Annotated in this window: 44 protein-coding genes and 1 pseudogene (2 of these 45 only partly in view); 28 read left to right on the forward strand and 17 right to left on the reverse strand. The window is 55.0% G+C overall.

Annotation, left to right across the window (positions count from 1 at the left end):
• Nucleotides 1-359, forward strand: partial view of a hypothetical protein gene (locus tag VXJ35_RS14585; protein WP_064022127.1) — the 3' portion only. It extends 7 nt beyond the left edge of the window; only the last 359 of its 366 coding nucleotides appear in the window; its start codon lies beyond the left edge, outside the window; it ends in the stop codon at nt 357-359.
• A gap of 321 nt (nt 360-680) precedes the next feature.
• Nucleotides 681-1,583 (forward strand): hypothetical protein, encoded by a 903-nt coding sequence (locus VXJ35_RS14590; RefSeq protein WP_157198192.1) that lies wholly within the window; start codon nt 681-683, stop codon nt 1,581-1,583.
• Nucleotides 1,584-2,169: 586 nt separating this feature from the next.
• On the opposite strand, the gene cueR is transcribed toward VXJ35_RS14590, so the two are convergent.
• From cueR to VXJ35_RS14605, 3 genes are all read right to left on the reverse strand, one after another.
• Nucleotides 2,170-2,571 (reverse strand): Cu(I)-responsive transcriptional regulator, encoded by a 402-nt coding sequence (gene cueR, locus VXJ35_RS14595; protein ID WP_064022129.1) that lies wholly within the window; start codon nt 2,569-2,571, stop codon nt 2,170-2,172.
• A 6-nt stretch (nt 2,572-2,577) separates the two neighbouring features.
• Nucleotides 2,578-3,429, reverse strand: a complete 852-nt coding sequence (locus VXJ35_RS14600; protein ID WP_064022130.1) for a class I SAM-dependent methyltransferase — start codon at nt 3,427-3,429, stop codon at nt 2,578-2,580.
• 301 nt (nt 3,430-3,730) lie between these two features.
• Nucleotides 3,731-3,907: a hypothetical protein gene (locus tag VXJ35_RS14605; RefSeq protein ID WP_157198193.1), complete on the reverse strand. Its 177-nt coding sequence runs from the start codon at nt 3,905-3,907 to the stop codon at nt 3,731-3,733.
• A 608-nt stretch (nt 3,908-4,515) separates the two neighbouring features.
• Between VXJ35_RS14605 and VXJ35_RS14610 the strand changes: the two genes are divergently transcribed.
• The 7 genes from VXJ35_RS14610 (at nt 4,516) to VXJ35_RS14640 (ending at nt 17,848) form a co-directional block, all read left to right on the forward strand.
• Nucleotides 4,516-5,601 (forward strand): efflux RND transporter periplasmic adaptor subunit, encoded by a 1,086-nt coding sequence (locus VXJ35_RS14610; RefSeq protein WP_064022131.1) that lies wholly within the window; start codon nt 4,516-4,518, stop codon nt 5,599-5,601.
• A gap of 21 nt (nt 5,602-5,622) precedes the next feature.
• Nucleotides 5,623-8,799 (forward strand): efflux RND transporter permease subunit, encoded by a 3,177-nt coding sequence (locus VXJ35_RS14615; RefSeq protein WP_064022132.1) that lies wholly within the window; start codon nt 5,623-5,625, stop codon nt 8,797-8,799.
• Nucleotides 8,786-10,222: a TolC family protein gene (locus VXJ35_RS14620; RefSeq protein WP_064022133.1), complete on the forward strand. Its 1,437-nt coding sequence runs from the start codon at nt 8,786-8,788 to the stop codon at nt 10,220-10,222. The genes VXJ35_RS14615 and VXJ35_RS14620 overlap by 14 nt, the downstream gene beginning before the upstream one ends.
• Before the next feature lie 463 nt (nt 10,223-10,685).
• Nucleotides 10,686-11,351, forward strand: a complete 666-nt coding sequence (locus VXJ35_RS14625) for a Crp/Fnr family transcriptional regulator (RefSeq protein ID WP_064022134.1) — start codon at nt 10,686-10,688, stop codon at nt 11,349-11,351.
• Between the two features lie 170 nt (nt 11,352-11,521).
• Complete coding sequence (locus tag VXJ35_RS14630) at nt 11,522-14,968, forward strand: FecR domain-containing protein (RefSeq protein WP_197495844.1); 3,447 nt, start codon at nt 11,522-11,524, stop codon at nt 14,966-14,968.
• A 43-nt stretch (nt 14,969-15,011) separates the two neighbouring features.
• Nucleotides 15,012-15,497 carry a hypothetical protein gene (locus VXJ35_RS14635; RefSeq protein WP_157198194.1) on the forward strand — a complete coding sequence of 162 codons (486 nt, stop codon included), beginning with the start codon at nt 15,012-15,014 and terminating at the stop codon, nt 15,495-15,497.
• 176 nt (nt 15,498-15,673) lie between these two features.
• Nucleotides 15,674-17,848 (forward strand): CHASE2 domain-containing protein, encoded by a 2,175-nt coding sequence (locus tag VXJ35_RS14640; RefSeq protein WP_064022136.1) that lies wholly within the window; start codon nt 15,674-15,676, stop codon nt 17,846-17,848.
• A gap of 69 nt (nt 17,849-17,917) precedes the next feature.
• Here the strand turns inward: VXJ35_RS14640 and VXJ35_RS14645 are convergent, their stop codons facing one another.
• The 6 genes from VXJ35_RS14645 to VXJ35_RS14670 form a co-directional block, all read right to left on the reverse strand.
• On the reverse strand, nt 17,918-21,595 hold the full coding sequence (locus VXJ35_RS14645; RefSeq protein ID WP_197495846.1) for an EAL domain-containing protein: 3,678 nt from the start codon (nt 21,593-21,595) through the stop codon (nt 17,918-17,920).
• 365 nt (nt 21,596-21,960) lie between these two features.
• Entirely contained in the window at nt 21,961-23,157 is a 1,197-nt protein-coding gene (locus tag VXJ35_RS14650) for an iron-containing alcohol dehydrogenase (protein WP_064022138.1), read from the reverse strand.
• Between the two features lie 2 nt (nt 23,158-23,159).
• Nucleotides 23,160-23,456, reverse strand: coding sequence for an antibiotic biosynthesis monooxygenase (locus VXJ35_RS14655; protein ID WP_064022139.1), 297 nt, complete (start codon nt 23,454-23,456; stop codon nt 23,160-23,162).
• A gap of 269 nt (nt 23,457-23,725) precedes the next feature.
• The gene (locus VXJ35_RS14660) at nt 23,726-24,460 is read right to left on the reverse strand and encodes a hypothetical protein (RefSeq protein ID WP_054761158.1); all 735 of its coding nucleotides are present in this window, start codon (nt 24,458-24,460) and stop codon (nt 23,726-23,728) included.
• A 191-nt stretch (nt 24,461-24,651) separates the two neighbouring features.
• On the reverse strand, nt 24,652-25,368 hold the full coding sequence (locus tag VXJ35_RS14665) for a DUF2490 domain-containing protein (RefSeq protein WP_082880939.1): 717 nt from the start codon (nt 25,366-25,368) through the stop codon (nt 24,652-24,654).
• Nucleotides 25,369-25,537: 169 nt separating this feature from the next.
• Nucleotides 25,538-27,184: a SulP family inorganic anion transporter gene (locus VXJ35_RS14670; RefSeq protein WP_064022140.1), complete on the reverse strand. Its 1,647-nt coding sequence runs from the start codon at nt 27,182-27,184 to the stop codon at nt 25,538-25,540.
• A gap of 639 nt (nt 27,185-27,823) precedes the next feature.
• On the opposite strand from VXJ35_RS14670, the gene VXJ35_RS14675 reads away from it, so the two are divergent.
• From VXJ35_RS14675 to infA, 7 genes are all read left to right on the forward strand, one after another.
• Entirely contained in the window at nt 27,824-30,433 is a 2,610-nt protein-coding gene (locus tag VXJ35_RS14675) for a YbcC family protein (protein ID WP_064022141.1), read from the forward strand.
• On the forward strand, nt 30,430-32,316 hold the full coding sequence (locus VXJ35_RS14680; protein WP_064022142.1) for a proton-conducting transporter membrane subunit: 1,887 nt from the start codon (nt 30,430-30,432) through the stop codon (nt 32,314-32,316). Before VXJ35_RS14675 ends, VXJ35_RS14680 begins: the two co-directional genes overlap by 4 nt.
• A gap of 115 nt (nt 32,317-32,431) precedes the next feature.
• On the forward strand, nt 32,432-32,893 hold the full coding sequence (locus tag VXJ35_RS14685; protein WP_157198195.1) for a hypothetical protein: 462 nt from the start codon (nt 32,432-32,434) through the stop codon (nt 32,891-32,893).
• Between the two features lie 131 nt (nt 32,894-33,024).
• Complete coding sequence (locus VXJ35_RS14690; protein WP_064022144.1) at nt 33,025-33,816, forward strand: hypothetical protein; 792 nt, start codon at nt 33,025-33,027, stop codon at nt 33,814-33,816.
• Nucleotides 33,817-33,857: 41 nt separating this feature from the next.
• The gene (mgtA, locus tag VXJ35_RS14695) at nt 33,858-36,401 is read left to right on the forward strand and encodes a magnesium-translocating P-type ATPase (protein WP_064022145.1); all 2,544 of its coding nucleotides are present in this window, start codon (nt 33,858-33,860) and stop codon (nt 36,399-36,401) included.
• An 81-nt stretch (nt 36,402-36,482) separates the two neighbouring features.
• Nucleotides 36,483-38,597, forward strand: coding sequence for a bifunctional (p)ppGpp synthetase/guanosine-3',5'-bis(diphosphate) 3'-pyrophosphohydrolase (locus VXJ35_RS14700; protein ID WP_064022146.1), 2,115 nt, complete (start codon nt 36,483-36,485; stop codon nt 38,595-38,597).
• Between the two features lie 91 nt (nt 38,598-38,688).
• On the forward strand, nt 38,689-38,907 hold the full coding sequence (infA, locus tag VXJ35_RS14705) for a translation initiation factor IF-1 (protein WP_013819653.1): 219 nt from the start codon (nt 38,689-38,691) through the stop codon (nt 38,905-38,907).
• A 32-nt stretch (nt 38,908-38,939) separates the two neighbouring features.
• Here infA and clpA read toward each other — a convergent pair whose 3' ends face one another.
• A complete protein-coding gene (clpA, locus tag VXJ35_RS14710; RefSeq protein WP_064022147.1) occupies nt 38,940-41,216 on the reverse strand; it encodes an ATP-dependent Clp protease ATP-binding subunit ClpA in 2,277 nt (758 codons plus the stop codon).
• A gap of 10 nt (nt 41,217-41,226) precedes the next feature.
• Nucleotides 41,227-41,550, reverse strand: coding sequence for an ATP-dependent Clp protease adapter ClpS (gene clpS, locus VXJ35_RS14715; protein WP_054761148.1), 324 nt, complete (start codon nt 41,548-41,550; stop codon nt 41,227-41,229).
• A gap of 126 nt (nt 41,551-41,676) precedes the next feature.
• Here clpS and VXJ35_RS14720 point away from each other — a divergent pair, with 126 nt between their 5' ends.
• From VXJ35_RS14720 to mtaB, 10 genes and pseudogenes are all read left to right on the forward strand, one after another.
• Nucleotides 41,677-42,132: an NUDIX hydrolase gene (locus tag VXJ35_RS14720; protein ID WP_064022148.1), complete on the forward strand. Its 456-nt coding sequence runs from the start codon at nt 41,677-41,679 to the stop codon at nt 42,130-42,132.
• On the forward strand, nt 42,129-43,229 hold the full coding sequence (gene mnmA, locus VXJ35_RS14725; protein WP_064022149.1) for a tRNA 2-thiouridine(34) synthase MnmA: 1,101 nt from the start codon (nt 42,129-42,131) through the stop codon (nt 43,227-43,229). The genes VXJ35_RS14720 and mnmA overlap by 4 nt, the downstream gene beginning before the upstream one ends.
• Before the next feature lie 19 nt (nt 43,230-43,248).
• Nucleotides 43,249-43,473 (forward strand): annotated as a pseudogene (locus VXJ35_RS14730) (type II toxin-antitoxin system RelE family toxin); the annotation flags it as partial.
• A complete protein-coding gene (locus VXJ35_RS14735; RefSeq protein ID WP_064022150.1) occupies nt 43,457-43,786 on the forward strand; it encodes a helix-turn-helix transcriptional regulator in 330 nt (109 codons plus the stop codon). The pseudogene VXJ35_RS14730 and the gene VXJ35_RS14735, both read left to right, overlap by 17 nt.
• Before the next feature lie 59 nt (nt 43,787-43,845).
• Complete coding sequence (locus VXJ35_RS14740) at nt 43,846-44,997, forward strand: ATP/GTP-binding protein (RefSeq protein ID WP_064022151.1); 1,152 nt, start codon at nt 43,846-43,848, stop codon at nt 44,995-44,997.
• Complete coding sequence (locus VXJ35_RS14745) at nt 44,997-45,659, forward strand: DUF3226 domain-containing protein (protein ID WP_064022152.1); 663 nt, start codon at nt 44,997-44,999, stop codon at nt 45,657-45,659. The genes VXJ35_RS14740 and VXJ35_RS14745 overlap by 1 nt, the downstream gene beginning before the upstream one ends.
• 24 nt (nt 45,660-45,683) lie before the next feature.
• The gene (gene purB, locus VXJ35_RS14750) at nt 45,684-47,039 is read left to right on the forward strand and encodes an adenylosuccinate lyase (protein WP_064022153.1); all 1,356 of its coding nucleotides are present in this window, start codon (nt 45,684-45,686) and stop codon (nt 47,037-47,039) included.
• 401 nt (nt 47,040-47,440) lie between these two features.
• Nucleotides 47,441-49,168 (forward strand): NAD-dependent malic enzyme, encoded by a 1,728-nt coding sequence (locus VXJ35_RS14755; protein ID WP_064022154.1) that lies wholly within the window; start codon nt 47,441-47,443, stop codon nt 49,166-49,168.
• Nucleotides 49,169-49,278: 110 nt separating this feature from the next.
• Complete coding sequence (locus VXJ35_RS14760) at nt 49,279-50,508, forward strand: nucleoside recognition domain-containing protein (protein WP_064022155.1); 1,230 nt, start codon at nt 49,279-49,281, stop codon at nt 50,506-50,508.
• A 50-nt stretch (nt 50,509-50,558) separates the two neighbouring features.
• Entirely contained in the window at nt 50,559-51,848 is a 1,290-nt protein-coding gene (mtaB, locus tag VXJ35_RS14765) for a tRNA (N(6)-L-threonylcarbamoyladenosine(37)-C(2))-methylthiotransferase MtaB (protein WP_064023530.1), read from the forward strand.
• A 53-nt stretch (nt 51,849-51,901) separates the two neighbouring features.
• On the opposite strand, the gene VXJ35_RS14770 is transcribed toward mtaB, so the two are convergent.
• Nucleotides 51,902-52,684, reverse strand: a complete 783-nt coding sequence (locus tag VXJ35_RS14770; RefSeq protein ID WP_064022156.1) for a VacJ family lipoprotein — start codon at nt 52,682-52,684, stop codon at nt 51,902-51,904.
• A gap of 92 nt (nt 52,685-52,776) precedes the next feature.
• Between VXJ35_RS14770 and rnt the strand changes: the two genes are divergently transcribed.
• A complete protein-coding gene (gene rnt, locus VXJ35_RS14775) occupies nt 52,777-53,466 on the forward strand; it encodes a ribonuclease T (protein ID WP_082880940.1) in 690 nt (229 codons plus the stop codon).
• A gap of 26 nt (nt 53,467-53,492) precedes the next feature.
• Here the strand turns inward: rnt and VXJ35_RS14780 are convergent, their stop codons facing one another.
• The 4 genes from VXJ35_RS14780 to VXJ35_RS14795 are packed head-to-tail and all read right to left on the reverse strand — an operon-like array spanning nt 53,493 to nt 55,803.
• On the reverse strand, nt 53,493-53,936 hold the full coding sequence (locus VXJ35_RS14780) for a hypothetical protein (RefSeq protein WP_054761134.1): 444 nt from the start codon (nt 53,934-53,936) through the stop codon (nt 53,493-53,495).
• A 21-nt stretch (nt 53,937-53,957) separates the two neighbouring features.
• Complete coding sequence (locus VXJ35_RS14785; RefSeq protein WP_054761132.1) at nt 53,958-54,371, reverse strand: roadblock/LC7 domain-containing protein; 414 nt, start codon at nt 54,369-54,371, stop codon at nt 53,958-53,960.
• A gap of 34 nt (nt 54,372-54,405) precedes the next feature.
• A complete protein-coding gene (locus VXJ35_RS14790; protein WP_082880941.1) occupies nt 54,406-54,954 on the reverse strand; it encodes a V4R domain-containing protein in 549 nt (182 codons plus the stop codon).
• 18 nt (nt 54,955-54,972) lie between these two features.
• A complete protein-coding gene (locus VXJ35_RS14795) occupies nt 54,973-55,803 on the reverse strand; it encodes an OmpA family protein (RefSeq protein ID WP_064022157.1) in 831 nt (276 codons plus the stop codon).
• Nucleotides 55,804-56,141: 338 nt separating this feature from the next.
• Between VXJ35_RS14795 and VXJ35_RS14800 the strand changes: the two genes are divergently transcribed.
• Nucleotides 56,142-56,936 carry an EAL domain-containing protein gene (locus VXJ35_RS14800; protein WP_082880942.1) on the forward strand — a complete coding sequence of 265 codons (795 nt, stop codon included), beginning with the start codon at nt 56,142-56,144 and terminating at the stop codon, nt 56,934-56,936.
• Between the two features lie 17 nt (nt 56,937-56,953).
• Here the strand turns inward: VXJ35_RS14800 and amrS are convergent, their stop codons facing one another.
• Nucleotides 56,954-57,671: the 3' portion of an AmmeMemoRadiSam system radical SAM enzyme gene (amrS, locus tag VXJ35_RS14805; protein WP_064022158.1), read on the reverse strand. The gene runs 365 nt beyond the window's last position; 718 of the gene's 1,083 nt are visible here — the last part of the coding sequence; its start codon lies off the right edge, out of view; it ends in the stop codon at nt 56,954-56,956.

The raw sequence follows: 57,671 nt of genomic DNA on the forward strand, positions 1-57,671 counted from the left end.
AACCGCACAAGCGCCATCTGCTCACCAAAATCATACTGCTCGGCGGTTTGTTTGCCGGTCTGATGTATTTTTTCCATCCCGAAGTCGGCCGCGTCAGCTTGCTGATCGACGGCCAACCGGTCGCCGAGCCCTTATTCCGTTTAGCCGCGATTCCGCTCCTGCTCGCGGTCGTCGCCGTGGTCGGCGTCTTGGCGGTCGTCGCCCTATTCGGCGCCGGCATGCTGATGTTTTTCGCGGTTTTGGCATGCTCGGTAATCGGCCTGTTCCTGCTGGCGCCTTATTCCTGGCCGATTTTGCTGCTGTTCGGTTTGATGCTGTTGGCGATGTCGTGGCGCGGCGAAAATGAGGGAGGAAGTTAGTTTGGAATCGGCCGAATCCAGTGGTTAGGGTACGCTCCTGCCAATGGCTACAAACCGGAAACAAGCGGTGAAGGCTTTGCTTTGTCGGATAACCGAAATGTAGGCTCTGAAAATTACCCGTTGCGTATGATCGGCTATCCAACAAACCCGATTCGTAGGCCGGAATCCCAAAAAGGTGCGACTACCTATAGGTTGTGCCGAGCCATGCGAGGCGCAACAATCGCGAACGGTGCGCCTGACGGCAGCACCCTATAATCTGCGCATCTTATGGCCTTTATTTTTAAGATAACTGTACCACCCTAACGTCGATCCCGTTAAATTGTGAGAACGAAACCTGAAAAAATTATCCAGAACTTTTGCATTTGGACAGACCTTTTAGGGTTTGGAAATGCCTTTGAGGAAGGAGAATGGTCTTTGCAAAACTCCGTCTGCCGTAAAAACCTTGAGAGACTTCATCGCTTAGAGATATCTCTGCATCAATCCAATGACCCATCTAAAGAAGTCGCATTTGTCTTAAATGACGGTTTAGCACGTGTCTACGACCTTCCAGAATATGGTAATGATGCAATGCGATTTTTATGGTGGCTGCATAGTGCGTTATCCAATCACTGGTTACTAAATCGCCATGATATTCAATATGGAAATCCAGGCGCAAGGTCCGTAATGACATTTGGAGATAGAGTTAGTTCATGGAGAGAACATACCACATTTGGCGACTGTTTTTTCGGAAGCCCAGAACGCAAAAAACTTGCCGACAAAAAAATATGTATCTATTCACCAGAAGAATTTCAGCTAAATTTAGCGTTCTCAAAAGCTTACATTATTGAGACGAGTGGTACTAAGGGAGGGCTACCGGGCCCCAATATGTATATTGATAAGAAAGCGCTTGACGCAATCGAATCATATTTATGCCACAACTCATTTTTACATCTAATGCCAAATGGTTCTGAAGATTATGGAGATCATGGAGTATTGAACTTTAAAAAAGTTTTAGCATACTATGAGATAACAAAAACTATTGATTCAGATGCACTCTATTTTAATATATACAGAATTATAGAAAACATAAAACATAAAGTAATGTCATTGCAGTTTTTTTCCTCCCCCATCAAGTTTAATAAAAGAGGAATAACAACAGAAATATACCACCTAAAAAAATACTTCCCATTAGATGAATTAGATGAGAAAACTCATTTTTTCTTTGATTATGATAACTATTGTTGAGAGCTAGTGAATCAACAAATATCCAAAAGCTTTAGAATACACCCTGCAATAGCGACGCACACCTATTTCGACAGTGCGACCAATCCGCTAGAATTAAGTATATCGTAATATAAGGAACATAGGCATTCGAAATGCGCGATTATATAAGCCATCCGCCCCTGAAACTCGGAATGGTCGCTTATTGATATTTTAGTCTTTTTACTGATTCTTTAGAACTTAATATCATAATGCATTAAATTTTAAAGCATTGATATTAATTTTTTTAATTTTATAAAAAGCGACATTACTTATTTTAACAGGTCGTTAAAAAATCGAATATTACATTTTTTCAATCGCAATATAAAGTATTGTCAATAATTGGTTAACACCGTATATAGTAGTAAAATTTTTCAAAAATCAACAACCTGTTAAGCTCAGTAACTTCATCTTGATTGGCTGCGTTCGGTCCGTTTCCCTTCAACTCAGTAAAAACTCAAAGTCAATCTAAAATAAGAAGAGTGAAAAATTAATTTTTACGGCCATAAATTCGTCGTTATATTCGCCTTTCGTACCAGAAAACTGCTCGATCATCCCCAATCGACTGGCTTTAAATCGGCGGCTGGCCCAGCACCAATGTGTCGATAATCGGGCATTCCGGGCTATCGTCGCCGCTGCAGCTTTGTGCCAACCTGACCAGAACGTCGCGCATTTCGGTTAGTTCGGCAATGCGCCGGTTCAAATCGTCGAGATGGGATTGAGCCAGCGCTTTGACGTCGGCGCTGGCCCGAACCGGGTCTTGCCAAAGCAAAACCAGATCGCGGATTTGGTCTAACGAAAAACCCAGGCTGCGGGCGCGTTTGATCATCCGCAACAGCTGCAAATCGCTGTCGCGGTAAACGCGGTAACCCGACGCGCTGCGCTGGCTTTTTTTGATCAGCCCGATACTTTCGTAGTGGCGAATCATTTTGGCGGATACGCCGGTCATTTTCGCAGCTTGGCTGATTTTCATCGCCTGTTATCCAATATCGGCGCAAGCGGCGCTATCTGCCAGCGGTTTATCCGCCACGGCATAAATCACATTTGCCGCAATCTCGTCGACCGAGCGGCTTGCCAAATACTGAAGATTGGCATGTTTGACCTTACGCAACTGTTCGCCATTCAACTGCTCCAACGTCCCCCGATAGCCGCTGCCCATCGCCAATACCCACCAATCCTCGGGCCCGGACAGCGCATGGGTGGCGTCTTCGGCAACGATGTCCACATCGGTTAAACCGGCTTCATGCAGCATCGCCGACAATCCTTCCGGGGTGGAAATCCGATCCCACGGATTGAAGTCTTTGTAAAGTTCGGGGCGTTCGTTGCGGATGGCTTGCCAAAGCGCGCTGTTGGCGGGTTCGAATAAATCGGGGCCCCAGGTCGTGATTGCCAAGCGCCCGCCCGGCCGGACTTGCCGCAACAGTTCCTTGACCGCGGCGCTCATGTCGGGAACGAAAAAAATCCCGAACACGCAAACCACAGCATCGAAATAACCGTCGGGATAGCCCAAAGCAAGCATGTCATCGGCCCGAAATTCCAGGTTATCCAGACCTTCGGCCGCGGCCTTTGCTTGCGCTATCGCCAATAGTTTTTCCGCCAAATCGACGGCAACCACCCGGCCGGCCTGGCCGACCTTTCGCGCCGCCGGCAAGGCTGAAGCGCCGGTACCGGCGCAAACGTCCAACACCTTGTCGCCTGTTGTTAACCCCAGACGCTCCACGGTGGTATTGCCGAACCGGCTCCAAAACGTATTGGCCGGGTGATCGAACAGTTCAGCCGCGGCGTTATAGGCACTTGCGGTTTTCTGCTTGGCTATTGCATGCGATTCCATTTCAACCTCCTTTAAATTATGCGAATTTTAGTCATGGATAGCCGCCGCAATTCGGCCGGCATCCGGGGAGAATAAGCTAAAGCTTCACACGGTTGGAAGGTCAAGCGGAATTAGGTTGCAAGAAAATCGGCATCGTGGCGCTGGTTAACCGGTTATTGTCGTACCCGAAAAAACCAAGCTTGGCCATTGGTTGGCAAAACGGGCGAATTTGGTAACCAGGCCGCCGCTTCGGCAGCCCGGCAAACAAACGTTCGAGCCAGGGCTGGCTCGAACAATCGTTTTTTTCCGAGCTTGCGGCCGGCTATTCCTCCTTTTCTTCCACCGACGGCGGTTCGGTCGCTTCGCCGTCGAAATTGCTGGCTATACCTGCCGGTTTAACAGTTTGGTTCGGATCGGCCGCGGCTTCTATCGAAAGCGGCAATGCCGAGATCAATATCAAGGCGGTGTATTTCGCAAGGTTGTGGATGTGATTTTTCATCGCTAGCTCCTTTGACTGGCTCACGGGAATCGGGCCTCTCGCTGCAGTGTCGATTCGGCCCTATTGCCATGGAGCGATTTCCATGCCAACGCTGCCGCGATAAGTCTTCAATACCGCGTGGCATGGCCTGCCTAAATCCATGAAAGCCGCGTCCCGGTTGACGATAAGCCGTATTGTCTAGCTTCAGAGCCTGGAGTTAGCCGGCACAACCCAAACCACCGTAGACGGCGCCGACAAGTCCTTATCCTCGCTTCCCCTACTGCGCTTTACCAAGCATCGGGGAATATTCCCCGGACAAGCAGGCGCCATTGGGTAATTTTACCCACTGCCCGCACATCACATTTCAAGCCATTGATTAATAACAACAAAAAACTGGCACCAAGCTTGCTGGGTACTAAGCCAAAGCGGGAATAAGCCGTTGGTCGCGGGTAGCGCCAGTGTTCGTAAGACAGGTATTACCCGCATCGGGATTCGAATATCTACCGCTATAGAGTATTTCGGTCATCAAAACTCTGATTTTTCCGATTTTAGTCTTGGTATTGCCGTCAATAAAACTCCGATACCAATACCGAATATTTTTTACAAAAATTATCCGTGAGATTACTGTCATGATAAATAAAGCTCGTGTCTTGCTAAGCTTGATTGCGATTCTGCTAACCGCTTGCCAACCGGCGGATACCGAATCTCACGACGAAAAGCCGAAATTGGAAGCAACGACACCGATCCGGGAAGATACTTCCGTTACCAAGGAATACGTGTGCCAGATTCATGCCTTCCGCCATATCGAAGTGCGCGCGCTGGAACGGGGTTACGTGCAGAATATCTTTGTCGACGAAGGCCAATTAATTCGCCAAGGCCAGCCGATGTTCAAGATCATGCCCAATATCTACCAAGCCGAGTTATTAAAAGCTCAGGCCGAAGCCAATAACATGAATATCGAATATCTGAACACCAAAGGTTTGGCCGACCAGAAAATCGTTTCGCCCAACGAACTGGCCCTGGCCAAAGCCAAGCTGGACAAGGCTAACGCCGAGGTGAAACTGGCCGAAACCCATTTGGGATTTACCAATATCAACGCCCCGTTCGAAGGCATCATGGACCATCTAAATGTCCGTAACGGCAGTTTGGTCGAAGACGGCGCGCTACTCACCACGTTGTCCGACATCGGTAAATTGTGGGTGTATTTCAACGTGCCGGAGGCCGAATATCTGGATTTCAAAACCCATAACAAAGACACGGCCATAACCAAAGTTCAATTAAGAATGGCTAATGGCAAAACCTATAACCAGGACGGCGTGATCGAAACCATAGAAGCCGATTTCGATAATACTGCCGGCAATATCGAATTCCGCGCCACCTTTGCCAACCCGGACAAATTGCTTCGCCACGGCGAAACCGGCACGATATTAATGAAAAAGCCATATAAAAATGCGCTATTGATTCCGCAAAAAGCCACATTCGAAATTCTGGACAAAACCTACGTTTACGTCGTCAACGACTCCGGCAAACTGGAACAAAGGCTAATTAACATCGAAGCCGAATTACCGCATTTATTCATTATCAAGGACGGTTTAAAAGACGGCGACAAAGTCTTACTCGAGGGATTACGAAAAGTCCATGCCGGCAATGCGGTGGAAATCAATTTATTGCCGCCGGAAAAAGCTTTCGCCGATTTGCAGTTATATACCGAGTAACGCTTCAGCCAGGGACTTATTATGTTTAGCATCTTTATCAAAAGACCGGTCATGGCGATCGTGTTATCGCTCAGTTTCCTGTTCATGGGCTTTTTGGCAATCCGCACGTTGCCGGTTTCGCAGTTTCCCGATATCGCCCCGCCGCGCGTGACCATTTCCTTGTCCTTCCCTGGCTCCAGCGCCGACGTGTTGGTTAAATCCTCGCTAATTACCATCGAACGGGCCATCAACGGCGTGCCGGGCATGAAATACATCGTCTCCGACGCGACCAGCGCCGGCGAGGCGACGATCCAGGTCTTGTTCGAACTGGGCGTCGATCCGAATATTGCGATGGTCAACGTCAAAACCCGCGTAGACCAAGTGATGAGCCGGCTGCCGAATCTGGTACGACTGGAAGGCGTGGTGGTCAACTTCGTCCAGCCCAGCATGCTGATGTACGTCAACCTGTACAGCAAGGATAAGAACGCCGACCAGAAATTCTTGTTCAATTACGCTTACGTCAACGTGATACCGGAAATCCAGCGCATCTACGGTATCGCCCAGGCGCAAATCCTCGGCGCCCGGCAGTATGCGATGCGGATTTGGTTGAACCCGGACCGGATGCGCGCGTATAGCGTTTCGACCGAAGAAGTGATGGACGCCATCGCCAAGCAAAGCATCATCGGCCGCCCCGGCCGGATCGGCCAAAGTACCGGCATGGCGGCGCAATCCAAGGAATACGTATTGATTTACCAGGGCTGGTACAACACGCCGGAGCAATACGCCGACATCATCATCCGCGCCAACTCGGAAGGCGAAATCCTGCGCTTGAAGGACATCGCCAAAGTCGACTTGGACAGCGAGTTTTACAACATCTATTCGGACAAAGACTCCTTCCCGTCCGCGTCCATCGTTCTCAAGCAAAACTACGGCACCAATGCCACCAAAGTCATCGAAGACGTCAAAGCCAAGTTGGAGGAATTGAAAAAATCCTTCCCGGAAGGCATGGATTACGAGATCAACTACGACGTGTCGCGTTTCGTCGAAGCCTCTATCCACAAGGTCTTGCATACCCTCGGCGAAGCCTTCGTGCTGGTCACCCTGGTGGTATTCCTGTTCCTCGGCGACTGGCGCTCGACCTTGATTCCGATTCTGGCGGTGCCGGTGTCGCTGATCGGCTCGTTTGCGGTGATGTCGGCCTTCGGTTTGTCCATCAACTTGATCACGCTATTCGCGTTGGTGTTGGCGATTGGCGTCGTCGTTGACGACGCTATCGTCGTGGTCGAGGCGGTACACGCCAAAATGGAAGCCGAACATCTCAGCCCCTATGCCGCTTCGCGGCAGGTATTAGGCGAAATCGGCGGCGCCATCGTCGCTATCACCTTGGTCATGGTGTCGGTATTCGTACCTATCGCCTTTATGAACGGCCCGGTCGGCGTGTTTTACCGGCAGTTTTCGATTGCGATGGCCTCGTCCATCATTATCTCCGCCGTCGTCGCCTTGTCGTTGGCGCCGGTGTTGTGCGCGATGATCTTGAAAAACACTCACGGCCAGCCGAAGCGCAAAACCCCGATTGCGCTGTTTATCGACGGATTCAACTATCTGTTCGAAAAAGTTACCGGCCACTACGTTAAATTGCTGGATGTCGTGGTTACCCGCCGCATCGTCACGATCGCGGTCCTGGTTGCATTCAGTTTCGGGATTTTTACTGTCGATAAGACTTTGCCGGCCGGCTTCATTCCCGGCGAAGACCAGGGCATGATCTACGCGATTATCCAAACTCCGCCCGGCTCGACTATCGAAGTCACCAATAAAGTGGCGCGGCAACTGGAAGAAGTCGCCGAGAAAATCGACGGCGTGCAGTCGGTATCGTCGTTGGCCGGCTACGAGGTATTGACCGAAGGCCGCGGTTCCAACGCCGGTACCTGCATCATCAATCTAAAGGATTGGACCCAGCGCAAGGTCTCGGTGGAGGACGTGATTCGCCAATTAGAGGAAAAAACCCACGATTTCGGTGCGGTGATCGAATTCTTCCAACCGCCGGCCGTGCCTGGCTACGGCGCCGCGTCGGGCCTGGCCTTCCGCTTGTTGGATAAGACCACTGGCACCGATTATTTCCAGTTCGACAAACTGAATCAGGAGTTCATGGCCGCGTTGCGCAAACGCCCGGAATTGACCGGCTTGTTCACCTTTTATGCCGCCAACTACCCGCAATACGAGTTGAAAATAGACAACAAATTGGCGATGCAAAAAGGCGTGAATATCGATAAGGCCATGGAAAATCTGGACATCATGATCGGCAGCACCTACGAGCAGGGCTTCATCCGCTTCAATAACTTTTTCAAAGTCTACGTGCAAGCCTTGCCGGAGTTCCGCCGCTTCCCGACCGACGTCTTGAACTATTACGTCAAAAACGACGCCGGCGAAATGGTGCCCTACTCGGCTTTTATGACCGTGCAACCGCAGCAAGGTCCGAACGAGCTGACCCGCTACAACCTGTACAACTCGGCGGCGATCCGCGCCGAACCGGCGCCCGGTTACACCAGCGGCGATGCCATCAACGCCATCAAGGAAGTGGCCAAGACGACTTTGCCCCAGGGATTCGATGTGGCCTGGGAAGGCTTGTCCTTCGACGAAGCGGCGCGCGGAAACGAAGCGCTGGTGATTTTCGCCGTGGTCCTGGTGTTTGTGTACCTGGTGTTGGCGGCCCAATACGAGAGCTTCGTATTGCCGCTGGTCGTGATCTGTTCGTTGCCGGCAGGCATCTTCGGCTCGTTTTTACTGCTGAAGACCATGGGCTTGGCCAACGACGTCTATTCCCAAGTCGGTTTGGTGATGTTGGTCGGCTTACTCGGTAAGAACGCGGTGTTGATCGTCGAATACGCGGTACAGCGCCAGGAACAAGGCTTGTCGGTGCGGGAAGCGGCCATCGAAGCCGCCAAGGCACGGTTCCGGCCGATTCTGATGACCTCGTTCGCCTTCATCGCCGGTCTGGTGCCGCTGGCCTTCGCTACCGGCGCCGGCGCGGTCGGCAACCGCACCATCGGCACCTCGGCGTTGGGCGGCATGCTGTTCGGCACCGTGTTCGGCGTCGTGCTAATTCCAGGCTTGTATTACATCTTCGCCAAACTGATCGAAGGCAAACGCATGATCAAGGACGAAGACGTCAATCCGTTCACCGAAACCTATCATTACGGTACCCAAGATGTCGAAGAATAAAGCGAATGTTTTGATAGCGGCGGCCGTCGCGGCGGCTATGTTGCAAGCCTGCGGCATTCCGGACATGACCAAGAAAACCGCGGATACGCAGTTGCCAGAGCAATTCAAACCCGGCGTAAACGAGCAGACCAGTTCCGCGACCGTGAAATGGCAGGATTTCTTCGACGATCCGCAGCTGCGCAGCTTGATCGATACCGCTGTTGCCAATAACAAGGAAATCAACATCATGGCGCAACGGATCAGCATCGCCGAAAACGAAATCCAGGCGCGTAAAGGGGAATATATGCCCTTCGTCAAACTCGGCGCCTCGGCCGGCGGCGAGAAGACCGCGCAATACACCCGCAACGGCGCGGTCGAGGACAATCTGAACATCGCCAAGGGCCAACCGTTTCCTGCCTTCCTCGGCGATTACCAGTTCGGTTTGTTCTCGACTTGGGAAATCGACATTTGGAAAAAGCTCAGGAACGCGACCCAGGTGGCGGTCTACGAATACATGGCATCCGGCGAAGGCCGTAATTTCTTGGTAACCAACTTGGTCGCCGAGGTCGCGCATGCCTATTACGAGTTGATCGCCTTGGACAACCAGCTGGAAAACTTGCGGCAAAACATCGCGCTACAGCAAAACGGCTTGCAGGTGGTCAGGCAGTTACAAACCTTCGCCAGAACCACGGCACTGGCAGTCAAGCGTTACGAAGCCGAGGTCGCAAAAAACCAGGCCCGGCAATACGAAATCGAACAACAGATAACCGTGGTCGAGAATCGGATCAATACGCTGCTCGGCAGAACGCCGCAACCGATAGCGCGCGCATCGGCCGGCTTCATGGACATCAAACCCAAGGTCTTGAGCGCTGGCGTGCCGTCGGAGTTATTGCAAAATCGGCCCGACATTCGCAAGGCCGAACTGGAATTAAAGGCCGCCGATCTGAACATCGACGTCGCTAGGGCCAATTTCTACCCGTCGTTCGGCATCAAGGCCGGCGTCGGCTTTCAGGCGTTTGCGCTGAAATACCTGATCAACACGCCGGAATCGTTGGCGGCGATGGTGGCCGGCGAACTGGCGGCGCCGTTGGTCAACAAAAACGCGATTACGGCCGACTACAAAAACGCCAACGCCAAGCAAGTGCAGGCGGCCTACGAATACGAGCAAAGCATCATCAACGCTTACGCCGAAGTCGCCAATCAAATATCCAATATCGACAACCTGGACAAAAACTACCAGCTAAAACGCCAGCAAGTCGATGCGCTGGTGAAATCGATCGAAGTTGCCAACCAGTTGTTTATCTCGGCTCGAGCGGACTATTTGGAGGTGTTGTTGACCCAGCGCGACGCGTTGGAAGCCAAGAAAGAACTGATCGAAACCAAGCAAAAACAAATCAGCGCGATGGTCGCGCTTTACAAAGCGCTGGGCGGCGGCTGGCTATAGCGCAGTTGCGGCCGATTTAAGGACACTTCTCTCTTCTATCCCACCTTCAATTGCAGAATCGCATGTACGGCCGGACTCAGTCTCCCGGCCGCCAACCGCGTTTTGCCCGACAAACGGCGGCTCTGCCCCTATTTTAAACGCATAAAAAATGCCGCCGGCGACTTGATTCGCTGGGGATATGTGAAATACTTCACAGCAGTACGCGCATTGGCTCCGGTTTGAGTTACCGGCGATCCGGTTGAACAGAACGGATTTGCTGCAACACCGCACTGGAAAGCCGTTCAGTCGACGAGCGCCCGAACCGGCCCGGCCCGATGTTGTAGGGCGGCGAATTTCGGGGCGGCCGTCGGCAAACCGGCCGCCACCGGGTAACCCGCCAACCGATGCGCAGGCCAAGCCGTTTGGCTGCAAACCAACCGCTATGGCGCCGCCGACAATAATTAGAAAACAGCGTTCATCAACCATGCAATCGGAAGTTCTCGCCTGTCTCAGTAAAATCCCGTTTCTGTCCGGCATGCCGGACGAAGCGCTCGCCGCGTTGGCCTCGCGCGCCAAGGTCGTTAAATTTGCCAAAAAAGCCCTGATTATTTCCGAGGGCGACGATACCAGTTCGATGTACATCGTGCTGGCCGGCAAAGTCCGCGTATTCAGCAGTAACGACAAGGACAAAGAGGTGACCTTGTTGATCCAGGAAGCCGGCTCCTACTTCGGCGAATTGGCTCTGCTCAGCAACGAACCGCGTTCCGCCGGCGTCGAAGCCATGGACAAGACGGTTTGCGGCGTGATTGGCAAGGCCGACTTCATCCACTGGCTGAAACAATACCCGGATGCCGCCATCGAGCTATTGGGCGTGTTGGCGGAAAAAGTCCGTGCCTTAACCGAGAAAGTCAAACAGATGGCGCTATCCAACGTCTACGAACGCACCATCAAAATTCTGCAGGACATGGCCGACAAAGAAGGCGACATCTACGTAATCCACAACCGGCCAACCCAGCAGGAACTGGCGACCATGGTCGGTTCGTCGCGGGAGATGATCAACAAGGTAATGAAGGAATTGACCAAGGGCGGCTACGTCAGCGTCGACGACAAAACCCTGCGCATTCTGCACACTCCACCGGCATCCTGGTAAGCGACCGAGCCGCCGATCCGACGCGCCGATGTGCGGCCAAAAACCGCGCCAAAAGCAAACAACCATAGTCCTCGCAAGTTAATTATTACCTTGCTAATGTGACCACTTCGACTATATTGCAAAGAAAACGCCACCCTGGAGAAGTAATGCGTTGTCTTGTGATTTGGCTCATGTTTTTATTTTCGCAACTGTGTTCAGCGGATACGGACGCAGCAGCGGCATGCAGCCAAACGGCATCGGCCACTTTAGTCTCGCTGCAAGGCAGCCTGTATTTCGACCCCGACGGCCACGGCCGCTGGCATGCGGCGCAATTGAACCAAGCGCTTTGCGAGGGCAGCCGCATCCGGGTCGAAGCGGACAGCCGCGCCACGTTATTGTTGCCTAGCGGCATTACCTTGCGCCTGAGCGGCGGCTCCGTGTTGTCGCTGAATAAGATCGGCCAGCAAGACCCGACGCTGCTGGATTTGGTCAAAGGCTTCGTCCACTTCATCAGCCGCACGCCAAAGCAATTGCAGATTACGACGCCGGTGGCGAACGCCGGTCCGGAAGGTACCGAATTTGCGCTGCAAGCCGATGCTGCCAGCGCCTCGTTGTGGGTCTACGAAGGCGGCGTGCGTTTTTTCAATGCCTACGGCGAACTGCGCCTGCAGCCCGGCGAATCGGGACAGACCCTGCTCGGCCAAGCTCCGCGGGCGCAAATCGACATCAAGCCGCGCGACGCGGTGAATTGGGCCTTGTACTACCCGCCCTTGCTGAATTATCCGGAACCGGCCCAAGCCGCCGATCCCGACTTGCGTGCGGCTATTGCGGAATTCCGCCGCGGCCGCACCGATCTGGCGCTGACCGCCTTGGCCGCCCTGCCGCCGGAGCGGCAATCCCTGCAGTATCTTAAAATCCGCGGCGCAATGCGGCTCAGCGTCGGCCAAACCGAAACCGCGCTACAGGATATCCAGACGCTGCTGGCCGCCAACCCGGGCGATGCCGACGCCTTGGCCTTGCAATCGATTCTGGCGCTGAGCCAAAACCGCAAAGCCGAAGCCGATGCGCTAGCCAAGCAAGCCGTTGCCGCCGATAGCGGTTCGGCCGCAGCCCATTCGGCCCTGTCCTACGTACAACAAGGCCAATTCGATTTGGAACAAGCTCTGGCATCGGCGGAACGAGCCGCCGCATTGGCGCCGCAAGACGCGCTGGTATGGGCGCGGCTGGCCGAGTTGAGACTGGCGCTGGGCCGGCGCCACGAAAGCCGCGATGCCGCCGCCAAGGCATTTCAACTCGATCCGAACCTGGAACGCACGCAGACCGTAGCCGGTTTCTCGCAACTGTTCGATACCGAAATCGACCAAGCCCGCCGTAGCTTCGAAACCGCAATCCGCCTGGATTCCAGCTCGCCGCTAGCGCGGCTGGGCCTGGGGCTGGCGAAAATCCGCGGCGGCGACCTGGAACAGGGCCGGCGGGAACTGGAAATCGCCGCGGTGCTGGACCCGGAAAACTCGTTGATCCGCAGCTACTTAGGCAAAGCCTATTATGAAGAACGCCGCGACCGGCTGGCCGCCGACCAACTCGAGCTGGCCAAGGAACGCGACCCGAACGATCCAACCCCGTATTTCTACGACGCCATCCGCAAACAAACCACCAACCGGCCGGTCGAGGCCTTGGCGGATATGCAACGTGCTGTGGAATTGAACGACAAACGCGGAGTTTACCGATCCAAATTACTGTTGGACGAAGACGCTGCGGCCCGTAGCGCGAATTTGGCCAGAATATACAACGACTTGGGTTTTGGAAGAGTGGCGTTGAAACAAGCCTGGAATGCGCTGGGCTACAATTCGGCCGACCCGACCGCTCACCGCTATCTGGCCGACGCTTACCAAGGTTTGGCCGGCCAGAGGGTAGCCAGAGCCAGCGAGTTGTTGCAAGCTCAATTGTTGCAGCCGATCAACATCACCCCGGTGCAACCGCAACTGACCAACGAAAACATCGGCATTTTGAATAACACCGGCCCCGGCAGCCTATCGGTCAACGAATACGATCCGCTTTACACCGCCAACGGTGCGCACATCGTCTTGAACGGCGCCTACGGTAGCCGCGACACCAAGACCGACAGCGCCATCGTTTCCGGGGTTTACGACAACCTGTCGATGAGCCTGGGCCAATTCCATTACCAAACCGACGGTTTTCGCCAAAACGACGACTACCAGCAAAACATCTACGATGCGTTTGCCCAGTATGCTTTCAATCGGGACATCAACGTACAGATCGAGTTGAAATCTGAAAATGTCAGAGCGGGCGACGTGCCAATGCGTTTAAACGGGTCTCATGATGAAACCCTCAGACAGTTCATAAAGCAAGACACTGCTCGGATCGGAAGCCACTATAGAATCGATGCTGAACAAGATGTCATCGCATCCGCTTTTTACACTTCGCGGAGAGATGTAACGACCAGTCAAATCACTTATATCGATTCGTTGGATGATCTAAATAGCTTTATCCGGGACTTTTCAACCGGAACCGAAAGCGAAGGCTATCAAACGGAATTACAATATTTATTCCACCCTGAAAATTTCGACCTAACCGCTGGCTTCGGGTATCTAAATATGGAAAACCGATTCAAATTTAGCGACGACATAAACTTTTTTGCCCCTCCACCTTTTCTAATAAACGCATCCACCCGACAACTGGCGGACACCGATCATTTCAATGGTTACATTTATTCGCGGAACCAATTGATTCCTGGGGTTGTGACTACTTTGGGTATAAGCTTCGATTCGGTGAATAATCAAATCAGCAGTTTCGATTCCCTTCGACAATTTTCAGACGGCACTTCCGAGGCTTTCCAACCATTTCCAAACCTGGTCAAACGCCAACAATTTAATCCAAAGTTCGGTATCACTTGGACCCCCTCAGAAAATTTGACGTTACGCGGTGCAGCGTTCAGGACACTAAACCGTAGATTGGCCGCAAACCAGACTATAGAACCCACCCAGATCGCTGGATTCAACCAATTTTTTGACGAAAACAACAGTGCAGACGCTTGGCGCTACGGTTTCGGAATTGACTACCGAGCTGCAAAGAACGTTTTTTTAGGCGGGGAAGTCAGTTGGCGCGATAGTAACCAACCGTTTGTAAGCAGAGGCATTGTCTCAAACCAAGCTCGAAACGAGTCTTCTCATCTGGCTTATGCCTACTGGACTGTTGCCGAATGGGCAGCACTCAAGACGGAGTACCGCTACGAAACAATCGACCGCAGTTTTGTTGCCGGCAGTGCATCTACCAATTTTCCGCAGAGTATAGGCACTCACTTAATACCGATTTCTTTGAATTTATTCCATTCGAGCGGTTTGTTCGGCAAAATAAGCGGCACATACGTCAACCAGCATACCGCAGAAGTGACGAGTTCATTGAGTACGCCACTACGATACCGGAGCGAGGATTTTTGGACATTCGATACGTCAATCGGATATCGTTTTCCGAAAAGGTTCGGGACCATCAATTTTGAAATAAGGAATTTATTTGACAACAAATTTAATTATCAGAGTAATTTTGATGCCAGCGGACCGCAACTCAGCCCCTACGTTCCAGAAAGACAACTTTTCGTAAAGCTAAGCCTGTTTTATTAAACTATTAAGGTGAGGCGTTTTTGATAATATCGAGGAAAATAAAATGAAAAAAAAAGCTTTCCAAAAAAGCGGTTTCTTATTAGCTTTGAGCAGCACGCTAATCCTGGGCTGCACATCTCACGGAGCCATACAGCAACTACTCGATAAACGGGTAGCCCTAGCAAACGGTATCGATTTCGACACTGCTAAATTGGTAGCAGTCAATCCGGAAACAGGTGACGAAATTCCGGCTTGCATTCCAGTAGGACCAACAAAGGAAACCTCAAAAAAACCAACAACTCAAACCGACCAAGTACCGCAATGCGAAGTTGAATTGATTCTTGATGAAAAAAATCCTGCTCTTAGAACCGCGTTGGAGCTAAGCAAAAATCCTATTTCGGGAGAAATCAAGAAAAATGGGGATATCAAACCTGCCCGATTTGTGGTTACTGTAACTACTCTCTATCAAGGTTCAACATGTAACGTAGTTTATTCCGGCGGCGAACAAATCGAGAACTGCACTACCACCCCCCGCCGCCCAGGCAGATAACTCAACAACGGCGATATAGCGTCAAAGCATTTCGTACTAATCTAATTTTCCGGGTGGAAACATAGACTTGTACCACCCGGAACATGCGAATTTGCTCCCATCCACACGCCTTTCAGTTCCTGTTGCTTTGAACAGGCATCAGAAACCACATTCACCAACTTTTAGAACGACGACTGATGTCCCAATCTTGTTTCCGGGCGCTAGTAATTGGAATAATCGCGTTCTTTTGCAGTATTGTTTTCGATTGGCTCTTTGACCTGGAACTCCCCAGCCAAGACGCCCTATTCCGCCTGCGCGGACCGCTGCCGGCGCCGGAGCATGTGGTCATCGTTGCGATGGACGAAGCGTCGGAGAACCAGCGCGGCGTCGGCCAGGACTTGACGCGCTGGCGCGCCTTCCATGCCCGCCTGATTCAGCAATTGCAGCGGCAAGGCGTAAAGCTGGTCGTATTCGACCTGCAATTCATCGCCGCCAACCCGGCGGTCGATCCGGCGTTAGCGGCTGCAATGCGGGCAGCCGGCAATGTGCTGATCGGCGAATGCGTGCAGAAATTCCGCCGCGGCGCAGCCGATTTTTTCGGCCGCGAAGAATGCTCGGAAACCAACAAACAAACCGCCGTTGCCCTGGAAGGCGACACCGGCGCGGAATTGCCGGAGCAATTGGTGGCGATGCGCCAAATCCGGGCGACGCCTGAGATTGCCGCCGCGGCGTTGGACAGCGCACCGTTTTATCTGGCCAACGATGCCGAAGACAGCAAGGTGCGCGAAGTCTGGACCTTCTTCGACGCCCTGGCCGACGCGCCCAGCCTGCCGGTATTGGCCTGGACTTACACCCGGCAAGCGGCCGCCGCTTTCGCCGACAGCGGCCAATCCGGCTCCGCCTGGCTGACCGAGCGGCGCCGGGACTGCCTGGCCGCCGAAGATCGCCCGGCGCCGACCGGCCTGGGCGCCGATTTCGACAAACTGCTATGCGACGGCGACAGCCGCTACCTAAATTATTACGGCCCGCCGAAAACGCTGCGCATGGAGTCTTACGCCGACGTCTACTCCGGCAAAATCGGCGATCTACGCGACAAAGTGGTGTTCGTCGGCCGCGCCAACCGCCAGTTTTCGCCGGGTAAAACCGATTTTTTCCCGACGCCATTCTCCGACTCGCGCACCGGCAAAATGGCCGGGGTTGAGATCATGGCGACCCAATTCGCTAACCTGAGCCAAGCTGCATTCATCGAAATCCCGCTACCGTTTTGGACGGTCTCCGGCCCGTTCGGCCTGGCCGTAGCCGGGTTACTGAACAGCCGGCGCAAACGCCGCGGCCTGCTGGCCAGCGCCTTGTTGGCCGCGGGCTACGCCGGATTTGCCGTCTATGCCTTTGCCGCGTTGCGCTGGTGGCTGCCGCTGGCTGGGCCGTTATTGGTGCAACTGCCGTTGTCATGGCTGCTGGCATTGGCCTGGTCGCGTTACGACCTGATCTGCGAACGCAAACGCCTATTAAACTTCGTGCGCCAAGTGTTTCCGCAATGGGCCACGTTCGTACCGGCAGCGCCCGGCGCTTGGCACGCGGAGCGGCATTTGCCGCCTACCCGCCCGGAACGGGACGTTAGCGGCCTGTGCCTGGCTACCGATATTGCCGGTTACACGGCAATCGCCGCCCAACATTCGCCGCGGGAAATGTGGCAATTGCTGAACGCCTATTATCAGGTACTGGGCCATCCGGTGATTTCCCATCAAGGCATGATTGCCGACGTTACCGGCGACGCGATGATGGCGATCTGGTGCGAACTGCCGCCGGCCAAGCAAAAACTGCTCGCTTGTCTGGCGGCGCTGGACATGGCCGCCGCCGTGGAGGCCTTCAACCAAGCTACGCCGCTGGCGCCGTTGGCGACTCGAATCGGACTGCACCAGGGCGAGCTGACCCTGGGCCGGCTGGAGGCCGGCCGGACCAGCCATTACCGCGCCATCGGCGACACGGTCAATACCGCATCGCGGATTCAAGGCGTTAATACGCCGTTGGGAACGCGGATTCTGGCGACGGCAAGCATCGCGGCGGAACTGGAAGGCATCGTCAGCCGCCCGATCGGCAGCTTCCGCGTGATCGGCCGAAGCGAGCCGGTGGAATTGGTGGAAATCGTCGGCCGCGGCGACGCCGAACCGAATCCGGCACACAGCCGCTTTGCAGAAGGCCTCGCCGCGTTTCGTGCCGGCGATTGGGCCGAGGCAATCCGGAGCTTACAAGCCGCCTTGGAGCTTGACGCCGACGACGGCCCCAGCCGGTTTTATCTGCAAAAAGCCGTGGAGTTTCGGCGGAACCCGCCCGAACGCTGGAACGGTGTGGTCTTATTGGACGCCAAATGAACGCAGCCGCCGATTAGCTGCGCGATCAACCAACCGGCCCGAACCCGGCAAACAGGCCGCCGCCAACCGCTACGACATCACCGCCGGCGGGTTTTGCGGCAGCCTTGACGCGCAAAGCGCGGCGGTATTTTGATTGACGACCGCCTCGAAGAAGCGGTCGAACGGCACCGGTTTGCCGAACAGATAGCCCTGGAAGCAGCGGCAATTCTTATGCAACAACATATCGAACTGCTCGTCGGTTTCGACGCCTTCGGCGATGGTGTCCAGCTCCAGACTGCTCGCCATCGCCAGTACCGTACTGACAATCGCCCGGTCGTTGGCGTCGGTCACGATATCGCGTACGAACGATTGGTCGATCTTCAATTGGTCGATTGGCAAGCTTTTTAAGTAACGCAGACAAGAATATCCGGTACCGAAATCGTCCAACGAGATTTGCAGGCCCAGTTGTTTCAAGGCGGCCATGGTCGGGACGATGCCGTCGATATCGTCCAGCAACATGCTCTCGGTCAGTTCCAATTTGAGCAGGTCCGGCCGGCGGATAGCATGCCGACGTAAAGCCGCCCTAACCTGATCGACAAAATCCCGTTGCCGGAACTGGCGCGGACTGACATTGATCGACAAGGTCAATTCGCGGGCGCGCGGATGCGATTGCCACACTGCCAAATGGGCGCAGGCGGTTTCGATGACCCAGCGGCCAACCTCTATTATCAGGTCGGACTCCTCGGCAATCGGGATGAATTGGGACGGCAGCAGCAAACCTTGCTCCGGGTGGCGCCAGCGAATCAACGCCTCGGCGCCGAGCGCCGTCCCGGAAGCCAACACCTGAATCTGGTAATACAGTTCGAGCTGGCCGGCCGCTACGGCATGGCTCAAGGCACGCTCCAGTGCGGCGCGTTTTTCGATCGCAATCTGCAGCATCGGGTCGAAAAAGCACAGCGTATTGCGGCTGGTTTTCTTGGCTTGGTACATGGCGATGTCGGCCTGTTTCAACAACTCTTCGGCTTGTTGCGCCCGCGCGGCCTGATTGAACAGGCTGATGCCGATACTCGGCGTACTGCGGTGCTGGTGCTTGCCGAGCCGGTAGGGCTGGTTCAGGGTAAGCAAGATTTTGTTGGCTACCTGCTTGGCAACAGCAGCCGTTTCGACGCCCTCCGCACTCAGATTTTCCAACATTACGACAAATTCGTCGCCGCCCAGGCGGGCGACGGTATCGCCTTCCCGAACGCAAAGTTTCAGCCGTTCCGCCACTTGCAGCAATAATAAATCGCCGACATCGTGGCCCAGCGTATCGTTCAGAATTTTGAAATTGTCCAAATCCAGAAACAGCAAGGCGCCGCCCAAGCCGCTGCGGGCGCTGGCGACCAGCGCCTGTTTCAGCCGGTCCAACAGCAGGCGGCGGTTGGCCAGGCTGGTTAACGGATCGTAAAACGCCAATCGCTCGATTTTTTCCGCGGCGGCCTTGCTATGGGTGATGTCGGTATGCGCGGCGACGTAATGGGTCAGGTTGCCGGCGCTGTCTTTCACCGCGGTAATCGTAAGCAACTCCGGATAAACTTCGCCGGACTTGCGCCGGTTCCAGATCTCGCCGCTCCACGATCCGGTTTCGGCAATCGCGGTCCACATCGCCTGGTAAAACTCCGCCCCCTGCCGGCCCGATTTCAGCAGACGGGAGTTTTTGCCTATCACTTCGGCATCCTCGTAACCGGTAATGGCAGAGAACGCCCGATTGACCCGCAGGATGTCGCCGTCGGCATTGGTCACGACCATGCCCTCCTGCGATTCGAAGGCCACCGCGGCGATGCGCAATTCGGCGTCCGCTTGCTTGCGCTGCGAAATATCTCTGGACGAATTGAACAACACCGGTTTTCCGTCCAATTCCAGCGGGTAGCCGCTGACTTCGACGTGAAAAACGGAACCGTCTTTGCGCCGGTGCATGGTCTCGATTTGGTAGCGGGCCTGATTTTCGAATTGCGTCCTCAGCGCCGCAAGCAACTGGTCGGCATTTGCGAACCGGGCGTCCCAGCGGCACAGGTTCATACCGATCACTTCGTCCCGCCGATAACCCAGCATCTCGCAAAACGAATTGCTGGCTTCGATCACGTTACCTTCGGCGTTCAGGATATGGATGCCGTCGCTGGCGTTATGCAATAACGCGATATTTTTTTCGCTTTCGTTGCGAAGTTGCTTGGTTTGCCTGTCGACCTGGCGTTCGATTGCCGCGTTGCGGCCGGTGATGGCTAATAACAAGGCCTGAAACAAACTGACCAAGATCAAACTGGCCGCCAACACGGTCCAGGCCAGCAGCGAACGGTTGGCCGCCATGAATTCCCGAGTCGGATAAACAGTGGCCAACCATGTCCGGCCGTTGAACGGAATTTCGCCGCTCCAGCTAAATTCGGCCAAATCCGCTTCGGCCGGGGCACCGTAACGGTACAGCACTCGGTTGTCGGCCGGCGCACCGTTGTCTTCCAGCCTAAAAGCCAGTCCGTAAGGCAACGATGCTGCCAATTGATGCTGCAACATATCCTCGATCCGAAACACGCCGACGGCAAAGCCGCTGGGAGTTTTCGGCCCGAATGGGCCGGCCGCGGCCTGCGCAGCTTCGGCATAAACCGGATGCAGCAGCAATACCCCGCTGCTGACGCCGCTTTCCTGTACCAGGCGTAACGGCGCCGACGCGGTCAGTTCGTTACGACTGACCGCCTCGGCGATTGCGGCATGCCTCAATTCGTCCGACGCAATATCGTAACCCAGCGCCAAACGGTTCTTGTCCAGCGGCGCGATGTAGCGCACGGCGACATAAGCCTCGCGCTCGTCGGCCGGAACCAGCTTTCCCGACGCGTCTCGTTGGCTGATGCGCATGTCGGGCAAGTGCAATTCGTTCCGCATCGCCGCTTCGAAATCGGCTTTATCCCGGTAGCGAACCACCGGGTTCCAACTCAAGGCCTGCAGATCGGGATGTTCGGCAAAACTGAGCCTGGTAAAGCGCTCGAAGTCGGCAAAGGTCAAACGCGGATAGGCATAAATCAGATTGGAGATCGACTCTACCAAATCGCCGTAGGCGAGCAACTTGGCTTGCAACCGGATGTTCAGAGAGGAGCCGTAAGCGGAAATTTCCTGCTTGATCCGGTTGGTTTCGGTATGCGACACGTAAATAAAGGCGGCGACAATACCGGCGGTAATCGTCAGTGCAGGTAGCGCCACAAATTTGATCCGGGCTTGCCGGATCCGGTTTTGCCGTTGCAGTACGATCATCGCCATCGGCCCGAACAGCAAGGTGCCGATCGAATCGCCGATCCACCAGTTCCACCAGTTGAACAGTAATTCGCCGCGCGAGATTACGCCGAATCCGGCCAATGCCAGATTGGCGACCGAAGCCGAAACCAGGCAACTCAGCGGCCCGGCCAACAACAACAGCAACAGGATATGCTTATCGGTATCCAGCACGTGCCAGGCGTCTTTTAAAAAGCGTTTGACCAACGCTGCCGCGGCAAAGGCCTGCAAAACCGCGCCCGAGCCGATGGCCGCGGCCACCCAAACGCCGTCTTGGTCCAAACTCCCGTGCCGGCCGGCGACCCACAAGTTCAATGCCAGCGAACCGAAACCGACGCCGGGCAACATCCGGTATCCCGAACATAACACCGCGCCGAACGCCACACCGGCCGCCGGAAACACCGCCGATGCATAACCGGGAGCAATCGCCAGCTCCAAGCCGGCCGCCCCCAACGAAAAGTAACAGACGCTCAAAAACAAGGAGCGGCCAAGCCAAGCTAAACTCGGGAAATAACAGGGGTTTCTAGTGAGAGGCAAAGCGGATCGTGAACATTAATCGGTTAATTGCGGCGGGGTTGCGGCCCAAAGCATTCAATATTTTGTAAGTCTATGCCTACATCATACCACTCCGCTACTGACCGCAAGGGCAGATTAACCTGACAAATGTAACGGAATTTCACGAGCTAGCGTTTGCTGAGTTTGTTCGAAACGAACTAAATTGGCTATTACGGTGGCGACAGTATCTGCATAAGCGCCACGCTCGCAACAATCACTAAACAAGCCGCTCATTCTGCCGAAGCTAAAAACCTAATCGCCCACCGATATGCTTGGCAGACCAATCAAACCCGCCTCGCCAAAACCGCCTCAATCTCCGCATCCGTCAGCACGATAGGATTGGTTTGCATGCTGCTGCCGCGGGCATTGGCAACGATGTGGGGGAAGTCGGATTCGGCGATGCCGTAGGCACCGAGCCGCTCCAGTTGCAAGGTGTCGCTCCATTCGGCCAGCAGCACGATCAAGGCATCGCGGGCTTGTTGGTCGTCCAGGCCGTTTTCGCCGCTTAGCAGGCGGCCGACCTGGGCGTATTTGGCCAGCGCCGGATTGGCCGGCTCGCGGGCTTGCATGGCGCGGATGTTGACTTCGGTGGCCGCGGCGACCAGTGTGCCGCAGACCACGCCGTGCGGGATCGGGAAGAAAGCGCCGAGCGGCGAAGCCAGGCCGTGTACCGAGCCCAGGCCGACTTGGGCCAGCGTGATGCCGGACAACAGCGCCGCGTAGGCCATCGCCGCCCTGCCCTCGCCGGCATCCGGTTCTTCACCGCGCCAGGCCGCGAAGAAACCTGACTTGACCGCTTGCATGCCGCTCCAGGCCAGCGCGTCGGTGAACGGATTGGCCTTGGCCGAGACGTAGGATTCCAGCAATTGAGTCAAGGCGTCCATGCCGTCGGCGGCGATCAATGCCGGCGAGCAAGTCGCCAGCAAATCCGGGTCGAGAATGGCGTATTCCGGCACCAGGCATTCGTCGCGGAACGATTTTTTGAAGCCGTCCGGGCCTTGCACGCTGAGCACCGAATTCTTGGTGGCTTCGCTGCCGGTGCCGGCGGTGGTCGGCACGGCGATGAACGGCGTGCTGGGGCCGCGATAGGTTTTGTTGCGGCCGACGCCTTCCAGATAATCCATCACCGAATCGCCGCAGGGCAGCAAGCCGGCGATGGCCTTGGCCGCGTCCAACACGCTGCCGCCGCCGATGGCAACGACGACTTCGATGTTCTCGCTGCGGAATCGGCTGACCGTATCGTCGACCAATTGCGGCGACGGTTCGCCGGACACCGTGCAATGCCGCCATTCGACGCCATGCCCAGCCAACGCATCAATAAAACTTTGCCAACGCGGCGTACCGAAAAACGATTGCTTGCCGGTCACCAGCAAGGCCTTGCGGCCGTAGCCGGCGATCAAGGCCGGCGCTTCGTTTAAACGGCCGCGGCCGAACAAAATCCGCGGCAAGCGAGCGATGTAAAACGGTTTGAAACTTTGCATGCTCAAGCCTCCGGAAACAAGGCTTTGTAAGGCACGCCCTGGCGCGGCTGCGCCATCCAGTCGGCGACCGTGTCGCGCCAAGCCAGATAATGCGCAGTTTGTTTGTGGGCCGCGGCGTCTTCGGCCGTGGCGTAGACTTCGTACAACAGAAACTGGCTGGGATTGTCCGGCACTTGCAGGACGTCGAAGCGGCGGTTGCCGGCCTCCTGCACCGAAGCCAGATGGTTCAGGCGGGTGGCGGCGATGAAGTCGTCGATGTGTTCGGGTTTGACGTGAACGTGGACTAACGTGACGTGCATAACGATTCCTGGGCAATGGATAAGTAAACCGCGGCGTTTTGTCTCCGCCCCGGCCCCTATACGGCCATAAGCTTGGCTCAGCACTCGAAAATATAGCTGAAACGCCTTTCAATTCTTTGGCCGGGACCTCGAACCGGGTGTCCGCCAGCCGGCGGCCATCGCGGCATGGTCTCGAACTCTGACGGCTAAAAATTAAGGTCCGGATTCCTTATCGGGTTGAAAAGCCGGCAGCATAGGCGAAGCCGGCAAAGCGATGCAAGCGGCGCCGGCTAAGATTTCAGCGGCGATTTCGGGTAAAACCACATCTGGTAGACGCTCATCAGGATTTGCACGCCCATCGACAAACCCATCAAGGCACCGCTGAGCACGACGACGTAAGCGAACTCGGAAATGTGTTTGGTGACGAACCAGGACAGTACGTCCATCAACATCGCGAAAAACGGGATGACCAACGCCACCCGTTTGACGTAGATATTCATATCGCACAGCAAAAAGATTTTACCGATAAAAAACAGGATAAAGGCGATGCCGAATAAATGGATGTGCGACACCCGGACCAAGGCCGGTACCGAGGCGCCGCCTTTGTGGGCAACTTCGGCGACGCCGGCGTATTCGGTCAGGTTGGGTAGGCTGGGGTTGGCCACCGGGTTATGGCAATGGATACAATCCCGGTTCAGGATAGGCGCCACGGTTTGCTCGTAGGCCTGGCGTTCGGCACCGTCCTGTATCCATTTCAAAATCGTTTCCTTGTCGCTTTTGTACTTTAAGTTCGGCTCCATAATGCCGTTGATGGCCGCCCCCAGCCTGGACTGGGTGGTCGAACCGTGATACATGATGACGATATCGTCTATCGACAAACCGCGTTTGCCGTCCCGCCCCTGGTGGGTGTAATACAAATTGACCAGCGCCATCAAGTAACCCAGGCCTATCGTCAACAGAAATACGGTATTCAAGATTTTTTCGCTGGTGGAAATATCCCGAAAGCGCAGGTAAGTTTTAGCCATAACAATCGCCGAACAAAAAAAAGGACCAGTCGCAATGCGTACCGGTCCAGGCAGGAGCCACGAGGTTCTAAGGAAGAAACAAACCGCGGCCGCCCCCTGGGAGGAACGGCTACGGCATTCGTTAAGATGGAGTCGTACCGAAAAAGTTCAAGTTCTGTACAGAAAAAAATGCTTCATCCTCCGCCAAGCGTTCAGAAATTGACGAACAACGACGCCATGCCCAAATGGTGCATCTTGGCGTCGCGGTGGTTGGCATCGTCGAGGTATTGGTTTAAATAACCCAGTTCGGCCCGCACATTTTTGTCGAAATTCCAACCGATACCGCTGAAGGCCCGGTTTTGGTCGAAGCCGGATTTACCGCCCCAGTCGGTGCTATTGACCCGGTAAAACGCTTCGTCCCAGGCGATGAAGCTCAGCCGCGGTTCGAAATCGAACGGATGCATGAATTTGACCATCTGCCGCGGCCGCTCGCGGACTTGGTCGCCGCGCAGGAAATTGGTCTCCCACATGGTGCGGAAGGTGAAGGTGCCGATTTCGGTCGGAAGGATGTAGCGGAACGCCGGCCAAATATCCTGTTGCGCGATATAAGGCTTGCCAATGTTCTGGGTCGGCAGCCAAGTGTAACCGGCCCAGATCGTGGCCCGGTCGCTCAGCGAATAACCCACCGCGGAACGCACCATGCCCTGGTACCAATGGCCCCAGTTACCGTCGAAGCGCGACTGGCCTTCCAGCCAGACCCGACCTTTTGCCAACGCCGGATCGACCGCTTTCAAGCTGCCTTCGCCGACGATTTGCAGCCAGGCGCCGGTATCTTCGGCTAACTCGCCGCCATGCGCCGCTGCACCGGCGGCCGTGAAGGCGAACAACAGTATTTTTAAAACCTTACCTGAGTAGAAAATGCGCGTCATCGCTTTGCTCCGAGATCGAGTTCCGGTTTTTGGCAGGCAAATCTCGGGCATAGCCGGCCGATCCGGGGTCGGCTCGGGAGTATTGTCTGCGGTGATTATGGTTTGGCCCGGCGGCCAATGATGCTCCGGAGCCGCCCCAAAAAACAGGCGGCTCCGGAAGGTTAGCTCGTCAAACGCTGAGCTTGCGCCGCGCCGCTAGATGGTGGTCGGAATAGCTGTGATGATCGTCGAGGCCGACGATTTCGCATTTGCCGCCGGCGTGGCGATACTCTTCCGCGTAGTGGTGGATAAACTCCATCACGGTGTGGTCGATCAATTCGACGTCGGTCAGATCGAAAAACAGATTTTCGCCTTGCGGGAAGTCGGCCAGCATACTTTTCAAACTGATGAAGTTGGAGAACACCGCCGCACCGCTGACCGCGATATGGTAGCTGCGCGGATCGGTTTGCTGCACGTGGTACGCCAACGAAAACACGTTGCCCGGTTTCAAGCCGCGGGTCATGTGGATCAGCAATTCGGCGACGATACCGATCGCGACGCCGACCAGCAAATCGGTCGCGATAACGCCGATGATGGTAATCACGAACACGACGAAATTATCCAAACCGACCGACAAGGTTTTGGCGAATTCTTTCGGCGACGCCAGCCGGAAACCGGTGAAAACCAGCAATGCCGCCAAAGAAGACAATGGAATTTCGTGAATTAAGCGTGGAAACAAGGCCACAAAGGTCAACAGCAGCAAACCGTGGAAAAAATTGGCCCAGCCGGTTTTAGCGCCGTTGTTGATATTGGCCGAGCTACGCACGATTTCGGCGATCATCGGCAGGCCGCCGACGGAACCGGCGATCAGGTTGCCGACGCCGACCGCGGCCAAGTCGCGATTCAGATTGGAGTTGCGTTTGTAAGGATCGAGTTTGTCCACCGCCGATGCGCTCAACAGGCTTTCCAGACTACCGACCAGCCAAATCGTCACGACCGCCACCCAGAACTCGGAGGTAGCGATTTTGGCAAAATCCGGAAAATAAAAGCCGGACATGAAATTCTCTGGCACCGCCACCAAAAAGGTCGGGCCTATTGTGTATTGGTGGTGCGGCAGGATTTCGGCTTCCGGTAAAAACAGGTATTGGTGGATATGGTCCAAATCGAAGTATTGGCCCAACGCCAAGCCAACCATGACCACCAGCAACGGCGCCGGGATCATTTTCAGAGTCGGTTGTTTGATCACGGACCAGACGATCAGCAAGGCTAATCCGCACAGACCGATCAACGACACTTCCGGGTTCATTTCGATGATCGAATGCGGGATCTCGGCAATCGTGCCGAGCAGGGTTTTGGCTTCCGGCTTCACGCCCAGCAAGGTATGAACTTGCTTGGCCATGATGATGATGCCGATGGCCGCCAACATGCCATGAACCACTGAACTGGGAAAAAAAGCACTGAGTTTGCCGGCTTTGAACACGCCGAGCAGAATCTGCAATACGCTGGCAACGACGATCGCCGCCAAGGTGTAGCGGTAGCCGGCCATCGCGTCGCCCTGCCCCAACGACTGCACCGCATCGACGATGACCACGATCAAGCCGGCCGCCGGCCCGTTGATCGTCACATACGAACCGCTGATGCGGGAGACGACCACGCCGCCGACAATGGCGCTGATGATGCCGGACATCGGCGGAAAGCCCGACGCCATCGCGATGCCCAGACAGAGCGGTAACGCAATCAAAAACACCAGAAAACCGGAAAGCAAATCGCTACGCCAGTTTTCGACCAGGCCGGGAATACCGGTTTTCGGCAACACAAGCTGAGATACTTGGGACATAAATAGCGCTCGTTCGAGTTTGGAAAACCTGTTTCAAACAAGAACCATGCCACCCAATGCCAAACGCTGCCAAACCCGCCGATTCTCCCGGCGCGAACCCGCTCAGATCGGCATCTGCAAACCTGAATGCCGCCCAGCGCGGCCGGGCAGTGGTTTATACAAACCCGTATTTTGGTTGAAATCCACCCGTACCCGACCGCAGTTGGGCATCGGCGATCGCTTTGGCGCTGACACGCCGACTCGCTCGCAGCGCAACACCAAATTAGCTTCCCAATTGGTATCTCATTAAAACTCTCGGCGATCTAAACCATGCGCAAGCCGGCGAACCGAACCGCGCCACCGTTAATTCGGCGCCGATTGGTTCAAATAAACCATCCACATCCGTTTTTTGCACCACCCGCAAGTCACTGCCAAATAAACACAATATAAATCAAACACCTATAAATGGCACGCGCCATGCTAGGCCTTAATCAGCATCCCCGCCTGGATTGGCTCGGTTGCGGCCAAGCTCCGGTTTTCAGTTGCCGAGATTGGCCCGCGTCCGGCCAATCCGGCCGGCTTGCAATTCATCGGCTACCGCCAGCAGGCTGAACTCTCCGGTAACCGTAGAAAGCTCTTTTGACCAACGAGGTTTAGTACATGGAACTGGTTAGCCATACCCATCATGCGGCGGAGTCGAACGACAGCCACTCCGACCGCCGAGATCGCGGTTTCGACCTGAATCGCGCCATCGACAGCGTTTCGCACTGGTTGCCGACGCAAGGCCCGCTGAAAGACTTCATCCACCACAATACCTTACATGCGGTACAACACCTGCCGTTTCACGAAGGCGTCGCGCTGGCGGCGAAAATATTCGGCGCGCGCAGCTATTTGCCGCTATCGGATTACCAAAACCGCTACCGCGAAGGTCGTATTAGCGACCATGCCATCGACTGGGCTTTGCAACGGTCCGGCGTGAACGGCAGCCAACGCCAAGCGCTGCGCGACAGCCTGTTTAGTGCAGACAAGCAAAGCCATTACCCACCGATTTCTCTGGCCAACCACGGTATCCGCACCCACTGGTTGAACCGCTTGGAAGTGGATTTGAATGCGCTGGTGCATCCGGTCCTGTTCCGTTTGCTGGCCAACTTCCTGGACCAGGGCATCAGCCGCTGGAGTTTGCCGAAAGCAGACGAGAGTTTTTGGGACTGCATATTGCGCTTAACCCAGAACAGCCTGTTGCCGTTGTATCCGTTTCAAGAAAAAAACGTACGCGACCTGCTCACCCTCGGCCCGGATCAAGTCATTCTGCACTGTTTGCAACGCATGGTCGGCGTCGAAACTTGGTACGAACAGTACCTTCTGGAAATGCTGCTCGGCCATCCCGGCTGGTCCGGTATGGTCAGATTGATCGAGCTGAATCCGCAAACCTTGCTGGCCCGCCGCGACATTTCGTTGAAGCAATTGATCGCATTCGAACTGGCTTGCGAACTGGCATTCTTGCGGAAAAAACGCGGTGTCAATTTCGGCAATATTGCCGGGTTGAAACAATTGGACACGGTACCGCGCTTCAACGGCGGCGCGATGCGGACCCAGGTTCCGTTGCGGTTGAAAGTCTGGCACGAGGCCATGGAATGGTCGCTGCACAGCGAATTGCTGCAAGCCATCAAACGCCAGCCGGGGCCCGGCCCCAGCCAAACCGCCAAGTCGCCCGTCCAAGCCCAGGCCCTGTTTTGCATCGACGACCGCGAATGTTCGTTACGCCGGCATCTGGAAGAAACCAATCCGGCGATTCAAACTTTCGGCGCCGTCGGTTTTTTCGGCATCGATTTCCTGTACCAGGGCCTGGACGACGTGTATCCGGTGGCACAATGCCCGAGCGCGATTACGCCCAAGCATTTGATCGTCGAAGCGGCGGAAAACCAACCCGAAACCAAACCCAAAACCGGCAAGCTGTCCAGCCTGCATTTTACGGCGCATTCGATGCTGCGCGGCTGGCTGTTTACTCAGACCTTGGGTCTCGGTTACGCGGCGCGCCTGGCCTGGAACGTGTTCCGTCCCGGCGCCGGCCTGCTCAACATCGAACAGCTCAGCGAAGTCAAAGCCCATAGCCACTTGCACCTGCTGCGCGAGACCGACGAACCGACGCCGGAAGGCTATTTGCTGGGCTTTTCCTTTCCGGAAATGGCCGACCGGGTCGGCGGCCTGTTGCGCAATATCGGCTTGACCAAAGATTTCGCGCCGCTGGTCGTCATCGTCGCCCACGGTTCCAGCAGCGTGAACAATCCACATTTCGCCGCTTACGATTGCGGGGCCTGCGCCGGCAAACCGGGAGCGCCGAATGCCCGCGCCTTCGCCTGGATGGCGAATCAACAACCGGTACGGGACATTCTGCGCGAACGCGGTATCGACATCCCGGCCGACACTTATTTCGTGCCGGCATTGCATAACACCAGCCGCGACGAAATCACTTATTTCGATCCGAATACTTATCTGCACCGCGACCATAAAACGCTGCACGCCTTCAAGCACGACATGCACCATGCCCTGTTGCGCAACGCGCGCGAACGCTGCCGTTGGTTCGAGTTGGGTCCGCAATCGCATTCGAATAAGGAAGCCCACCAACACGTGGTGGCCCGCGCCTCGTCAATTTTCGAACCGCGCCCGGAATACAACCATTCCAACAACCTGTATTGCTTGGTTGGCCGCCGCGAACTGAGCCGGCACTTGTTTATGGACCGGCGCTCGTTTCTGCATTCCTACGCTCCGGATAGCGACGCCAAAGGCGAAATCCTGGCCAAGATTCTGTCCGCGATCATTCCGGTCTGCGGCGGCATCAACTTGGAATATTTGTTTTCGCGGATCGACAATTCGGTGTACGGCGCCGGCACCAAGCTGCCGCACAACGTGATCGGCTTGCTGGGCGTCGCCAACGGCGTCGAAGGCGATTTGCGTACCGGCTTGCCGTCGCAGATGATCGAAGTCCACGAACCGGCCCGGCTGCTGATGATTATCGAACAAGCCACCGGCACTGTGGATAAAGCCTTGGCCGCTATCGGCGGTTTGAGGCAGTGGCTGGACGGCGAATGGATCCGGTTGGCCAGTTACGACCCCGCCAGCCACGACATGAAGTTGTACACCAGACACGGCTGGGAAAGCATCGAACTGCCGGAGAGCGTGCAACCCCCGGCCGCAGCGCATTCGGAAAAAATCATCGTCGGTAAAACCGCGACGATTCCGGTACACCAATTGTTAGGGAGGCACGTATGAACGGCTTGATGTTGGCCTGTTTGTTCTTTCCGCTGCTCGGTATGCTGCTGATATTGCTATTCGGCAGCAGCGAGCAGCGCATTTCGACGATCAGCCTGTGGACCAGCCGCGTGAAGGGCGCCAGCGTGCTGAGCCTGTTGGTTGCCTGGGCGGTTGCCGGTTTTCCGGCTCACGAATTGGTTTGGTTCGATCTGTACGCGCAAGGCGGCTACCGCTTTCCGATTCTGTTTTATCTGGACCGGATCAGCGCGGTGTATTTATTCTGCGCCTGGCTGATTTTCTCGATTATCGTGCGTTATTGCCGGGTCTATCTACACCGCGAAACTGGTTACAAACGTTTCTTCCTGACGATCTTCGGTTTTGCGTTCGGTTTGAATCTGGTGATTCTGTCCGGTTCGATCGACATGCTGTTCGCCGGCTGGGAAATCGTCGGGGTTTCGTCGTTTTTGTTGATCGCCTTTTACCGGCACCGGCCGCAGCCGATCCGCAATGCCTTGCGCGCTTACAGCATTTACCGCTTCTGCGACGTTGGCTTGCTGCTTGGCGCCTGGATGAGCCATTTGCTGTTTCACGAAAGCCAGCATTTCAGCCAACTGGCCAATTTGTTCCAGCACGCTGCAATGCCGCCGGCCGGTTACGCGTCGCTATTGGTGTTGTCCTGGCTGATCGTCATCGCCGCCTCCGGCAAATCGGCGCAATTCCCGTTCTGCTTCTGGTTGCCGCGGGCGATGGAAGGGCCGACGCCGTCCAGTGCGATTTTTTACGGTGCGTTATCGATCCATTTGGGCGTTTTCCTATTGTTACGCACCATGCCGATCTGGACCTACCATTATTTGCCGCGCACCATGGTGTTGGTGATCGGCTTGCTGACCGTCGTAATCGCCAATCTGTCCGAAAAAACCCAATCCAATATCAAAGGCCAGGTCGCCTACGCCTCGATCACCCAGGTTGGCTTCATGTTCATGGAATTGTCGCTGGGCCTGGAAACCTTGGTTCTGGTGCATTTCCTCGGCAACGCCTTCCTGCGTTGCTACCAGTTGCTGGTGTCGCCGTCTATCGTCGCCCATTTGCTGCGGGTGGAAGGCTCGGTCGATACCGACTTCGTCATCAAACCCAGCGCGATGCGGGAATTTCTGCCCAACTCCATCCGCGACACCTTGCCGGCGGTGCTGCAAAACACGCTGTATGTGTTCGCATTGCAGGAAGGCAATCTGGAACGCTTGGTACGTTCGACCTTGTGGGACCCGCTGAAGCAAATCGGCGCCCGCATGAACCAGGTCAGGCCTGCATTCAGGTATTTCAGCATCGTCGGTTTGCTCGGTTTGATCGTACTCGGCGAAAACGAAACCTGGTTCGATCGCGGCTATTTGTCGATCCCTATCTCCGTGGCAATGGTGGTAGCCTCGCTGAGCGCATTCAGCCAAAAACACAGTCCGTTCAAAGTCTGGAACGCGATCGCGACCAGTTGCGGCTTGGCCGGAATTGCGGTGTGGATGATGGATCCAGCGGTTTACGGCGACGTGTTGCTGTTCCTGAGCGGCGTGCTGCCGTCCTGGCTATTGGGGGTATTGGTATTGCGCCGAATGCTGGCGCAGGAAAACTTCGCCGAGGAGCCATTCCGCTACCGGGCCATGGCCGAGACCCGACCGCGGGCTTCTTTGCTGCTGTTTCTGAGTTTTCTGGGTTTAGTCGGCTTCCCGATCACGCCGGCGTTTCTGGGCGAAGACCTGTTATTGGCCGACGCTACCCGGCTGCATCCGTGGTTTGCTCTGCCCATCACGCTGGCCTTCGTCGTCAACGGCATCGCCGCCGCCCGCGTCTTCGTCAGATTATGCATGGGCCGCCCCAGCGAGGTTTGCAGCCAGGCGCACGAATCCGCCTAGTGACTTTATCGGCCAATCATGGCATTAATGTGGTGCTAGGCGCGCCCTTTGCGCGCCATGAATCAATCGGCCATCAACGTGGCCTGCACACGATAATAATTTCACAGGAGGATACATGCGTACATTTCCAACCGTTATGCTGGCACTTGCCTTGAGCGGCGCCGCGAGCCAGGCTTTGGCGCAAGAGGCGCCGGTTTCGGACAAGGTCAGGGCCAGCGTCCTGAAACGCCATCCGCAGGCAACCGATATGCAAGGCCAGTTGGAAACCCATTTCGGCCAACAATTGCTGGAAGTCAGTTTCAAGGATGCGGAAGGCCAAGTTCTGCATGAATTGTTCCGTTCCAACGGCGCATTGTTTACCGGCGAACTGGTATTGGAAAATCCGCAACAAGTCCCGCCGATGGTCACCGAAACCGTCAAGGCCAATTTTCCGGATTCGCGCATCGAAAAAGCCGAGCTGGTGGTGAATCCGAACGGCGTAGGCGAAGAATACGAATTGTTGATCGACTCCGCCAATGGCAAATGGCGGATAGCGGTCAACGACAAGGGCGAGGTCACCTCCAAAGAACGCCGCTAATTCCGCCTTTTCGTATCGATTGTAATCCGGTCGCGGCCGCCTCTATACCGTGGCGGCCGGCCGGTTCCCGCAATGCCGCCGCTCTTTTCAACTGGATAACAGCCTTTGATTAATCCGAGGGTGGCAAGCGCATGGCTATTTTTTTACAACACTCGCCCGGTGCAGATGCTGCCGGTACCTCGGCCAACGCTCCATCCGGCCACAAATTACTGCGAACGAAACTGATCGGTTCGGCGATTTTGGCTTTAAGCTTATTGCCAGCCTTGCCGGCGAGCGCCGAAAAACAGCAGCGGACCGGCAAAGCCCGAGTGCGGAATTTACCCGACATCGAAGCCACGCCCAGCGGGCAAAAGGCGTTCGACCAGGAATTCAATCTGGATTCGTCAGCCGGAATTTCCAACACCTCGTTCGACTACGGCGCCGGCGCGGGTTGGAACATAGGCATTAGCCTGCTAAACGCGCAGTTCTACAGCGGTTTCGGCACGGCCTCAGCATTTCAACCGGATTTGCTGTTCAACCTTGAGAAACACTGGTTATTCGGCGACAGCCAATTGATCGCCGGCAATCAAAGCGGCGCCGGTATCCTACCGCAGGCAACGGTTTTCATGCACTATGCGTATTTGGACGCCCAGCAACATCTGGACGCTTGGGATATCGACATCGATATCGGCAGTTATTACGCCAACGCCGCCCTCGCCGGCCAACGTAGCGTCGGCGCGCACGTCAATCTCGAAATTCCCGTCGCCGACAGCCTCAGATTGAACGCCGATTATTTAACCGGCCATAATTCCGTCGGTGCCGCGACGTTCAAACTGATTTATCCGCTACCGCAACATTGGCAAATTGCCGCCGGCGTCCAAATTCCCAATCTGCCCGGCAACGGCGAATACATTGCCTTATGCGGCTTTTACTGGCGGCAATGACCGGATTGGGCAAGTCAACCCGACCAAAGCGAGAGGCATAGATGAACTTCAAATTGAACGGCCAAACCAAACCGGAAATACCCTTCTGGGCCTTGCCGGCCGCAGACCATCTGAAAAAACTGGACAGTTCCGAACAGGGTTTGACGACCACTGCCGCCGACGAACGGCTCCGGCAATACGGCCCGAATCGGCTGAACCATAAGCAACCCAACTCCCCCTGGCGTTTGTTGCTGGCCCAATTCAAAAGCTCCATCGTGCTGTTATTGTTGTTCGCAACCGGGGTATCGTTTTACCTACACGACCGGGTCGACGCCGCCATCATTTTGACCATCGTCTTGATCAGCGGCCTGCTTGGCTTTTGGCAGGAAAAGGGCGCTGCCGACGCCGTGGTTAAATTGTTAGCGATGGTTCAAATCAACTCCGCGGTACTCCGCGACGGTAAAGTCTGCGACATTCCGGCGCAAGATATCGTAATCGGCGACGTGGTCGACTTGAAAGCCGGCGACATCGTGCCGGCCGATTGCCTACTGCTCGCTAGCGCAAATCTGTTCGTCGACGAGGCCGCATTAACCGGCGAGAGTTATCCGGCCGAGAAAATCCCCGGATTAGCGGCCGCCGATGCACCTTTGAGCAGCCGCAGCAACGCGTTATGGATGGGTAGCCATGTGCAAAGCGGTTCCGGCCGGGCTTTGGTGGTCGCCACCGGCGAAAATAGCGAATTCGGCAAATTATCCGGCCGCTTAAAACTGAAGGCGCCGGAAACCGAGTTCGAACGCGGCGTGCGCCGGTTCGGTTACCTGTTGATGGAAGTCACGCTGATTTTGGTCATGGTCATTTTCGCGGTGAACGTCTATCTGCACAAACCGGTAATGGACTCCTTTTTGTTCGCATTGGCACTGGCGGTCGGCCTGACGCCGCAATTATTGCCGGCTATCGTCAGCGTCAATCTGGCCCACGGCGCCAAACGCATGGCGGAGCACCAAGTCATCGTCAAACAACTAGCCTCGATCGAAAATCTGGGCAGCATGAACGTGTTATGTTCGGACAAGACCGGCACATTGACCCAAGGCAACGTACAGGTGCACGCCACCACCGATGCCAGCGGCGCGGCTAGCGACCGAGTCGCGCGCTATGCCTACCTGAACGCCGCCTTCGAAACCGGGTTCAATAATCCGATCGACGCGGCACTACGCCAATTCAAAACCTTCGACTTGAGCGCCAGCCGCAAGCTCGACGAAATTCCCTACGATTTTTACCGCAAACGGCTGAGCATGTTGGTAGCGGACGCCGGCCAACACCTGTTAATCAGCAAGGGTGCGCTGCAAAATATTCTGGATGTCTGCGGCCATATCGAACATGGGGACGGCGAATTGGTCGAGCTCGAACAAGCCAAACCGGCGATACTCGAACGCTACAAAAGCTACAGCGAACAAGGTTTGCGGACGTTGGGTCTGGCCTACAAACCGCTTGCGAGCGGACAAAGCGGCGTCAGCGGCGGCGACGAATCCGACATGCGCTTTTTGGGATTTTTGACCTTCTTCGATCCGCCCAAGGCCGATTGCATAGCGACTATTCAACAGTTGAAGGATCTCGGCGTTACCTTGAAAATCATCACCGGCGACAATCGCTTAGTCGCGGAAACGGTCAGCCAACAGTTGGGTCTCGGCGGCAGCAAAATTCTGACCGGACCGGAAATCGCCCGTATCAGCGACCAGGCTCTGACCCAACAAGCCGGCGAGACCGATTTATTCGCCGAAGTGGAGCCGAACCAGAAAGAACGCATCATCATGGCATTGAAAAAAGCCGGCTTCGTCGTCGGTTACATGGGCGACGGCATTAACGACGTCTCGGCGCTGCATGCCGCCGACGTCGGCATTTCGGTGGATAGCGCTGCCGATGTGGCGAAAGATGCCGCCCAAATCGTATTGCTGGAAAAGAGTTTGCAGGTGCTGGTCGGCGGCGTCCGTGCCGGCCGGGTTACGTTCGCCAACACGCTGAAATATGTGTTCATGGCCACCAGCGCCAATTTCGGCAATATGTTCAGCATGGCCGGCGCCTCGCTGTTTCTACCGTTTCTGCCTTTGCTGCCGAAACAAATCCTGTTGACCAATTTACTGACCGATTTTCCGGAAATGACCATCGCCTCGGACAATCTAGACGCAGAAATGATCGAGCAACCGCGGCGTTGGGATATCCGCTTTATCCGCAACTTCATGGTCACCTTCGGCTTGGTCAGTTCGCTGTTCGATTATCTGACCTTCGGCCTGCTGTTATGGCTGGGTGTGCCGGAGCAGCAATTTCGCACCGCTTGGTTTTTGGAATCGGTGATTTCAGCCGCGCTGATCGTGTTTGTCGTCCGCAGCCGCAAACCGTTCTTTCGGAGCAAACCCGGCAAATATTTGCTGTGGGCGACCATGGCCGTGGTAGCGGCTACTGCGGCACTGCCCTATTCGCCGGCGGCGGATTTGATTGGATTCGAACCGTTGCCGGCCGAGTTACTGGGCTGTTTAGGCGCAATCGTCATGCTTTACATCTTTTCGGCAGAGTTGGCCAAGCGCTGGTTCTACCGCTTCCTGCAGCCTTAACCCGTGCGCCATGCCCCGACCATCCCCGGCCTCGCCTGTCTACTTGTGCTTTTCGGAACGGTACGCGTTTAAAATATCGGTATGACAAACCACGATTCGCGCGCCGGCGCACTGTTTCCCGGCTTTTCCGCTCCCGACCGGGCCAAGATCGACGCGGCCTTGGCCTGGATCGAAGAATTGGGCGCCAACCGCATCGAATCGCAGCGGCCGAAAGGGATCGATGTCGCCGCGATCCTGATGGGCGTGCATATCGACCTGGAAACCATTCTGGCGACGTTGTTGAGCGATTCCCGCGTTGCCGACCGCATCGACGAAGCGCAAGTCCGCGAACGTTTCGGCGTCACCGTGGCCGGCTTATGCCAAGACGTGGCTTGGCTAAACAAGGTCAGCATTTACACGCCGGACATGGCCAACCAGCCGAACCAGGCCGAAATCCTGCGCCGCATGCTGTTGGCGATGACGCACGACGTGCGGGCGGTCTTGATCAAATTGGCTTTGCGGATACAGCGTTTGCGCGACCTGCAGCTGGAACAGGAGGACATCCGCCGCTTCATCGCCCGCGAAACGTTGGATATCTACGCGCCGTTAGCCAACCGGCTCGGGATCAGCCAGTTCAAATGGGAATTGGAGGATTTGGCCTTCCGTTACCTGGACCCGGACAATTACCGCTTTATTAGCGCCTCGCTGGCGGAAAACCGCGAACAGCGCCAGGCCAGCATCGACCGGTTTTTGCAGGAGCTGAAAGCGCTGCTGGCCGAGCATGGCTTGGCTGCAAAAGTTTACGGCCGGCCGAAACATATTTACAGCATCTGGAACAAGATGCGCCGGAAACAGTTGCCTTTAGCGGATTTGTACGATTTGCTGGCGGTGCGGGTCGTGGTCGATTCGTTGCCGAATTGCTATATGGTGCTGGGTTTGGCCCATAGCCAATGGCAGCACATTCCGCGCGAATTCGACGATTACATTGCCAACCCGAAGGAAAACGGCTACCAATCGCTGCACACGGTGGTACTGGATAGCCACGGCAACCGGATCGAAATCCAGATCCGCACCAAGGCCATGCACGAATTTGCCGAGCTTGGCGTCGCCGCACATTGGCGCTACAAGGAAGGCAGCAAATTCAACGCGGCCACCGAAAAGAATATCGCCTCGCTACGCCAGTTGCTGGAAGACAAGGACAGCACCGATAACCTGCTGGAGAATTTCCATACCGAGTTGTTTTCGGACCGGGTGTTCGTGCTGACGCCGGCCGGCAAGTTGATCGATTTGGTCAAAGGCGCCACACCGCTGGATTTTGCTTATGCGATCCATACCGAAATCGGCCATAGTTGCCGCGGCGCCAAGGTCAACGGCCAAATCAAGCCGTTGACTTACAAACTCAGCTCGGGCGAACAGGTCGAGATCATTACCGTCAAAAACGGCCAGCCCAACCACAATTGGTTGAATCCCAACCTGGGCTATTTAAAGACGCCGCGGGCGATCAGCAAGGTAAAAAGTTGGTTTAAACAGCAACAGCAGGCCGAAAACATTGCCGCCGGCAAACAGATTCTGGACAAGGAAAGCAGACGCCTCGGCCTGAAAAGCGTCGATATGGCCGAGTTGCTGAAGCACTTCAAAATAGCGGACGCCGAGCATCTTTACGAAGCCTTGGGCCACGGCACCATCAATAACCGGCAATTGGCGAATGCGCTGAAAATTCCGGAACTGGAACCGACGCCGGTCAAGTGGGTGCCGAGCCAAACCGCGGCGCAATCGGCCGTGACCATAGACGATATCGACAATGTCGTCACAACGCTGGCGAATTGCTGTTCGCCGGTCAAGGGCGACGATATCATCGGCTTTATCTCGCATAAGCGCGGTATTACGATACACCGCAAGGATTGCGACAACATCCGCCATTTATCGGCGGAGCAGCAATTGCAGTTGGTCAAAGCGGAATGGAGCGGCCAGAAATCGGTACACCACAGCGTGCCGATCGTGATCCATGCATTCAATGCCCAAAATCTGCTGAACGACGTCTCGCAAGTGTTGGCGACCGCGAAAATCCATATCAGTAACGCCTCGCTGAAAACGCATGAGGATTTATCGGCGATTTTGCATATGACGATACAGATCGAGAATACCGCGCAACTGAGCGCGGTGTTAACCCGGATCAGCCACCTGCCCAATATTATCGAAGTAAAACGGAAGGTTTAGAGATTTTGTCGCATGGCTTTCGCCGACATTTTTAGAAGCTCGGCGGAGGATTCATGCTAACATAGCCGTTTTAACATTATGGGCTTTTACTATGGCAAAAGAAGATCAAATTGAAATGGATGGCAAGGTCATCGACACCCTGCCGAACACGATGTTTCGCGTCGAACTGGAAAACGGCCACATCGTCACCGCGCATATTTCCGGCAAAATGCGCAAACATTACATCCGTATCCTGACCGGCGACAAAGTTCGCGTGGAAATGACCCCTTACGACCTGACCAAAGGCCGCATCACGTTCCGGAATCGCTAACCCGCTCCGGGCTAGCGATTGCCTCCCCCGCTTTACATCACTTGATTCAATTCGGAAACGACTAGCTGTTTGCCTTCGATGGCAAATGCCAATTCGCCATTCTCGACGTGTATCCGCACGTGACCGCCATTCGCCAAACGCCCGAACAGCAAGTCTTCGGCCAGCGGCTTCTTGATTTTTTCCTGGATCAAACGCGCCATCGGCCTGGCCCCCATTTTCGGATCGCAGCCGTGTTCCGCCAGCCATGCCCGCGCGGCAGGTTCCAACGTCAATGTCACATTTTTGTCCGCCAACACCGCTTCCAGTTCGAAGATGAACTTGTCGACGACGCTGCCGACCACGGCCATATCCAAAGGCTTGAATTGGACGATGGCATCCAAACGGTTTCTGAACTCGGGCGAGAAGCCGCGTTCGATAACCTTCATGCTGTCCGAAGCATGGTTTTGCAAGGTAAATCCTATCGAGGCCCGGCTACTTTCCTCGGCTCCGGCATTAGTGGTCATGATCAGAATGATGTTTCTGAAATCGGCTTTACGGCCATTGTTATCGGTCAACGTGCCGTGGTCCATGACCTGCAGCAGCAAATTGAACACGTCCGGATGGGCTTTTTCCAATTCGTCGAGCAATAACACCGCATGCGGATGCTTGGTCACCGCTTCGGTCAACAAACCGCCCTGGTCGAAGCCAACATAGCCCGGAGGCGCACCGATCAGGCGCGAGACGGTATGCCGCTCCATGTACTCCGACATGTCGAAGCGAATCAATTCGATACCCAGCACCTTGGCTAATTGCCGAGTCACCTCGGTTTTACCGACGCCGGTCGGACCGGCAAACAGGAAGGAACCGATCGTCTTGGTGGTATCGCGCAATCCCGCTCGCGACAATTTGATTGCGGCGGCCAATTCGGAAATCGCTTCGTCCTGACCGAACACCAGCATCTTCAGGTTCTTTTCCAGGTTGGACAGCTTGTCGATATCGTTGGCAGACACCGATTGCGCCGGTACCCTGGCAATCTTGGCGACAATCTCCTCGATCTCGGCGGTGTCTATGGTCTCTTTACGCTCCCCGGCCGTGAACAAACGTTGTCTGGCGCCGGCTTCGTCGATGACGTCGATCGCCTTGTCCGGCAAATGCCTATCGGTGATGTAGCGGGCCGATAATTCCACCGCCATGCGCAAGGCTTCCTGGGTGTATTTAAGGCCGTGATGCTCTTCGAAACGGGACTTCAAACCTTTCAGAATCAGTACCGTATCTTCGATGGACGGTTCGACCACGTCGATTTTTTGGAAACGCCGCGCCAAGGCATGGTCTTTTTCGAAGATGCCGCGGTATTCCTGATAGGTCGTCGAACCGATACAGCGCAACTGGCCGGAAGCCAACACCGGTTTGATCAAATTCGAAGCGTCCATTACGCCGCCGGAAGCGGAACCGGCACCGATGATGGTATGGATTTCGTCGATGAACAAAATCGAATCCGGCTCTTTTTTCAATTGGTTGATCAACGCTTTTAAACGTTTTTCGAAATCGCCGCGGTATTTGGTGCCGGCAACCAACGCCCCCATATCTAACGAATAAATTGTGCTGTTCATCAATATCTCGGGGACTTGCTCTTCGACAATCCGCTTCGCCAAACCCTCGGCGATTGCGGTTTTGCCAACGCCGGCTTCGCCGACCAACAACGGGTTGTTTTTCCGCCGCCGGCACAAGACCTGGATGGTCCGCTCCACCTCTATTTCCCGACCGATCAGCGGATCGATATTGCCTTTCAAGGCCTCTTCGTTCAGATTGGTAGCGTATTTTTCCAGCGGACTGGTCAAATTCTCGTTGTTGCCACGCTCGCCTTCCGGCTCCTCGCTGCTTTCTTTTCTGAACTGTTCGATTTTGGAAACCCCGTGAGCCAGGTAATTGACGACATCCAGACGCGTGATGTCTTGCTTGTTCAGCAGATAAACCGCATGCGAATCCTGCTCGCTGAACAAGGCGACAAACAGGTTGGCGCCGGTCACTTCTTTTTTGTCGGAAGCCTGCACATGAAATACCGCCCGCTGCAACACGCGCTGGAAGCCTAACGTCGGCTGGGTTTCGCGTTGGATACCTTCCGGAATCAAGGAAATGGTTTCGTCGATAAACCGGGTCAATTCCGCCCGCAACGCATTGACGTTGCAACCGCAGGCTATCAGGATCGGAATCGTCGTCACGTTATCCAGCAAGGCCAGCAGCAAATGCTCGACGGTGATGAACTCGTGGCGCTTGGCATGAGCCCCGGTAAAAGCAGCATTCAATGTCACTTCCAGTTCTTTACTTAGCATGGCTTACCTCTCACGCCTCTTCCATCGTGCACATCAACGGATGGTGATGTTCACGGGAGTATTCGTTAACGATATGTACTTTGGTTTCGGCCACATCCTTGGTGTAAGTGCCGCACACCCCAACGCCTTGGGTATGCACTTGCAACATCACTTGGGTGGCCCGCTCTTGGCTCATGTTAAAAAAGTCGGTCAGAATCTCGACGACAAAATCCATGGGCGTGAAATCGTCGTTAAGCAAAATGACTTTGTACAACGGTGGCCTTTTCAACTGCGGCTTGGCTTCTTGCAGCGCAGTGGTGCCGTCGACGTCTTTAAAGGGTTCAAAATCGGACATAAACTTCTGTGGTGCAAAATCGCTGTGAACTTAAAAATAGCGCCTTAAACATTAAATTTCAATCTTTACCCATATAAAAAACATTTCTAGTAAAATGCGCGCCTTTTAACGTTTTATGCCGACAATATGGTCTGGAAACCCCACGTTACCGTCGCCGCCGTCATCGAAAAAAACGGGCGTTTTCTTCTGGTCGAAGAGACAACGGCACAAGGCATTGCGTTCAATCAACCGGCCGGACATTTGGAAGAAGGCGAAGACCTGATCGCCGCCGTCATCCGGGAAGTGCGGGAAGAAACCGCCTGGGAATTTCAGCCCGAAACCCTGATCGCGACACAACTATGGCGGAGAAATCCGGAAATGCCCAGCTTTCTGCGCTTCTGCTTCGCCGGCACCGTCGGCAACCATAATCCCGAACAAGCGCTCGACGACGGCATTATCGGCACTCATTGGCTCAGCCGCAACGAGATTTGCGCCCGCCGCGATCAATTGCGCAGCCCGTTGGTGCTGACCACCATCGACGAGTACCTAAAAGGCCAACGTTACCCGCTGAGCCTGTTACAAACATTTTTAGACCAAGCATGAGTAAACACATCATCGTCGGCATGTCCGGCGGCGTCGATTCTTCCGTTACCGCATTAGCGCTGCAAGAACAGGGCCATAAAGTGACCGGCTTGTTCATGAAAAACTGGGAGGAAGACGACGGCACCGAATACTGCACCGCGATGCAGGATTTGGCCGACGCGCAACAAGTGGCCGACAAACTCGGCATAGAATTGAAAACAGTCAACTTCGCCGCCGAATACTGGGACGAAGTGTTCGAAGTGTTTTTGGCGGAATTCAAAGCCGGCCGCACCCCCAACCCCGACATTCTGTGTAACAAACACGTCAAATTCAACGCCTTCCTGAACTACGCCATCGAAGACCTCGGCGCCGAATACATCGCTACCGGTCACTACGCCCGCGTCCGCGAACGGGACGGCGAATTCGAACTATTGAAAGGCCTGGACCCGGCCAAGGAACAAAGCTATTTTTTGTACGCGATGGGCCAGAAAGCCTTGTCCAAAACCCTATTCCCGATCGGCCATTTGCACAAAACCGAGATTCGGGCGATGGCTGACAGAGCCGGCTTCGCCAACAGCCGCAAAAAAGACAGCACCGGCATCTGTTTCATCGGCGAACGCAAGTTCAGGGAATTCCTGGAACGCTACCTGCCCCACCAACCCGGCGAAATGCGCACGCCTGAAGGCAAATACATCGGCAAGCATCACGGCTTGATGTATTACACCCTGGGCCAACGCCAGGGCTTGGGCATAGGCGGCGTAAAAGACGCGCCGGACGAACCGTGGTTCGTGCTGGACAAAGACCTGGATAACAACGTGCTGATCGTCGGCCAAGGCCACGACCATCCCTTGATGCTGCACAACACCTTGGAAGCCGGCCAACTGGACTGGTGCGGCAGCCAACCCGTGACCCAAACTCTGCGCTGCGCCGCTAAAACCCGCTACCGCCAGCCGGATCAGGATTGTATTGTCGAACCGCTGGATGGCGGCGCACGCGTCAAAGTCCGCTTCGACCGGCCGCAACGGGCGATCACGCCGGGGCAGTCGGTGGTGTTTTATCAGGGGGAGGTTTGCTTGGGTGGAGGGATAATTGAGGCTAAGTACAATGAACCGGATTGAATGACGTCCCAAAGCCGTCAAGCAATTGCGCAAAATTGCCGACAAAGCGTTGCGCGAACAAATTTACGATTCATCCCAAGTACTGAAAGACTTTCCTGAGTGCGCCAGCATCAAAAAATTGACCAAACATGAATACAGCTACCGCTTGCGTGTCGGTGCTTATCGGGTATTCTTTGAGTTTGACGACATCGTCAAGGTTGTTTCCATTGAAGAGGTGAAAAAACGCGATGAGCGCGCATACTAATATTCAAATTATCAATGGTCTCGACGGCACCCCGGCTTTTGTGGCGCTTCCTTATGCCGGCTATCTGAAGGATCATGTCACAGAGGCTACCACCATTCCTAACGAAGTGATCGGCGCCGTTATTAAACAAGACATTACGCCGATTAAAGCTTGGCGGGAATATTTGCATTTATCGACAGACGAAGTTGCTCACCAACTGGGCGTTTGTGAAGCAGAATATATTGATATAGAAAATCAAAAAAAACTCCACAAACCGTTACTTAAAAAAATGGCAGTCGCGCTGAACATTAATATCGATCAATTAAATTTTTGATAAAATTTTTATCGCCATTTCAGCACAGCGCTTAAAATCAAATACACATAGGATAAACAATGCTAACCAATTTACGCATTAGAAACTTCCGCATGCTAGAGGACTTGGAGATTCCAAAGCTTGGCCGTGTTAATTTGATTGTCGGAAAAAACAATAGTGGTAAAAGTTCTATTCTGGAAGCTTTGAGACTTTATACAGGAAAAGCCAGCCCAGAGTTAATGCGCAGAATATTAATTAGTCACGACGAATACTACGATTTTAATCAAAATTCAAACATAGAAAATACCAATAACTGGCACGGTTTAAAAAACCTTTTTACCAACAGAGAGTTTCCTGAAAACGAAAACACCTTTATATCGATTGCTTCCGAAGAAGGTAACCTAATAAAAATAGAATATGTTTTTTACTACATTAAGGAAGAACCTGTAATAGATAATGAAGGCGACATTATTGATATAACATCCCGTCGGGTCATAATAAATCAATCAGAACTTTCAACAATTGAGGAAACATCACTACCTACCCCTGCCATTCGCATCACGTTAAAATCCGGCAGAAACACTTTGCTTGATTTAAACGAAGATAATAGAAAGCGACCTCTCTCTGTTTTTTGGCTTTTAAACGCCGGCGACTCGCTGAAATGCAGCTTCGTTTCGACTACTTTTTCAAGCACTGAATCTCTGGCGAAACTGTGGGATCAAATCACAATTGGCCCTAATGAAGATATTGTTTTAGACGCTCTAAAAATAATTGACGAAAACATTGAAAGACTAGCTTTTGTTGAAAGCGAAAATAGAACAGGCCGATTAGCTATCATAAAACTAAAAAACTCTGATACCCGCATACCATTAAGCAGTATGGGGGATGGTATGTCCAGAATTTTACAACTTATACTTTCTGTATTTTCGGCGAAAGATGGTCTCCTATTGATAGACGAATTCGAAAACGGCCTACACTACAGCGTTCAAGAAGAAGTCTGGCGCATAATTTTTCAATTAGCTAAAGACCTAAATATTCAAGTCTTTGCGACAACCCATAGCTGGGACTGTATCGAAAGCTTTACTAAAGCAGCTGTTTCAAGCCCGGAAGAAGGCATTTTACTAAAAGTATCCAAAAGTAAACTTACCAGCGACAATGGAAAAATCATTGCCACTATTTATGATGAAGAAGCACTAAAAACAGTTACTGCGTCCGCTCTTGAGGTTCGTTAATGAGTAGTTGGAAACTATTAGTAGAAGGCAAGGATGATCAGGATTTTTTTAATGCTTTATGTAGCTTGGTTATTGGAAAAAACAAAATTGACATTTTTCCACCAAAGACTCTCGACATTAACTCTGGCGACGGATGGTCGAATTTAATTAAAAATTTACCGTTACTCCTTAACCAACTAAAGAATGGCGATATTGATAAACTTGGAATTATTTTAGATGCCGACTATCCGCCTGAGAACTCTGGTGGCTTTCAAGAGCGTTATAAAAAAGTAACGGAAAAACTAGCAGAAGTCGGCTACACAATCCCCAACACACCAAAATTTCAGAAGGGTGATATTTTTAACCACCCAGACGGATTGCCCAATATTGGTCTATGGATCATGCCTGATCATAAAAATGACGGCATGCTGGAAAGCTTTATCGAAAGCCTAATTACTGATACCACTCAAGCTTCGCTTTTGCAACATGCGGAGCAAGCAATAAGCAACTTGCCAACAGTATTATTCAAGCCTCAGTTACACACATCGAAAGCCAAAGTATTTAGTTGGCGCGCTTGGCAAGATAAACCAGGCTCGTCTCTAGCCAGAGCTTTATATAAAAATATTTTAGACCGCAATCAAGCATCGAGCTTCGAAGCTTGGTTGACTGATACATTTAAATAAACATAGTTTTTAGGTTAAATCACCATGACCCTCACCGCCATCTCCCCCATCGACGGCCGTTACGCCAATAAAGTCGACGCCTTGCGCCCCATTTTCAGCGAATACGGCTTGATCCGTTACCGGGTCGAAGTGGAAGTGCGCTGGCTGCAAGCTCTGGCCGCCGAAGCCAAGATCGCCGAAGTGCCGGCCTTGTCCGCCGAAGCGACCGCCGTATTGAATAAAATCGTCAGCGATTTCTCCGAAGCCGACGCCCAGGCCGTCAAGGACATCGAGAAAACCACCAACCATGACGTCAAGGCGGTCGAATATTTTCTGAAGAAAAAGATCGAAGGAAACGCCGAACTGCTGGCGATCAACGAATTTTTCCACTTCGCCTGCACCTCGGAAGACATCAACAACCTGTCCTACGCCCTGATGCTGAAGGAAGGCCGCGGCCTGATTTTGGCGGAAATCGATGCGACGATAGACGCGATCAAACAATTGGCTTTGGCCAGCGCCGATCAACCCATGCTGTCGCGCACCCACGGCCAATCGGCGACCCCAACCACGGTCGGCAAGGAATTTGCCAACGTCGTCGCCCGCATGCAACGCCAGCGCCAACAACTTGCCAACGTTGAATTGCTGGGCAAAATCAACGGCGCGGTCGGCAATTACAATGCTCACAGCGTCGCCTACCCTGACGTCGATTGGCCGGCTTTCGCACAAAACTTCGTCGAGTCGCTGGGCCTGACCTTCAACCCCTACACCATCCAGATCGAACCGCACGACTACATGGCGGAGTTTTTCCATGCCCTGTCGCGCTTCAACACCATCCTGCTGGATTTCGACCGCGACGTTTGGGGCTATATCTCGCTGGGTTATTTCAAGCAAAAAACCGTGGCCGGCGAAGTCGGCTCCTCGACCATGCCGCACAAGGTCAACCCCATCGACTTCGAAAACTCCGAAGGCAACCTGGGCCTGGCGAATGCAATTTTCGGCTTTCTGGCCGACAAACTGCCGGTATCCCGCTGGCAGCGCGATTTGACCGACTCCACGGTGTTGCGCAACATTGGCGTCGGCATCGCCCACACCAGCATCGCCATCCAATCGACCTTGAAAGGCATCTCCAAGCTGGAACTGAATCCTGCCTTGCTCGACCAGGATTTGGATCAAAACTGGGAAGTATTGGCCGAACCGATTCAAACCGTGATGCGCCGCTACGGCATCGAAAAGCCTTACGAGAAATTGAAAGAACTGACGCGCGGCCAGCGCGTTACCGGCGACGGCATGCGCGCCTTCGTCGACAAGCTGGAGATTCCGGCCGAAGCCAAGGCCGAATTGCTGAAATTGACGCCGCACAGCTACACCGGCTACGCCGCCGCATTAGCAAAGAAAATTTAACCGAGCCGCTCAACGGCGAAGCGGGCGGCCGCTTCGCCTATCGAGTTAGGCCGAACTATTTCAGTGCGTCGGGGCCGGTTGCGTCCGCTATTGGTGCGGACCGCGCGTATTGCCGGTTACGCAGCCGAATTCCGATGCCTGCCGACTCTTAGCGGGCAACATTGACCGAAGCCCATTCCGCCGTGTTTTGTCGAAAACAACGCCGATAGTCGCGCATTCGCGCAGCAAACCCACCGCTCGACCGAAATCGGAGCCGAGTTACCACGTGCGCAGCCAAAGCCGCGCAAGCGCGCCAATCCTGGCACCGCATTTGCTTGTCGCTAAAACAAATAATCAAACCAGCAAACGCCTGCCAGCTCGGATAGACTGCATGGCTGTTTGGGAATAACTACACACCCGCCATGACCAGACTCAGCGACTACTTCGAATACCGCCAAGACCAAGACGGGAATCCTTATCTGGCGGTGTCTATCCGCGGCATGACTTTACTGAAGTTGCCGGCCAGTAATAAAGGTACCGCATTTACCGAACAGGAACGCATCGACTTGGGCCTGGACGGACTCCTGCCGCCGCAAGTCACGACGCTGGAACAACAAATCGAGCGTTTGTATTTCAGTTACCGGCAACAGGCCGACGACATTTCCAAATACCAATTTCTGCGAGCGATCCAGGACCGCTCCGAAGTGTTGTTTTACGCGATACTGGAGCGACATCTGGAGGAGATGGTCCCCATCGTCTATACCCCGACGATAGGTTTGGCGGTACAAAAATTCAGCTCGCTATACCGTACCGCCCGCGGCTTGACGCTGGCGCCGAACAACATCGACCGCGCCGATGCGATTTTGAAAAACTACCCCTGGCACGACATCCGCATGATCGTTGTCACCGACGCGTCGGCGATTCTCGGCATCGGCGACCAGGGCATGGGCGGCTTATCGATCTGCATCGGCAAACTGGCCTTGTATACCGTTGGCGGCGGCGTCTGCCCGTTCCAGACCTTGCCGATCAATCTGGACGTGGGCACCAACCGCGACGAACTGTTGGACGACCCACATTATCTAGGCGTGCGCGCCAAACGCCTGGGACGGGATGCCTATTTTGCGATGGTGGATAAATTCGTCGCCGCAGCGCATCGGACCTGGCCCAAAGCCATCATCCAATGGGAAGACTTCACCAAGGATGTGGCATTCGACGTGCTGGCCCGCTACCGGGAAAAAGTGCCCTGCTTCAACGACGACATCCAGGGCACCGGGGCGATGGCGCTGGCCGGCATCCTTTCCGCTTGCCGCCGGCTCGGCCAAACCCTGGCCGAACAGATTATCGTCATCGCCGGCGCCGGCGCCGCCGGCATCGGCGTGGCCAGCGTAATCAAAGCCGGCATGGTGGATGCCGGCTTGCGCGAACCGGAAATCCGCCAACGCCTGTTTGTGGTGGATATTTACGGTTTGGTGGTCGACACCGAGGAACTGGAGCACTACAAACATGGCATCGCTCAACCGGCAGCGATTAGCCAAGCCTGGGGCATTCCGGAGCATCGGCCGCCCTCGCTGTTCGAGGTAGTCAGCCAAGCCAAACCCAGCGTCTTGATCGGCTTGACCGGTGCAGCCGGCTTGTTCGGTGAGAACCTAATCCGGACCATGACCGCAAACTGCGCCAACCCTATCGTGATGCCGCTATCCAACCCGACCGCCAATTGCGAAGCGACGCCGGCGGACATCATCGCCTGGAGCGACGGCCGCGCCATCGTCGCCACCGGCAGTCCGTTCGCCGATGTCAAACACTGCGGCGTTCGCCATAAAATCGGCCAGGGCAACAACGCCTTCATCTTTCCCGGCCTGGGCTTGGCGGCCATGCTTGGCGAGTGCCGCCGTATCAGCGACGCGATGGTATTGGAATCGGCTTATGCTTTGGCCGACTACAGCGCCGAGTTCGAGCCCGCTGCCGACGCGATCTACCCGGCTATCGCCGATTTGCAGAAAATCAGCAGCTATGTCGCAGAACGGGTGTTGGCCAAGGCCATCGCCGACGGCTCGGTCAGCCGCAACGACCTGGATGCGGCTCATTTGGCCGACTTTATCGCCACCAACCAATGGCACCCGCGCTACTTGCCGTTTCGTTACGTCGGCTGACCATCGCCGCCGGCAAGGATGGCGGCGGCCCAATTTTCCGCGCCGCCGGCAACGCTAACTTGCTAAAATAGCGCCAATTTTGTCGTTACCGCTCCCAAGCTCCTCACCTCGTGCTCAACCTGATCTGGGTCTTTTTCTTCCTGTCGGCGTTCGCCGTCGCCAGTTTCAAGCTATTGCTATTGGGCGACAGCCGGGTGTTTTCGGAAATGGTCGCGGCAATGTTCAACCTGGCGAAAACCGCGTTCGAAATTTCGTTGGGCCTGGGCGGCGTATTGGCATTGTGGCTGGGCATCATGAAAATCGGCGAACACAGCGGCTTCATAGCGTTATTGACCCGCGCGCTGAACCCGTTATTCAGCCGGCTGATGCCGGAAATTCCTCAGGGCCATCCGGCGTTGGGATCTATTACGATGAACATCGCCGCCAACATGTTGGGTCTGGACAACGCCGCCACGCCGATGGGCATCAAAGCCATGCAGGAAATGCAGACGCTAAACCCGCGGCCGGAGCAAGCTAGCGACGCGCAAATCCTGTTTTTGGTGATCAATACTTCGTCGGTGACGCTGTTTCCGGTGACGATATTCGCTTACCGGGCCCAGCTTGGCGCCGCCAATCCCACCGACGTATTCCTGCCGATTTTAATCGCGACCTACGTTTCGACCTTGACCGGCTTGCTGGCCGTAGCCTGGATGCAAAAGATCAACCTGCTCGACAAAGTGGTTTTGGCCTATTTGGGCGGCATCACTGCGTTGCTGGCCGGAATATTGAGCTATTTCTCCGGCCTGAGTCAGGCCGAGATGCTGGCGCAGTCGGCGCTGGCCAGCCACGTGATATTGTTCGGTTTGGTGGTCGCCTTCATCGCCGCCGCCTTGCACAAAGGCCTGAACGCCTACGAACTGTTCATCGACGGCGCCAAGCAAGGCTTTCAAACCGCTATCGGCATCATTCCCTATTTGGTGGCGATGCTGGTCGCTTTCGGCGTGTTCCGTGCCAGCGGCGCCTTGACCTTGATCAGCGACAGTGTGCGCTGGCTGGTGGATTATTACGGTGCAGACAACCGCTTTATCGACGGCCTGCCGACCGCCTTGATGAAGCCGTTCAGCGGCAGCGGCGCACGGGCGATGATGATAGACACGATGCAGGCCCACGGCGCCGATTCGTTTGCCGGCCGACTGGCTTCGGTAGTGCAAGGCAGCACCGAGACCACATTCTACGTATTGGCGGTGTACTTCGGTGCGGTCAACATCAAGCAGATTCGCCACGCCGCGGCCTGCGGCATTGTCGCCGACATCGGCGGCATTGTTGCCGCGGTTTTGGTGACTTATTGGTTTTTCGGCTAACCGCCGAGCAGGCGGCTCGATTCGCCGCAAAATTTGGAAACAAACAACAGATGCAAATACATTTAAAAACCCTGGGCTGCCGCCTCAACGAAGCCGAACTGGAGACCTGGGCCCAAGCCTTTCAAGCCAAAGGCCACGCCATCACCCGCAACGTCAACGATGCGCAGTTGGTCGTGATCAATTCCTGCGCAGTAACCCAGGATGCGGTCAAAAAATCCAAACAACTGATCCGCCGCGTGCATCGCGATAATCCGCAGGCCAAACTGGTGGTTAGCGGTTGTTATGCGACACTAAACGAAAGCGAAGCGGCGCAATTGATGGGCGTCGATCTGATCGTCGGCAACAACGACAAAAACCAGTTAGTCGAGCGCACGCTCAGCGAATTGAACATGGACAGCATGCCGGCCATGTCGACCGAACCCGGCGAGGTATCGCTGTTCAGCCGCGGCCGCCAGCGTGCCTTCGTCAAGGTCCAGGACGGCTGTCGCTACCGCTGCACCTTTTGTATCGTCACGGTCGCCCGCGGCGAAGAACGCAGCCGCAGCATCGACGAAGTCGTCGCCGAAATCAACGCGCTGCATGCCCAAGGCATCAACGAAGCCATCATTACCGGCGTGCACCTGGGCGGTTACGGCAGCGACATCGGCAGCGATCTGGCCGAACTGGTGCAAGCCATTTTGGCGCGGACCGAAATCCCGCGTCTGCGCATGGGCTCTTTGGAACCCTGGGAATTGCCGGGCGGTTTTTTCGAGCTATTCAAAAACCCCCGCCTGCTGCCGCACCTGCATTTGCCGCTACAAAGCGGCAGCGACAGCGTGTTGCGGCGCATGGCGCGGCGTTGCAAAACCGCCGAATTTGCCGAACTGGTGAACCGGGCCCGGAGCGCGATTCCGCATTTCAACGTCACCACCGACATCATCGTCGGCTTCCCCGGCGAAACCGAGGAGGAATGGCGGGAAAGCGTCGAATACATCCAGCGCATCGGCTTCGGCCATATCCACATCTTCAGCTATTCGCCGCGCGAGGGCACCAAAGCCGCCGGTTTGCCGAATCAAATCTCGCAGGAGCTTAAACGGCAACGCAGCCGGGAATTGCACGCACTGGCCGAAACGATGAAACGGGCATTTATCGAAAGCAATCTCGGAACCCTGGCCCCAGTGTTATGGGAAGGCCAGACCGAAGCCTTGGCGAACGGCGAGCTGCGCTATTTCGGCTACACCCCGAATTATTTGCGGGTAGCCTGTACGGTACCCGCCGAGCGAATCTTGGAAAACCTGATCGTGCCGGCCAGGCTGGACTCCGTGGCGGCAGACTTCGTTAACGCCAGCCTCGCCGAATAAAAAAGGCCGCAAGGCGTTACGCCCAGCGGCCTTGGTTTGGCATCGAAAATAACTTAATACGGGTTAGGATCCCACGGCCCGTAACCTTGGTCTTTCAGTTCGTCGAACTTCAACACGTCGTCATCCGGCACGTTGCCGTCGTGAATCAGGTAATTGCGTCTGGACAAATAGGCGTTTTTGAAAAATTCGTACCGATCCAAAGCGGCTTCGGTTGCGACTTTTTCCAGACCCAACAAATCGGCACGGGCGTCTATCACTTTCAACGCCCCCGGCCCGATCGAGGCTGCGGCGCCGATCCAGCTCGGATTTAAGTAGATGCCGGCATAGGTAAACGGATTCATCGCCGCATCGCCGACTAAACCGAATACGCCGCGCGGCGAGCTGGGGCCGAAGAACGGCAGCACCAAATACGGGCCAGTTGGGACGCCCCAATAACCCAGGGTTTGGTCGAAATCTTCATTGTGTTTGGCCAAGCCGATCATAGTACCGACATCGACAAAGCCGGCAACGCCGGCCGTAGTATTCACCAGAAACCGCGCACCGTCGGCGCCTGATTGGGCAAACTTGCCTTGCAGCGCGTCGTTAGCGCAAACGCCGATATCGTCGATGTTGCTGAAGAAATTGGTCACGCCCTGGTCGACAAAATTCGGGGTTACCCAGCGGTAGCCTTTGGCCACCGGCTTCATGACGTAGTCGTCGACGCCGTCGTTAAACGACTGCACGCTCCGGTTCCAACTTTGCCACGGGTCCTTGGGATCGACGGTATGGACCGTGGCGCAACCATTGGCCAAAGCCAACAACCCTGCGACCAGCCAAGTGGTATTTCTATTTTGCATAACAAACCTCATCAAATTGAATATTGTTTATACCTATCCAAAACTCACGTAACATAGCATACAACCCATTTTTTTTACCAACCCGCAGCTCGATGCAAAGCACTTTCAACCCGTTAGGCGATCGTTTCCGAGGCTATCTACCTGTCATTGTCGATATCGAAACCGCCGGTTTCAATGCCAAAAAAAATCCGTTACTGGAAATTGCTGCGGTAATCGTCGAACCCGACGCGGACGGCCTACTGCACGTTACCGAAAAACACCATTGCAATATCGTCCCGTTCAAAAACTCCGAACTCGACGAAGCCGCCTTGAAGTTCAACGGTATCGATCCCTACCACCCGTTCCGCATGGCAATCGAAGAAAAAGAGGCTTTGAACAAGTTGTTTACGCCAATCAAGGCCGCCGTTAAACGCAACCACTGCAAACGGGCGATCCTGGTGGGTCATAACCCGGCGTTCGACATCAATTTCCTGAATGCCGCGATAGACCGCACCAACCATAAACGCAGCCCGTTTCACCCGTTCAGCAGCTTCGATACCGCTACCCTGGGCGGGTTGGTCTACGGCCAGACCGTACTGGCCAAGATCGCGCAAGCGGCCGGGCTGGCCTGGGACAACTCCCGAGCGCATTCGGCACTGTACGATGCCGAACAGACTGCCGAATTGTTCTGCCTGATTATTAACCGCTGGAAGAAATTAAGCGAGTTGGAAGCCCTACAAAACTCGCCGATTAGCGACCTGGCGCACAATAACCCGACTGCCGGCGACCTCGCCGAGCAGTGATGCCCGCCAAAGGCTAACCCGGCGGCCTAGGCCTGCCGGCTCAATACCGAAGCCAGATTGACCTGTTTCGGACTGTAAATGCACAGAATGATGGGGCCGACGCTGAGCATGGCCAGTTTGTGGTCGGCGCCGACGATGACGATCTGCTCGATGGCGCCCAAGCTCAGCGAAACTTGGCCGTGCTGGGCGGCACGAATGGTTTCCTGAATCACCGCGCCGAAAGCGTCAATATGCGGCACCTCGGCGGACTGCGCCAGAATCAGGCCGTCGTGGTAAGCGGCGCAAGCGGCTATGCCTTTGATTTTGACGACTTTATCCACCAGCGCCTGCACGGCGTCGATGAAGGCCGCGCGCTTAGTCCTGGCGGATTCGCTGACGTTGACGATATCGCCGCCCGATTGGCGTTGCGCGGCGAGATAGTCCGCGGCGAGCCGATTCAGCGCCGCCAACTGGGTTTCGAACCAATGCATGCGGATTCTGCGGAGACAGTCTTAATTGGCCAGATAACTGCTGAACAAGCGCTTCAGCACCGGAATGGTCTCCTTCAATTCGAAGCGCACCCGGCCCAGCAGCGCCTCGCGTTGCGTGACCAAAGCCAACATGAAGCCGGCCTCGATCGGCGTCGATAGGATATAACCCTCCGAGTTTTCGCAAATCACCATGTTGGTGGAATGGTGGCCGACATGCTGCGCGGCTCTGGCCGCGGCACCGAACACCACCTGCACCGAGGCGCCGATGGCGTCGGTGTTGATTTCGAAGTCGCGGTGAATGTGGGTGACGAAACCGTCGCTGTCGACAATCGCCGCCGCCGAAACCCCCTGAATGCTCATCAGGTTGCGCAAAATCGAGTCGATCTCGTTGTTTTGAGATTTACGGGGATCGAGAAATTGGACGTTACTACTCATGCCGTACTCCTGATTATCGTTGTAATGGACCCGTCTACAGCAAATCGACGCGGATCAGGCAGGTTTTATCGCCCAGCGCGTTGCATTTGGTCTCGGTCGCCTTGACGTTGCGTTTGAAAAAAGTCTTGACGATGCCGCCGACCATGCCGGCCTCGAAATGGCAGATCGGCGCCGAGACGTTATGAATGCCGGCGCAGGAGACGCACTCGTCGACACGCAATTCCAGTACGCCGGCCGCCAAATCGACTTTATCCGGCACCACCAGGCCGATGCTTAATTGCCGGCACAGCATTTTGATCTTGCCGACATAGGTCTCCAAATCTTTATCGATGTTGGCTACCGCGATCTGGCCCATAGCCAAGCCTAAACTTTGCCCGGAATGGTAAACCAGCGACGGCGCGCCCTGCCCCAATATATCCTCGACGTTGGAACCCAACGCCACCATCCGTAACGCTTGAAACAGGCGAATCGGAATCAACGGCCCCAAATCGTTGCGGTTTTCGATTTCGAACTGGCCGGAAATAATGCCGTCGAGAATTTGCTGCTGGGCAATCTGATAGTCTGATTTGGTATTTTGTAACATGGCATCTCCTCGATTCGGTTAATGGCCCAGGCAATGCAGTTCCACTCTGCGGTTCAGCGCCTGACCGGCTTTGGTCTCGTTGGGCGCTGCCGGCCGCGCCATGCCTTCCGAGGCGGTAACGATGTTTTGTTTCGAAATGCCGCGGGCAACCAGCTGCTTTTTGACCGCATTCGCTCGGATCCGGCCGAGCGCAAGATTGCCTGCAGCAGTGCCCAAATTGCAAGTATGGCCGACCAAGCGGATTTGGCGAGGACAGCTTTGCGCCGCGGCAAGCAATTCGTCGGCCGCGGCAGCGGATTGCGGAGCCAGCTGGCCGGAGTCGAATTTAAAATACACGGTAAAGCGGGGTACTTCCGCAGCGTCTGCCGCTGCGTTGGGTACACCCGCCGCGGTCGGTTCGGTCGGTAATTCGGCTACCGCGTCGGCTGCCTGCCGTTCGCCATCGATACTCGCCTGATCCGGCTCCGCCGCAGGCCAAGGGTCGGATTTTGCCTCGGCCAGCGGCGTTGGTTCCGCGGCGGCGGGGTTAGCCGACGCGCCGGCATTGCCTGCCGCCATCTCCGGCGCCGGCCGACTATTTTCGGCCGCCGGCTCGGCCGGCATCGCCGGTTTATTCTGAGCCAACGTTTCGCCAGCCGGTTCAGGCTGGTTCGACAGTTTGGGCGCCAACACCGCAACCAAGGCCAGCAAACCGACCACGCCGACCAACCAAGGCACATTGCCGCGCTTCGGCTTTTTCAAGGCTTTTCCCGACTTGGCCTGCAACTCTCCGGACGCCAACCGCGCTTTATCCAGGGACGGCAGCAGGCCGTCCAAGCCGTCGTGATCGAGCGATCGAGGTTTTTTCATGCAATTTCCTTAGGTTCCGTTGGGCGCGAGCCCGCGAAATTTGCCGGGACGGGTTAAGCAAGCAGCGGCTGGATGCTGGTTGGCTATGATATGCAAGTTTAGACGCAGAATCAAAGTTGATACTGCGTCAAATAATTCGATTCCGGGAATTGACATCGAGCCACTGCATGCATGTCGCAAATGATTGTTTCCAATAGCTTGGCGCTTTCCAAAATAAACCTGCGTTGCGCGGTTTTTGGCTACAATTCGCTAACCTGATGCTAATACTCGCCGAATAATTAATCGTAGAAGAGACAGCAACGATGAAATACGACCGACCTTGATTCCGAGATTCCGCCATGCCGCACCAACCCTCACCAAACGCCAACGCCCCCGCCGCCGAAAACAATTTGCCCGCTTGCAATCGTTGCCAGGATCTCGATGAACTGGATTTCGACTTCAGCTTCGCCTATCAGCCCATAGTCAATTTTTTCGCCAGAACCATCTTTGCCCACGAGGCTTTGGTACGAGGGATCAACGGCGAATCGGCCGCGTCGGTATTGTCCAGAGTCACCGACGAAAACCGTTACCGCTTCGACCAAAGCGGCCGCGTCAAGGCCGTGGAAGGCGCTGCAAAATTGGGCATCCAAGAATTTCTATCGATCAATTTTCTGCCGAATGCGGTTTACCAGCCCGAAGCTTGCATCCGTTCGACCTTCGAAGCGGCACATAAATATAATTTTTCCAAAGACCGCATCATCTTCGAAGTGGTCGAAGGCGAGGACGTTTCCGATCGGCCGCATTTGATCAATATCTTCACCGAATACCGCCGCTTCGGCTTCAAGACCGCTATCGACGATTTTGGCGCCGGTTACGCCGGCCTGAATCTGCTGGCCGAATTTCAGCCCGACTTGATCAAGCTGGATATGGACTTGATCCGGGACATCCACCTCAACAAGGCAAAACAAGCCATTGTCCGCGGCGTGGCTCAAATTTGCCGGGAACTGGAAATCGAAGTTTTGGCGGAAGGCATAGAAACCAAGGCCGAGCGCGATTTCTTACTGTCTTGCGGCGTGACGCTGTTCCAAGGCTACTTGTTCTGCAAACCGGCGTTTCAAGCGATCGGCCGGATCGACCCGGACGCCTGGACCTGAGCGTCGGCCGCGCACTTTTAAAAACGTACCGCCCGCCGTTTTGCCCCCCAATCGCCGGGCCGGGGTTGGAACAGGCCGGCACAGCGCGTACCGCAAAAACGGCAACTGCCCGCCGCATCCAGGTTCCAGTCGGACAATACATACCAGTCTCTGCCAATCAACAATTCGCCGCAATGGTGGCAGTAGGTGCTCTCCGCCGCCTTGTCGTGGACATTACCGACGTAGGCGTAACGCACGCCGTTTTCTAACGCGATACGGCGGGCCGTCAGCAACGTAGACAACGGCGTATGCGGTTTGTCGGCCATTTTCCAGTCCGGATGGAACGCAGTGAAATGCATCGGCACCTCGGGCCCCAGATGCTCGACCACCCATTGCGTCATTGCCTGCAACTCCGCCTCGGAATCGTTTTCGCCCGGAATCAGCAACGTGGTCAGCTCGAACCAGACCTGGGTTTCCCGCTTCAAATACAACAAGGTCTCCAACACCGGCTGTAAATGGCCGCCGGTGATTTTGCGGTAAAAGTCCTCGGAGAAGGCTTTTAAATCGACGTTGGCAGCATCCATATACCGGTAAAACTCGGCGCGCGGCTCGGCGCAGACGTAACCGGCCGTCACCGCCACCGACTTCAATCCCAGTTCCCGGCAGGCCTGAGCGGTATCGACGGCGTATTCGTGGAACACTACCGGATCGTTATAGGTATACGCCACGCTGCTGCAGCCCTGCTCCAATGCCGCC

This window comes from Methylomonas sp. DH-1, assembly GCF_046097555.1.
GTDB lineage: Bacteria > Pseudomonadota > Gammaproteobacteria > Methylococcales > Methylomonadaceae > Methylomonas > Methylomonas koyamae.

Excerpts from the sequence above, each read along its gene's own strand:
- cueR (WP_064022129.1), bottom strand. The coding sequence starts at position 2,571 with ATGAAAATCAGCCAAGCTGCGAAAATGACCGGCGTATCCGCCAAAATG.
- purB (WP_064022153.1), top strand. The coding sequence starts at position 45,684 with ATGACCCTCACCGCCATCTCCCCCATCGACGGCCGTTACGCCAATAAA.
- VXJ35_RS14740 (WP_064022151.1), top strand. The coding sequence starts at position 43,846 with ATGCTAACCAATTTACGCATTAGAAACTTCCGCATGCTAGAGGACTTG.
- clpA (WP_064022147.1), bottom strand. The coding sequence starts at position 41,216 with ATGCTAAGTAAAGAACTGGAAGTGACATTGAATGCTGCTTTTACCGGG.
- VXJ35_RS14665 (WP_082880939.1), bottom strand. The coding sequence starts at position 25,368 with ATGACGCGCATTTTCTACTCAGGTAAGGTTTTAAAAATACTGTTGTTC.
- VXJ35_RS14735 (WP_064022150.1), top strand. The coding sequence starts at position 43,457 with ATGAGCGCGCATACTAATATTCAAATTATCAATGGTCTCGACGGCACC.
- VXJ35_RS14605 (WP_157198193.1), bottom strand. The coding sequence starts at position 3,907 with ATGAAAAATCACATCCACAACCTTGCGAAATACACCGCCTTGATATTG.
- VXJ35_RS14795 (WP_064022157.1), bottom strand. The coding sequence starts at position 55,803 with ATGAAAAAACCTCGATCGCTCGATCACGACGGCTTGGACGGCCTGCTG.
- mtaB (WP_064023530.1), top strand. The coding sequence starts at position 50,559 with ATGCAAATACATTTAAAAACCCTGGGCTGCCGCCTCAACGAAGCCGAA.
- VXJ35_RS14650 (WP_064022138.1), bottom strand. The coding sequence starts at position 23,157 with ATGCAAAGTTTCAAACCGTTTTACATCGCTCGCTTGCCGCGGATTTTG.
- VXJ35_RS14640 (WP_064022136.1), top strand. The coding sequence starts at position 15,674 with ATGTCCCAATCTTGTTTCCGGGCGCTAGTAATTGGAATAATCGCGTTC.
- VXJ35_RS14700 (WP_064022146.1), top strand. The coding sequence starts at position 36,483 with ATGACAAACCACGATTCGCGCGCCGGCGCACTGTTTCCCGGCTTTTCC.
- infA (WP_013819653.1), top strand. The coding sequence starts at position 38,689 with ATGGCAAAAGAAGATCAAATTGAAATGGATGGCAAGGTCATCGACACC.
- VXJ35_RS14635 (WP_157198194.1), top strand. The coding sequence starts at position 15,012 with ATGAAAAAAAAAGCTTTCCAAAAAAGCGGTTTCTTATTAGCTTTGAGC.
- rnt (WP_082880940.1), top strand. The coding sequence starts at position 52,777 with ATGCAAAGCACTTTCAACCCGTTAGGCGATCGTTTCCGAGGCTATCTA.
- VXJ35_RS14620 (WP_064022133.1), top strand. The coding sequence starts at position 8,786 with ATGTCGAAGAATAAAGCGAATGTTTTGATAGCGGCGGCCGTCGCGGCG.
- VXJ35_RS14755 (WP_064022154.1), top strand. The coding sequence starts at position 47,441 with ATGACCAGACTCAGCGACTACTTCGAATACCGCCAAGACCAAGACGGG.
- VXJ35_RS14610 (WP_064022131.1), top strand. The coding sequence starts at position 4,516 with ATGATAAATAAAGCTCGTGTCTTGCTAAGCTTGATTGCGATTCTGCTA.
- VXJ35_RS14690 (WP_064022144.1), top strand. The coding sequence starts at position 33,025 with ATGGCTATTTTTTTACAACACTCGCCCGGTGCAGATGCTGCCGGTACC.
- VXJ35_RS14785 (WP_054761132.1), bottom strand. The coding sequence starts at position 54,371 with ATGAGTAGTAACGTCCAATTTCTCGATCCCCGTAAATCTCAAAACAAC.
- VXJ35_RS14625 (WP_064022134.1), top strand. The coding sequence starts at position 10,686 with ATGCAATCGGAAGTTCTCGCCTGTCTCAGTAAAATCCCGTTTCTGTCC.
- VXJ35_RS14615 (WP_064022132.1), top strand. The coding sequence starts at position 5,623 with ATGTTTAGCATCTTTATCAAAAGACCGGTCATGGCGATCGTGTTATCG.
- VXJ35_RS14685 (WP_157198195.1), top strand. The coding sequence starts at position 32,432 with ATGCGTACATTTCCAACCGTTATGCTGGCACTTGCCTTGAGCGGCGCC.
- VXJ35_RS14770 (WP_064022156.1), bottom strand. The coding sequence starts at position 52,684 with ATGCAAAATAGAAATACCACTTGGCTGGTCGCAGGGTTGTTGGCTTTG.
- VXJ35_RS14630 (WP_197495844.1), top strand. The coding sequence starts at position 11,522 with ATGTTTTTATTTTCGCAACTGTGTTCAGCGGATACGGACGCAGCAGCG.
- VXJ35_RS14780 (WP_054761134.1), bottom strand. The coding sequence starts at position 53,936 with ATGCATTGGTTCGAAACCCAGTTGGCGGCGCTGAATCGGCTCGCCGCG.
- VXJ35_RS14670 (WP_064022140.1), bottom strand. The coding sequence starts at position 27,184 with ATGTCCCAAGTATCTCAGCTTGTGTTGCCGAAAACCGGTATTCCCGGC.
- mgtA (WP_064022145.1), top strand. The coding sequence starts at position 33,858 with ATGAACTTCAAATTGAACGGCCAAACCAAACCGGAAATACCCTTCTGG.
- mnmA (WP_064022149.1), top strand. The coding sequence starts at position 42,129 with ATGAGTAAACACATCATCGTCGGCATGTCCGGCGGCGTCGATTCTTCC.
- VXJ35_RS14790 (WP_082880941.1), bottom strand. The coding sequence starts at position 54,954 with ATGTTACAAAATACCAAATCAGACTATCAGATTGCCCAGCAGCAAATT.
- VXJ35_RS14675 (WP_064022141.1), top strand. The coding sequence starts at position 27,824 with ATGGAACTGGTTAGCCATACCCATCATGCGGCGGAGTCGAACGACAGC.
- clpS (WP_054761148.1), bottom strand. The coding sequence starts at position 41,550 with ATGTCCGATTTTGAACCCTTTAAAGACGTCGACGGCACCACTGCGCTG.
- VXJ35_RS14720 (WP_064022148.1), top strand. The coding sequence starts at position 41,677 with ATGGTCTGGAAACCCCACGTTACCGTCGCCGCCGTCATCGAAAAAAAC.
- VXJ35_RS14800 (WP_082880942.1), top strand. The coding sequence starts at position 56,142 with ATGCCGCACCAACCCTCACCAAACGCCAACGCCCCCGCCGCCGAAAAC.
- VXJ35_RS14655 (WP_064022139.1), bottom strand. The coding sequence starts at position 23,456 with ATGCACGTCACGTTAGTCCACGTTCACGTCAAACCCGAACACATCGAC.
- VXJ35_RS14680 (WP_064022142.1), top strand. The coding sequence starts at position 30,430 with ATGAACGGCTTGATGTTGGCCTGTTTGTTCTTTCCGCTGCTCGGTATG.
- VXJ35_RS14745 (WP_064022152.1), top strand. The coding sequence starts at position 44,997 with ATGAGTAGTTGGAAACTATTAGTAGAAGGCAAGGATGATCAGGATTTT.
- VXJ35_RS14600 (WP_064022130.1), bottom strand. The coding sequence starts at position 3,429 with ATGGAATCGCATGCAATAGCCAAGCAGAAAACCGCAAGTGCCTATAAC.
- VXJ35_RS14660 (WP_054761158.1), bottom strand. The coding sequence starts at position 24,460 with ATGGCTAAAACTTACCTGCGCTTTCGGGATATTTCCACCAGCGAAAAA.